Source organism: Lysobacter sp. KACC 24251, assembly GCF_057747755.1.
Genome location: NZ_CM173222.1, coordinates 3,092,583 through 3,147,994, shown reverse-complemented (window position 1 = coordinate 3,147,994; position 55,412 = coordinate 3,092,583). Strand labels below are relative to the sequence as shown.

Annotated in this window: 53 protein-coding genes and 1 pseudogene (2 of these 54 cut by a window edge); 41 read left to right on the top strand and 13 right to left on the bottom strand. The window is 68.9% G+C overall.

All coding sequences use genetic code 11. The features are described 5' to 3' along the window. A protein-coding gene (locus AC3ARF_RS14555; RefSeq protein ID WP_498929096.1) for a guanyl-specific ribonuclease crosses the window boundary here: on the bottom strand, positions 1 to 132 show its beginning. Its footprint begins 372 nt before the window's first position; the window shows 132 of its 504 coding nt (coding positions 1-132); its start codon is at positions 130 to 132; the stop codon falls past the left edge of the window. A 123-nt stretch (positions 133 to 255) separates the two neighbouring features. Here AC3ARF_RS14555 and AC3ARF_RS14550 point away from each other — a divergent pair, with 123 nt between their 5' ends. Beyond that, positions 256 to 1,407: a L,D-transpeptidase gene (locus AC3ARF_RS14550; protein ID WP_498929094.1), complete on the top strand. Its 1,152-nt coding sequence runs from the start codon at positions 256 to 258 to the stop codon at positions 1,405 to 1,407. Between the two features lie 25 nt (positions 1,408 to 1,432). Continuing rightward, a complete protein-coding gene (locus tag AC3ARF_RS14545; protein WP_498929093.1) occupies positions 1,433 to 2,263 on the top strand; it encodes a murein L,D-transpeptidase catalytic domain family protein in 831 nt (276 codons plus the stop codon). On the opposite strand, the gene AC3ARF_RS14540 is transcribed toward AC3ARF_RS14545, so the two are convergent. Then, a complete protein-coding gene (locus AC3ARF_RS14540; RefSeq protein WP_498929091.1) occupies positions 2,241 to 2,564 on the bottom strand; it encodes an I78 family peptidase inhibitor in 324 nt (107 codons plus the stop codon). The two genes, AC3ARF_RS14545 and AC3ARF_RS14540, sit on opposite strands and share 23 nt — an antisense overlap. A 141-nt stretch (positions 2,565 to 2,705) precedes the next feature. Here AC3ARF_RS14540 and AC3ARF_RS14535 point away from each other — a divergent pair, with 141 nt between their 5' ends. The 5 genes from AC3ARF_RS14535 (at position 2,706) to AC3ARF_RS14515 (ending at position 9,769) form a co-directional block, all read left to right on the top strand. Continuing rightward, entirely contained in the window at positions 2,706 to 3,317 is a 612-nt protein-coding gene (locus AC3ARF_RS14535) for a DUF938 domain-containing protein (RefSeq protein WP_498929089.1), read from the top strand. Between the two features lie 90 nt (positions 3,318 to 3,407). Then, a complete protein-coding gene (locus AC3ARF_RS14530) occupies positions 3,408 to 3,911 on the top strand; it encodes an EF-hand domain-containing protein (protein ID WP_498929088.1) in 504 nt (167 codons plus the stop codon). A 220-nt stretch (positions 3,912 to 4,131) separates the two neighbouring features. Next, positions 4,132 to 5,904, top strand: a complete 1,773-nt coding sequence (locus tag AC3ARF_RS14525) for a serine hydrolase (protein ID WP_498929086.1) — start codon at positions 4,132 to 4,134, stop codon at positions 5,902 to 5,904. Positions 5,905 to 6,140: 236 nt separating this feature from the next. Beyond that, the gene (locus AC3ARF_RS14520; protein WP_498931909.1) at positions 6,141 to 7,811 is read left to right on the top strand and encodes an NAD(P)/FAD-dependent oxidoreductase; all 1,671 of its coding nucleotides are present in this window, start codon (positions 6,141 to 6,143) and stop codon (positions 7,809 to 7,811) included. Positions 7,812 to 8,032: 221 nt separating this feature from the next. After that, the gene (locus AC3ARF_RS14515; RefSeq protein ID WP_498929085.1) at positions 8,033 to 9,769 is read left to right on the top strand and encodes a hypothetical protein; all 1,737 of its coding nucleotides are present in this window, start codon (positions 8,033 to 8,035) and stop codon (positions 9,767 to 9,769) included. Positions 9,770 to 10,097: 328 nt separating this feature from the next. On the opposite strand, the gene AC3ARF_RS14510 is transcribed toward AC3ARF_RS14515, so the two are convergent. From AC3ARF_RS14510 to AC3ARF_RS14500, 3 genes are read right to left on the bottom strand one after another with little or no spacing between them, the layout of a single operon-like run. Continuing rightward, entirely contained in the window at positions 10,098 to 10,547 is a 450-nt protein-coding gene (locus AC3ARF_RS14510; protein WP_498929083.1) for a ubiquitination-like system serine protease family protein, read from the bottom strand. Continuing rightward, positions 10,544 to 11,692 carry a ThiF family adenylyltransferase gene (locus AC3ARF_RS14505; RefSeq protein WP_498929081.1) on the bottom strand — a complete coding sequence of 383 codons (1,149 nt, stop codon included), beginning with the start codon at positions 11,690 to 11,692 and terminating at the stop codon, positions 10,544 to 10,546. The genes AC3ARF_RS14510 and AC3ARF_RS14505 overlap by 4 nt, the downstream gene beginning before the upstream one ends. Positions 11,693 to 11,702: 10 nt before the next feature. Next, positions 11,703 to 12,401 carry a multiubiquitin domain-containing protein gene (locus AC3ARF_RS14500; RefSeq protein ID WP_498929079.1) on the bottom strand — a complete coding sequence of 233 codons (699 nt, stop codon included), beginning with the start codon at positions 12,399 to 12,401 and terminating at the stop codon, positions 11,703 to 11,705. A gap of 149 nt (positions 12,402 to 12,550) precedes the next feature. Between AC3ARF_RS14500 and AC3ARF_RS14495 the strand changes: the two genes are divergently transcribed. The 4 genes from AC3ARF_RS14495 (at position 12,551) to AC3ARF_RS14480 (ending at position 14,884) form a co-directional block, all read left to right on the top strand. Continuing rightward, positions 12,551 to 12,745 carry a hypothetical protein gene (locus AC3ARF_RS14495; protein ID WP_498929077.1) on the top strand — a complete coding sequence of 65 codons (195 nt, stop codon included), beginning with the start codon at positions 12,551 to 12,553 and terminating at the stop codon, positions 12,743 to 12,745. Continuing rightward, on the top strand, positions 12,742 to 13,380 hold the full coding sequence (locus AC3ARF_RS14490) for a hypothetical protein (RefSeq protein WP_498929075.1): 639 nt from the start codon (positions 12,742 to 12,744) through the stop codon (positions 13,378 to 13,380). The genes AC3ARF_RS14495 and AC3ARF_RS14490 overlap by 4 nt, the downstream gene beginning before the upstream one ends. Further along, on the top strand, positions 13,377 to 13,856 hold the full coding sequence (locus tag AC3ARF_RS14485; RefSeq protein ID WP_498929073.1) for a helix-turn-helix domain-containing protein: 480 nt from the start codon (positions 13,377 to 13,379) through the stop codon (positions 13,854 to 13,856). Before AC3ARF_RS14490 ends, AC3ARF_RS14485 begins: the two co-directional genes overlap by 4 nt. Before the next feature lie 92 nt (positions 13,857 to 13,948). After that, positions 13,949 to 14,884 carry an ImmA/IrrE family metallo-endopeptidase gene (locus AC3ARF_RS14480; protein ID WP_498929071.1) on the top strand — a complete coding sequence of 312 codons (936 nt, stop codon included), beginning with the start codon at positions 13,949 to 13,951 and terminating at the stop codon, positions 14,882 to 14,884. Positions 14,885 to 15,295: 411 nt separating this feature from the next. On the opposite strand, the gene AC3ARF_RS14475 is transcribed toward AC3ARF_RS14480, so the two are convergent. Next, complete coding sequence (locus tag AC3ARF_RS14475; RefSeq protein ID WP_498929069.1) at positions 15,296 to 18,991, bottom strand: indolepyruvate ferredoxin oxidoreductase family protein; 3,696 nt, start codon at positions 18,989 to 18,991, stop codon at positions 15,296 to 15,298. 202 nt (positions 18,992 to 19,193) lie between these two features. Between AC3ARF_RS14475 and AC3ARF_RS14470 the strand changes: the two genes are divergently transcribed. The 15 genes and pseudogenes from AC3ARF_RS14470 (at position 19,194) to AC3ARF_RS14400 (ending at position 36,230) form a co-directional block, all read left to right on the top strand. Continuing rightward, positions 19,194 to 19,823: a tetratricopeptide repeat protein gene (locus tag AC3ARF_RS14470; protein ID WP_498929067.1), complete on the top strand. Its 630-nt coding sequence runs from the start codon at positions 19,194 to 19,196 to the stop codon at positions 19,821 to 19,823. A 96-nt stretch (positions 19,824 to 19,919) separates the two neighbouring features. After that, a complete protein-coding gene (locus AC3ARF_RS14465) occupies positions 19,920 to 21,116 on the top strand; it encodes an EAL domain-containing response regulator (protein WP_498929064.1) in 1,197 nt (398 codons plus the stop codon). 8 nt (positions 21,117 to 21,124) lie between these two features. After that, positions 21,125 to 24,031, top strand: coding sequence for an ATP-binding protein (locus AC3ARF_RS14460; RefSeq protein ID WP_498929063.1), 2,907 nt, complete (start codon positions 21,125 to 21,127; stop codon positions 24,029 to 24,031). Between the two features lie 81 nt (positions 24,032 to 24,112). Continuing rightward, positions 24,113 to 25,843 (top strand): gamma-glutamyltransferase, encoded by a 1,731-nt coding sequence (gene ggt, locus AC3ARF_RS14455; protein ID WP_498929061.1) that lies wholly within the window; start codon positions 24,113 to 24,115, stop codon positions 25,841 to 25,843. Then, positions 25,843 to 26,751 (top strand): AEC family transporter, encoded by a 909-nt coding sequence (locus AC3ARF_RS14450; protein ID WP_498929059.1) that lies wholly within the window; start codon positions 25,843 to 25,845, stop codon positions 26,749 to 26,751. Before ggt ends, AC3ARF_RS14450 begins: the two co-directional genes overlap by 1 nt. Before the next feature lie 97 nt (positions 26,752 to 26,848). Then, complete coding sequence (locus tag AC3ARF_RS14445) at positions 26,849 to 27,481, top strand: ParA family protein (protein WP_498929056.1); 633 nt, start codon at positions 26,849 to 26,851, stop codon at positions 27,479 to 27,481. A 22-nt stretch (positions 27,482 to 27,503) separates the two neighbouring features. Then, positions 27,504 to 27,980 (top strand): SixA phosphatase family protein, encoded by a 477-nt coding sequence (locus AC3ARF_RS14440; protein ID WP_498929055.1) that lies wholly within the window; start codon positions 27,504 to 27,506, stop codon positions 27,978 to 27,980. Further along, a complete protein-coding gene (locus tag AC3ARF_RS14435; RefSeq protein ID WP_498929053.1) occupies positions 27,977 to 28,540 on the top strand; it encodes a YceI family protein in 564 nt (187 codons plus the stop codon). Before AC3ARF_RS14440 ends, AC3ARF_RS14435 begins: the two co-directional genes overlap by 4 nt. Beyond that, positions 28,537 to 30,531 (top strand): phospholipase D family protein, encoded by a 1,995-nt coding sequence (locus AC3ARF_RS14430; RefSeq protein ID WP_498929051.1) that lies wholly within the window; start codon positions 28,537 to 28,539, stop codon positions 30,529 to 30,531. Before AC3ARF_RS14435 ends, AC3ARF_RS14430 begins: the two co-directional genes overlap by 4 nt. A gap of 220 nt (positions 30,532 to 30,751) precedes the next feature. Continuing rightward, a complete protein-coding gene (locus AC3ARF_RS14425; protein ID WP_498929049.1) occupies positions 30,752 to 31,012 on the top strand; it encodes a hypothetical protein in 261 nt (86 codons plus the stop codon). A 44-nt stretch (positions 31,013 to 31,056) separates the two neighbouring features. Beyond that, positions 31,057 to 31,502 (top strand): annotated as a pseudogene (locus AC3ARF_RS14420) (hotdog fold thioesterase). Positions 31,503 to 31,585: 83 nt separating this feature from the next. Beyond that, positions 31,586 to 32,389: a lysophospholipid acyltransferase family protein gene (locus AC3ARF_RS14415; RefSeq protein ID WP_498929047.1), complete on the top strand. Its 804-nt coding sequence runs from the start codon at positions 31,586 to 31,588 to the stop codon at positions 32,387 to 32,389. A gap of 6 nt (positions 32,390 to 32,395) precedes the next feature. Beyond that, the gene (locus tag AC3ARF_RS14410; protein WP_498931907.1) at positions 32,396 to 33,391 is read left to right on the top strand and encodes a YheT family hydrolase; all 996 of its coding nucleotides are present in this window, start codon (positions 32,396 to 32,398) and stop codon (positions 33,389 to 33,391) included. 57 nt (positions 33,392 to 33,448) lie between these two features. Beyond that, positions 33,449 to 35,521, top strand: a complete 2,073-nt coding sequence (locus AC3ARF_RS14405) for a tetratricopeptide repeat protein (RefSeq protein ID WP_498929045.1) — start codon at positions 33,449 to 33,451, stop codon at positions 35,519 to 35,521. An 82-nt stretch (positions 35,522 to 35,603) separates the two neighbouring features. Continuing rightward, positions 35,604 to 36,230, top strand: coding sequence for a YbhB/YbcL family Raf kinase inhibitor-like protein (locus AC3ARF_RS14400; protein WP_498929043.1), 627 nt, complete (start codon positions 35,604 to 35,606; stop codon positions 36,228 to 36,230). Positions 36,231 to 36,261: 31 nt separating this feature from the next. On the opposite strand, the gene AC3ARF_RS14395 is transcribed toward AC3ARF_RS14400, so the two are convergent. Next, positions 36,262 to 37,116: an undecaprenyl-diphosphate phosphatase gene (locus AC3ARF_RS14395; RefSeq protein ID WP_498929041.1), complete on the bottom strand. Its 855-nt coding sequence runs from the start codon at positions 37,114 to 37,116 to the stop codon at positions 36,262 to 36,264. 89 nt (positions 37,117 to 37,205) lie between these two features. Continuing rightward, a complete protein-coding gene (locus AC3ARF_RS14390) occupies positions 37,206 to 38,108 on the bottom strand; it encodes a LysR family transcriptional regulator (protein ID WP_498929039.1) in 903 nt (300 codons plus the stop codon). Positions 38,109 to 38,267: 159 nt separating this feature from the next. On the opposite strand from AC3ARF_RS14390, the gene AC3ARF_RS14385 reads away from it, so the two are divergent. Further along, entirely contained in the window at positions 38,268 to 39,317 is a 1,050-nt protein-coding gene (locus AC3ARF_RS14385; RefSeq protein WP_498931905.1) for a YeiH family protein, read from the top strand. Between the two features lie 17 nt (positions 39,318 to 39,334). Here AC3ARF_RS14385 and AC3ARF_RS14380 read toward each other — a convergent pair whose 3' ends face one another. Further along, positions 39,335 to 39,520: a hypothetical protein gene (locus tag AC3ARF_RS14380; protein ID WP_498929037.1), complete on the bottom strand. Its 186-nt coding sequence runs from the start codon at positions 39,518 to 39,520 to the stop codon at positions 39,335 to 39,337. Positions 39,521 to 40,005: 485 nt separating this feature from the next. Between AC3ARF_RS14380 and glnA the strand changes: the two genes are divergently transcribed. The 6 genes from glnA to AC3ARF_RS14350 all read left to right on the top strand — a co-directional run bounded on the left by glnA (position 40,006) and on the right by AC3ARF_RS14350 (position 45,230). Then, entirely contained in the window at positions 40,006 to 41,415 is a 1,410-nt protein-coding gene (gene glnA / locus AC3ARF_RS14375; RefSeq protein WP_498929035.1) for a type I glutamate--ammonia ligase, read from the top strand. Between the two features lie 212 nt (positions 41,416 to 41,627). Then, positions 41,628 to 42,407, top strand: coding sequence for a TorF family putative porin (locus AC3ARF_RS14370; protein WP_498929033.1), 780 nt, complete (start codon positions 41,628 to 41,630; stop codon positions 42,405 to 42,407). Positions 42,408 to 42,457: 50 nt separating this feature from the next. Continuing rightward, a complete protein-coding gene (locus AC3ARF_RS14365) occupies positions 42,458 to 42,796 on the top strand; it encodes a P-II family nitrogen regulator (RefSeq protein ID WP_036137985.1) in 339 nt (112 codons plus the stop codon). A gap of 16 nt (positions 42,797 to 42,812) precedes the next feature. Next, positions 42,813 to 44,081 carry an ammonium transporter gene (locus AC3ARF_RS14360; RefSeq protein ID WP_498929031.1) on the top strand — a complete coding sequence of 423 codons (1,269 nt, stop codon included), beginning with the start codon at positions 42,813 to 42,815 and terminating at the stop codon, positions 44,079 to 44,081. Positions 44,082 to 44,256: 175 nt separating this feature from the next. Then, positions 44,257 to 44,778 (top strand): GNAT family N-acetyltransferase, encoded by a 522-nt coding sequence (locus AC3ARF_RS14355; RefSeq protein WP_498929029.1) that lies wholly within the window; start codon positions 44,257 to 44,259, stop codon positions 44,776 to 44,778. A gap of 107 nt (positions 44,779 to 44,885) precedes the next feature. Further along, on the top strand, positions 44,886 to 45,230 hold the full coding sequence (locus AC3ARF_RS14350; RefSeq protein WP_498929027.1) for a hypothetical protein: 345 nt from the start codon (positions 44,886 to 44,888) through the stop codon (positions 45,228 to 45,230). 21 nt (positions 45,231 to 45,251) lie between these two features. Here AC3ARF_RS14350 and AC3ARF_RS14345 read toward each other — a convergent pair whose 3' ends face one another. The 3 genes from AC3ARF_RS14345 to AC3ARF_RS14335 form a co-directional block, all read right to left on the bottom strand. Next, on the bottom strand, positions 45,252 to 45,821 hold the full coding sequence (locus tag AC3ARF_RS14345; RefSeq protein WP_498929025.1) for an NADPH-dependent FMN reductase: 570 nt from the start codon (positions 45,819 to 45,821) through the stop codon (positions 45,252 to 45,254). Then, the gene (locus AC3ARF_RS14340; RefSeq protein WP_498931903.1) at positions 45,818 to 47,131 is read right to left on the bottom strand and encodes an amino acid permease; all 1,314 of its coding nucleotides are present in this window, start codon (positions 47,129 to 47,131) and stop codon (positions 45,818 to 45,820) included. The genes AC3ARF_RS14345 and AC3ARF_RS14340 overlap by 4 nt, the downstream gene beginning before the upstream one ends. Positions 47,132 to 47,359: 228 nt before the next feature. Continuing rightward, positions 47,360 to 47,863, bottom strand: a complete 504-nt coding sequence (locus AC3ARF_RS14335) for a YybH family protein (RefSeq protein ID WP_498929023.1) — start codon at positions 47,861 to 47,863, stop codon at positions 47,360 to 47,362. A gap of 126 nt (positions 47,864 to 47,989) precedes the next feature. Between AC3ARF_RS14335 and AC3ARF_RS14330 the strand changes: the two genes are divergently transcribed. The 8 genes from AC3ARF_RS14330 (at position 47,990) to AC3ARF_RS14295 (ending at position 54,379) form a co-directional block, all read left to right on the top strand. Next, entirely contained in the window at positions 47,990 to 48,280 is a 291-nt protein-coding gene (locus AC3ARF_RS14330) for a MoaD/ThiS family protein (protein WP_498929021.1), read from the top strand. 3 nt (positions 48,281 to 48,283) lie between these two features. Further along, on the top strand, positions 48,284 to 49,387 hold the full coding sequence (locus tag AC3ARF_RS14325; protein WP_498929019.1) for a WD40/YVTN/BNR-like repeat-containing protein: 1,104 nt from the start codon (positions 48,284 to 48,286) through the stop codon (positions 49,385 to 49,387). A 135-nt stretch (positions 49,388 to 49,522) separates the two neighbouring features. Beyond that, the gene (locus tag AC3ARF_RS14320) at positions 49,523 to 49,783 is read left to right on the top strand and encodes a DUF2249 domain-containing protein (RefSeq protein WP_498929018.1); all 261 of its coding nucleotides are present in this window, start codon (positions 49,523 to 49,525) and stop codon (positions 49,781 to 49,783) included. 91 nt (positions 49,784 to 49,874) lie between these two features. Continuing rightward, positions 49,875 to 50,477, top strand: coding sequence for a hypothetical protein (locus AC3ARF_RS14315; RefSeq protein ID WP_498929016.1), 603 nt, complete (start codon positions 49,875 to 49,877; stop codon positions 50,475 to 50,477). Between the two features lie 93 nt (positions 50,478 to 50,570). Further along, positions 50,571 to 51,659: a two-component system sensor histidine kinase NtrB gene (locus tag AC3ARF_RS14310; RefSeq protein WP_498929014.1), complete on the top strand. Its 1,089-nt coding sequence runs from the start codon at positions 50,571 to 50,573 to the stop codon at positions 51,657 to 51,659. Beyond that, on the top strand, positions 51,656 to 53,167 hold the full coding sequence (gene ntrC / locus AC3ARF_RS14305; RefSeq protein ID WP_498929012.1) for a nitrogen regulation protein NR(I): 1,512 nt from the start codon (positions 51,656 to 51,658) through the stop codon (positions 53,165 to 53,167). The genes AC3ARF_RS14310 and ntrC overlap by 4 nt, the downstream gene beginning before the upstream one ends. Further along, complete coding sequence (locus AC3ARF_RS14300) at positions 53,164 to 53,739, top strand: superoxide dismutase family protein (protein WP_498929010.1); 576 nt, start codon at positions 53,164 to 53,166, stop codon at positions 53,737 to 53,739. Before ntrC ends, AC3ARF_RS14300 begins: the two co-directional genes overlap by 4 nt. Before the next feature lie 160 nt (positions 53,740 to 53,899). Further along, the gene (locus AC3ARF_RS14295; protein WP_498929008.1) at positions 53,900 to 54,379 is read left to right on the top strand and encodes a GNAT family N-acetyltransferase; all 480 of its coding nucleotides are present in this window, start codon (positions 53,900 to 53,902) and stop codon (positions 54,377 to 54,379) included. 114 nt (positions 54,380 to 54,493) lie between these two features. Here the strand turns inward: AC3ARF_RS14295 and AC3ARF_RS14290 are convergent, their stop codons facing one another. Further along, a protein-coding gene (locus tag AC3ARF_RS14290) for a hypothetical protein (RefSeq protein WP_498929006.1) crosses the window boundary here: on the bottom strand, positions 54,494 to 55,412 show its 3' portion. The gene runs 8 nt beyond the window's last position; only the last 919 of its 927 coding nucleotides appear in the window; its start codon lies beyond the right edge, outside the window; the stop codon is at positions 54,494 to 54,496.

Below are 55,412 nucleotides of genomic sequence, written 5' to 3'. Positions count from 1 at the left end.
CGTGGACCTCGCCTGCGGTGCCTGCTGTGCCGTGGGTGCGGGCGGAACGACGTCAGGGTTGTCCACGCGCTTGGACCAGGCCCACAACCCCAGCAACACGACGCCGGCCAACAGCCAATGGTGGTGACGCATCGTCCTGCTCCCGGCATCGGTGTGGCTGCAGTCTAAACCCACGGCAACGGTGGCGGAGCGGCTTTGAGCGCGGTCAATCCGGCGGTCGCGCGGTACGGTTACCGTTGTCTGCAAGGAGTGCCCATGTCCCGCCCGAAATTGCCCCTGCTGCGATCCTCACGCGTGCGCGCTGCCACCCGCGTGCTGGTCGCCGCGCTGTCGCTCGGCCTGGCCACGGGCGTGGTCGCGGCGCCGCAGGTCGCGACCACGCCCCCGGCCGCGCCCGCATTGGCGCCCGAATCGGCGCCCCTCGCGCTCAAGCCCGGCGAGTACCTGTGGACGCCGGAACTGGCGCCGCAGGGCCCGGTGGTGATCGTGATCAGCCTGCCCGAACAGCAGGCCTACGTGTATCGCAACGGCGTGCGCATCGGCGTGTCGACGGTGAGCAGCGGCAAGAAGGGCTATGAGACGCCCACCGGCGTGTTCACCATCCTGCAGAAGCGCAAGGAGCACTACTCCAACCTCTACGACGACGCGCCGATGCCGTACATGCAGCGGCTGACCTGGGACGGCGTGGCGCTGCATGCCGGCCGCGTGCCCGGTTATCCGGCCTCGCACGGCTGCGTGCGCCTGCCGCTGGAGTTCTCGAAGAAGCTGTTCGATGTCACCTCGCACGGCATGACCGTGGTGGTGGCCAATGCCGCCTCGCACACGCCGGACGTGGTGTCGCCGGGGCTGTTCGCGCCGGTCGATGCGGCCACGGGGCGCGAGCGAGCGCGCGCCGGCACGTTGACCAAGGGCCAGTTCAGCTGGACCCCCGAGCGCGCCACGGCCGGCCCGATCACCATCGTCTTCAGCACCCACGACCAGGAGGTGGTGGTGATGCGCGCCGGAACCGAAATCGGTCGTGCCGCGGTCACCCTCACCGGCGAGCCGATGAGCGGTACCCACGCCTATGTGCTGCTCGACGGCCAGGGCGAGGGCCCCAACACCCTGGTGCCGGGGCGGCCGCCTTTGCGCTGGCTGCAGGTGGAAGTGCCCGGCGTCACCCCGGACCTGCACCAGGACCTGCAGGCCGCGATCCGCGGCGAGCGGCTGCTGGTGCCGCCCGTGTTCAGCCAGCTGGTGTACGAGGCGCTGTCGCCCGGCGCGACCATGGTCGTCACCGACGAGCCGCTGGTGGCGCGCAGCGCCAATGCCGGCATGACCGTGATCCGTGCGCAGGACGACGCCAGCGACGAGGAAGAACGCCCCGAACAGCCTGAGCCAACCGGTCAGCAAGCTGAACACCCTTGACGCGATCTTCATGTAACCTCGCGGCATGACAAAAACCCCACTGGCCCTGCTCACGGCAGTGCTGGCAGCGGGATGTGTCGCGCCTTCGGCAAGGACGTCAAACGCCGCGGCCATTCCGCCCGTCGCACCGCCTTCGTCCTCCACCGTGGCAGCCGCTGAAAGCGGCGGCGCAAACACTGCCATCCACGAACCCGCCGCGCAGCCCACGCTGCTGCAGCAGCTGGTGCAGGCCGCCCCGAAGGCGGATCCGGAAGTGCTGGCCTTGGCGCTGGAAGCACGCACGTGTGCCGCGCGCAATGGCACCGGCACCGACGCGACGCGCCTGGCGGTGATCGACTACTCCAAGCCTTCGACCGAACGCCGCCTGTGGGTGTTCGACCTCACGGCCGCACGCCTGCTCTACGACGAATTCGTCGCGCACGGCCGCGGCAGCGGCGAGAACCTGGCCACGTCGTTCTCCAACACCGATGGCAGCCACCAGACCAGCCTGGGCCTGTACACCACCGCCGAGACCTACATGGGCGGCAATGGCTATTCGCTGCGCATGGACGGCCACGAGCCGGGCTGGAACGACAATGCGCGCAACCGCCTGATCGTGATGCACGGTGCGCCGTACGTGAACCCGCTGCAGGCCCGTGTGCAGGGCCGCCTCGGCCGCAGCTTCGGCTGCCCGGCGGTGCGCCCGGAAGTGGCCAAGCCGATGATCGATACGCTCAAGCAGGGCCAGCTGGTCTTCGCCTACGCGAAGAACGACAAGTGGCTGAAGGGTTCGCGGTTCCTGGGATGTAACGGGGCCGCCGCCCTGGTACGGGGCGGACGGCCCGGCCCCCTGGTCAGCCGCACCGCAACCCTGTGATCGCCTCGCGTTCGTTGACGTCGATGTTGAGGCGGTCAGCGCGGTATTCCATCGTCACGACCTGACCCGGGCGCAGCACGCGCGAGACCTTCGCGCCGCTGTCGCGCGTGGCGCGGTCGACCACGTCCTGCGTGGGCGCACGCCCGATCGCCCAGCTGGCGGCCTGCGCGTTGCACACACCGGCCGGCGTACCGTCCATCGGCGGTTCGGCGGGCATGGTGCTGCAGGCGACCATCGAGGCCAGCAGGACCGCCAGCGGGATCAGGGGCAGGCGGGTGTCGGCGTTGCGGGGTGATGCCATGGCGGGGACTCCGGCGGGGCTTGGGGGCGACAATGCGGGTGTCGCGGTGAGCGGCATGTAAAGGCCTGACCGTCGCACCGGATGCGACCGGCCGCGCCGTTCACCCGCCCCGACCCCGTTCAAGAGTGAAACGCACCCACCATGGACAAACCCCACGCCCCCGCCTGCGAGCGCAACCGCGACCCGATCCTGGCGGTGCTGCAGCCGCGACTGGCGGCCGCGCGCGGCGTGCTGGAAATCGGCAGCGGCACCGGCCAGCACGCGGTGCATTTCGCCGCGGCGATGCCGTGGCTGCAGTGGCAATGCAGCGATCGCGCGGAGAACCTGTCCGGCATCGCGATGTGGCTCGACGATGCAGCGCTGTCGAACACCCCAGCGCCGCTGGAACTGGACGTCGCCACCGGGCCATGGCCCGCGCGAACCTTCGACGCGGTGTTCAGCGCCAACACGCTGCACATCATGGGCTGGCCCGAGGTGCGGGCGTTCTTCGCCGGCGTGGCGCGCGTGCTGGCCGACGACGGTTTGCTGGTGGTGTACGGCCCGTTCAACTATGGCGGTGAATACACCAGCGACAGCAACCGCGCCTTCGACGCCTGGTTGCTGGCGCGCGATCCGCGCTCGGCGATCCGCGATGCGGAGGCGGTGGATGCACTCGCGGCGGCCGTCGGTCTGGTGCTGGAGGAAGACCTCGCGATGCCCGCCAACAACCGCTGCCGCGTGTGGCGCAAGCAGGCGATGCCATCCGCGGGCTGAACGGCGCGGCGAGCCGGTCAACCGCGGCGCCGGTGTGGCGTTAACCGCTACATGCCCGGCGCGTCGCCGGAGCCACACGAGGATCGCGCCATGACCCGCACCACCCTGCTTGCCCTTGCCCTGACCGCCGTGACGGTGTCCGGCCTCGCCATCGCCCATGGACACGACGGCGCCGGCCCGCACCGCATGCGTGGCGACCGCCTGCAGCAACTCGACACCGACAAGGACGGCCGCATCAGCCGCACCGAAGCCGCCGCGCGCCCCGCGCTGGCCGAACGCTTCGCCGAGATGGACGCCGACAAGAACGGCTTCATCGACAAGGCCGACCGCCAGGCCCGTCACGCCGCGCGCCGCGAGGCCTTCTTCGCCAAGGCCGACGCCAACCGCGACGGCAAGCTGACCCGCGCCGAACTCGATGCCGCGCACGAAGCGCGCCGCGCCGAGATGGAAGCGCGCCGCAAGCAGCATGCCGATGAACGCTTCGCCAAGATGGATACCAACAAGGACGGCGCGATCAGCCGCGAGGAAATGGCCAAGGCGCCGATGATGGGTGGCCACGGCCGTGGTCACCACGGCGGGCAGAAGCACGACTGAGGGACGAGGCGCGATCCCGGGGCGTGACCGCTGCCCGGGTCGACGCATGACGGGACGTTTCTTGCGGTGACGCAGGGCCGCATGGCCACCGTGCCATGCGGCCTCGTGACCTCCGGCAGGCCGCAGACGCCACGAAATATCCGTAGGCTGTGGCGGACGCCATCCGCGATCGCCACCCACGGCGGACCGCGCGAGGCCATCCACTCAAGGAGGATCGTCGATGCGCCCGTTGTTCCCCGCCACCTCGCTGCTCACCGTCGCGCTGGCCGCGGCGGTGGCCGGCACCGCGTTTGCCGCCACCCCCGCGCCTTCGTCGCGGACCGGTGCTGTCGCCAATGCCGCAGTCTCGAACGCTGCCCCGGCCACTGCCCCGGTTGCGACACCCGCGCCCACGCCTGCGGCCGTAGCGCGTTACGCCGCCCAGCTGCTCGCCAAGACCTACGACCCGTACGGCCCCGGCGCCGCGGTGCTCGTGACCCGTGGCGACCAGGTGCTGTACCGCGGTTCCATCGGCCGCGCCGATGCCAATGCGTCCGCCCCCCTCACCGCCGACGCGATGTTCCGTATCGCCTCGGTCAGCAAGCAGTTCGCCGCCGCCGGCGTGCTGCGCCTGGTGGAGCAGGGCAAGGTCGCACTGGACGACCCGCTGACCAAGTACGTGCCCGGCTACCCCAACGGCGACGCCGTCAGCGTGCGCCAGCTGCTCAACCACACCTCCGGCATCCGCAGCTACACCGACATGCCCGGGATGATGGACGGCCCGATCCGCAAGGACGTGACCACCGCGCAGCTGATCGACGTGTTCAAGAACGAGAAGCCCGACTTCGCCCCGGGCGAGTCGTGGCGCTACAACAACTCCGGCTACGTGCTGGTGGGCGCGGTGATCGAAGCGGCCAGCGGCATGCCGTGGCACCAGTTCCTGCAGCAGGAGTTCTTCGCCCCGCTCGGCATGGACCGCACCGGCTATGGCCATGACCCCGCCATCGTCGCGCGCCAGGTGCGCGGCCACGCGTGGGAAGGCGACAAGGTGGTGGACGCGCCGGCGATCAGCATGACCCAGCCGCACGCGGCCGGCGCGCTGGTGTCGTCGGTGGACGACCTGCACAAGTGGAACCGTGCGCTGCACGAAGGCCGCTTGTTCAAGGACGCCACCTACACCGCGATGATCACGCCCGAAGGCAAGGCGGTGGACAGCAAGTACGGCTACGGCATCGCGACCGGTAGCGTGCGCGGCCGACCGATGCTGTCGCACGGCGGCGGCATCTTCGGTTTCTCCACCACGCTCAACTACGTGCCCGGCGACGACATCGGCGTGGTGGTGCTGCAGAACGGCCAGGGTTCGCGCGGCGACAACGATGGCCCCGAGCAGCTGGCGCGGCGACTGGCCGCGTTCGCCCTCGGCGACCCGTACCCGGCCCCGACGCCCATCGCCGTGGACGCCACCACGCTGAAGCAGTACGAAGGCGTGTACCGGCTGGACGAGAAGACCACCCGCACCCTGCGCGTGGTCGACGGCCGCCTCACCGGCCAGCGCACCGGCGGCCAGCGCACCGGCCTGATCCCGATCGCCCAGGACAGCTTCCTCTACGACGACGGCTTCAACCGCTTCGACATCGTGCGCGACGCCAGCGGCAAGATCACCGCGATGCGCTTCTATCCGCAGGGCGAAGGCGAGGGCGAGGTGGTCGCGCTGAGCAACGAACCCCTGCCCGCCGACCGCGCCGCCATCGAGCTGCCGGCCCCGGCCCTGCAGCGGCTGGTGGGCCGCTACTCGTTCAACGGCATGCCGATGGTGATCACCGTGGCCGACGGCGCCCTGCACGCGCAACTGGGCAGCCAGCCGGTGCTGCCGCTGAAGGCCGAGTCCGCCGACCGCTTCTACCCCACCGTGGTGGACGCCACGCTGGAATTCACCCCCGCCAGCGGCACTCCCGACACCGTGACCCTGCACCAGAACGGCCAGCAGCTCGCCTTCAAGCGCACCGCCAACTAACCGGCCCAACTCCGCGCCCCTCGGCGCGGGGCGCGGACCGCTCTCACACCCTGTCCGGGCGCGGGGTGTCTAGGCGGGTGCGCTGTGGGCGGGCACGGGGCGCAGGGGCACCGCACGTCGCGGCCCGATACCCGGCTTTGGTGCGGTGCCCCTGCGCCCCATGCCCCGATCGGCTGAGGGTGGCCCATGGCCGCCCAGACCCTAAAATGGCTGACCGCACCCCCGGCTACGCCCCAATGCTCCGCATCACTGACCTCAAACTGCCCTTGGACCACCCGCCCGAGGCGCTGGAGGCGGCGGTGCGCGCCCGGCTGGGCCTGCGGGGCGACGAGCCGCTGACCGTGCACGTGTTCCGCCGCGGCCACGACGCCCGCAAGCGCGGCGACATCCAGCTGATCTACACCCTGGACATCGACACGCCGCGCGCGGCGGAACTGCTGGCGCGCGAGCAGCCCGGCGCAGGCGGCGAAGCGCCCGCTGTCGCGGCCGCCAAGGGCGCCCCCAAGCTGAGCCCGACCCCCGACACCACCTACAAGCTGGTCACCCACGCCCCCGAAGGCCTGACCGAGCGCCCCATCGTGGTCGGCTTCGGCCCGTGCGGGCTGTTCGCGGCGCTGCTGCTGGCGCAGATGGGCTTCCGCCCCATCGTGCTGGAGCGCGGCAAGGCCGTGCGCGAGCGCACCCAGGACACCTGGGGCCTGTGGCGCAAGCGCGAGCTGACGCCCGAATCCAACGTGCAGTTTGGCGAAGGCGGCGCCGGCACCTTCTCCGACGGCAAGCTGTACAGCCAGATCACCGACAAGGAACACCGCGGCCGCAAGGTGCTGCGCGAGTTCGTGCTGGCCGGCGCGCCTGAGGAGATCGAGTACGTCAGCAAGCCGCACATCGGCACCTTCCGCCTGGTGACGATGATCCAGAACATGCGCGAGCAGATCCTGCGCCTGGGCGGCGAGATCCGCTTCTCCGCGCGCGTGGACGACGTGCTGATCGAAACCGATGCCGATGGCGTGCGCCACGTGCGCGGCGTGAAGCTGTCCGACGGCAGCGAACTGCGCAGCGACCACGTGGTGATGGCGCTGGGCCACAGCGCGCGCGACACCTTCGCCATGCTGCATGCGCGCGGTGTGCACATGGAGGCCAAGCCGTTCTCCATCGGCTTCCGCATCGAACACCCGCAGTCGCTGATCGACCGCGCGCGCTTCGGCCCGCAGGCCGGGCACCCGCTCCTGGGCGCGGCCGACTACAAGCTGGTGCACCACGCCAAGAACGGGCGTGCGGTGTACAGCTTCTGCATGTGCCCCGGCGGCACCGTGGTGGCCGCGACCAGCGAGCCCGAACGCGTGGTCACCAACGGCATGAGCCAGTACTCGCGCAACGAGCGCAACGCCAATGCCGGCATCGTGGTGGGCATCGAGCCGGCGGACTACGCCGAGTACGACAACAGCGGCTCGCCGCTGGCGGGCGTCGCGCTGCAGCGGCACTTTGAATCGCTGGCGTATGAGCTGGGCGGGCGCACGTATGACGCGCCGGGGCAGCTGGTGGGGGACTTCATTGCCAATCGTGCCTCGACTGCGTTCGGCGAAGTGCAGCCGTCGTACAAGCCGGGTGTGCACCTGACCAACCTCGACAGCGCGCTGCCGCGCTATGCCATTGATGCGATCCGCGAGGCGTTGCCGGCGTTTGGGAAGCAGATCAAGGGGTTTGATCGCGCTGATGCGGTGCTGACGGGCGTGGAGACGCGGACTTCGTCGCCGGTGCGGATTACCCGCGGCGATGACCTTCAGAGCCTCAATACACGCGGCCTTTATCCGGCGGGTGAGGGCGCTGGTTACGCCGGTGGCATTCTCTCGGCAGGCGTGGATGGCATCCGCATCGGCGAGGCGGTGGCGCGGGACATCGTGGGCTGACACGGTCAAACTGACACAGCGGTCCCAGCGGCTCACGACCCTAAGCGGACATCGGGATTCGGAAACAAGAATAGGTAGACAGCATCAAGCCGGTACGCGCAATTCGCAGACTCATGGAATCTGAGCAGCGTCACGCCACCGGCTACTGCGCTGATATATAGCGATAGCTTGTCCGTACGACAACTCGGGCCGCGAACTAAAGCATTCAAGGTGCAAGGACGATGATCGAATCAATCGCCATCGAGAACGTAAAGGGCATCAAGAACCATACTTTCTCGCTCAACATTATTCCCAACAAGCCATCGCTCCTCGTTGCCCCTAACGGGTTTGGCAAGAGCTCCTTCGCGGCAGCCTTTGCCGCACTCAGAACCAAGCGGATAGAACTCCCGAAGGAGCATCACCACCTCGGGGATGAATCACTCGCCCCAAGACTGACCCTGACGGTCAGGCAAGACGGCCAGATCTCGACCCTAACGGCAGACGGCAACAACAATACGATTGCAAGTGCCTTTGATGTACATGTGGTCACCAGCCGCCTGCGGGCGAAGGCCACAAAGCGCAACATGGGCAACTTCACGACAGCAACGGCATCCCTAGAGATCGGCGAGTTGGTGCTGGTCCCGACCATCCCCCCCAAGGCGCGACATGTTTATGACGTAACGGCGCTGCGCGGTCGCTTCGGGGCGTCCGGAAAGGCCCTTCGGAACCTCGACAAGACACTCGGGAGCCCGGCGCTGGCGGACGGCCTGATCGATCTCTGTGGCCTGATGGACAAGATGGATGGCGTCCGCATCCAAAATGACGTCGGTGAGATAACCGCGTTGCTCCAGGGACAAGCCGGAACCGGTGACGAGATACGAGCATGGGCTGATGGCGCCCTCGCACCCCGCCTTGAATCTATCGGTGCCGTCAAGGCACTGGCCAATTTGCTGGAGTCAGCTACCGGGCAGAGTCGTATCGACGCATTGCTCTCGGGTCTGCAGGTTGCGCTGACCTACATTGGGAACAAAAAGGCATTCAAGGATGCGTGCAAATATCTCTCCTACGTAAACGAGAAAGAGAGCTTTGAGGACATCATCAAGGCGTTCGGCGCGACCTGGAAGAAGGTCCGGCCTGTTGAGCGAAAGGGAAGTCTCGTTGTCTCATTTCCACCGGCCATGCATATCTCGAATGGTCAGCGTGACTCGCTTTGCTTTGCAGCCGAGCTACGAAAGATTGAGCGGTCCATTTCTTCAAGTGACGTCATCCTCGTCATTGACGAGGTGTTCGATTATCTAGACGACGCGAATCTAGTGGCCGTCCAGTACTACATCACCAGGCTCATAAAGAAGGTTCGTGAAAAGCAAAGGACCGTGTACCCCCTGATTCTTACGCATCTCAATCCGTACTACTTCAGGAACTTCACGTTTGCCAGTCAGAAGGTCTATTTCTTGAAGGCGTCTAAGCCGTTAATCAATAAGGACTTTCGCGCTCTCATCGCAAAGAGAAAAGATCCCGCTATCGAAAGAGATGTCGACCGTCACTATCTCCACTATGACCCATTACCAGTTGAAATTAAGGCTCAGTTTCAGGCCCTCGGCTTGAGGGAGGCATGGGGAGATTCGATGGCCTTCCAGAGACACACAGAAGCGGAGTGGGCCAAGTACATCAACGAATCGGACAACTATGACCCATTTGCAGTCTGCTGCTTTGTCCGCGTCAGGATTGAGAAGATTGTCTACGAGGCCATCGACGATGAGGATCGTAAGTCTGAATTCGTTGACACGTATATGACAAAGAACAAGCTCGACTTTGCCGTTGCACATGGCGTCGACGTCGACGATACCCTCTATCTTCTCGGCATCATCTACAACGAGGGAATGCACGTTCATGACAACGTGGACGACAGTAGCCCCATCGTTTCCAAGCTCGAGAATCGGACCATTCGACACATGCTCATCGAGAGCGTCAGGGGATAGCTAGTCCCACAGACTATGTCGGGCATTCATCTCAGTGGCGAGCTGACATACGAGCTCAAGTTCTCATATATCCTGGATGTTCTCCAACAATCCGCCGCTGACAATTGTTCAGTGCCGCACGGTGGATCAGTCCGTGTCAGACCGCACACAGTCTTAGCGTCCTGAGCGCGTACCTGTTCGCAGGCGGCGAGCGCGTTGCACGAGCGGCGGTCGGCGGCCGAAGAGGAGCGGATCACGTGCAAGGTCGAGAATGCCCTGAGCTAGCGCCGACGGCCGGACGCACGGGCCCGGGGGGGGGCGGTCCGTCGCCCTCCTACTTGGTGCCGGCTTAGCCGCTGAGCGAGCGCATAATCCAGTCCAGCAGACGCGCGAGCCAGCGCTGCCGAACGGCAGGCTCTGGTGCCCCATCGCCCCGTCGCCCTTGGTGCTCGTTCTGCGCATTGAAGTAGGCCTGGCGTAGTCGGGCGTTGGTTTCGCGACCCTCGCGGATTGCCGCCTCGCTCATCCCTGCAGCCCACTCCACGCATCCGTAGGTGATCCAGTAATGCGACCGGCAGGGGAAGCTCCAGTTGCCGATAGACGGCCGAAGCGAGGCACCGCCCGGGGCTCGCGTCAGCCGCCATTGGACGGGCGATAGGGGCGTGATCACCTCCCCGCCGCATCCGCAGGCGCACGCATGAGCTGCGCAGCTGAAACGGACGGAGACGTAGAGCACCCCCGGCGCCAGCGGCCGGGGGAAGCTCTCTACTTCACTCAATTGATAACGGTCGGTCTTCACGCGCCCACCCGCGTCGATGCCATGGTTCCCGTAGCCGTCGTGTAAGTGGTGAGCGGGGCGTCGCCGGGCCCGACGTAGAACCCGCAACGCTTCTTCCAAGCTTCGATTGCAAGGAAGGCGTTGAGCGCATTGAGATCCCCAACTTGCACATTGGTGGCGTACAGGTTGCCGTCCTCGTGCGCCGCCAAGGGCATCGTCTTGAGCGCGACTACCCCGGTCTGCTGGTCGAGAACGGACAGCCGGACGATGGCGAACAGCCGGGACTCGGGCGTGAGCTGCACGCCCATCCCGGTGTCGAACATCACGGTGCCCGTCGCGCCGAGCGTGTCGGCGATCAGGCGCCGCGCATCGCCGCGGTCGACACAGACGAAAACGGCGTCGTAGCCGACGAGCTCGGCGACGTTGTGCGCCCCAATCATGACGGCATGTGGGCGTATGCCCCGATGCAACTGGCTGTAGACCGCGGCGAGGTAGTCCACCTTCGCCGGTTCGTCCTGCAGTGCCTGGAAGGGCACTGCGCCCGGATACCGGAAGGCGTTGTGCTGCTGAAGTCGATCGCCGTCGAAGAGATGGATTTCAGCCACCGGCGTTTTTGCGATCAAATCCAGCACATACGCGCCGGTCCCGCCCAACCCCACGATGGCGACCCGCTGCCCGGCCAGTCGTCCGGCTGCCACGGCAATGCCCGCACGGGTCGAGGCCGTGTCGGTGTACACGAACGGACCGTCACCTTCGTCGGCTAGGACGGGCTTGAACACCTGCGCCTTCAAGGACGGATCCACGGCCTGCGCGTGGCCGGCCAGCATGTTCGTATAGGCCATGACCTTCTCGTAGTAGTCGCCGTACTGGCCTGACCGGGGCTTCGCCGAGAAGTAATGATCGACTTTAATGCGCGGCGTGAGCTGCTGCACGGTGCTCTGGTTGATGATCTTCTCGAGCCGCGCGCCCGTCGCGTCGCACGGCGCGTCCCCGATGAAATGGGCGGTGTGTTCGGACGGCGACACCGCGACGTCCGCAGTGAGGTCGAGGCGAAAGACCAACGTCCCACGCCGGGTTTCGCGGCGAGCATTGACGTAAGGGATGTCATGGACGAGGAGGTAGCCGTCGGCCACCTCCAACGTCATGCCCTCGATGCGGAGGCGCATCAGATGCGGACTACGACTTATCAGTGAGGAGCACATAGAACTCCATCCCTCCCTTCACTTCGACGGACTGTCCCATCACCAGGTTGCCCGCCGGGTTCGCACGCGGGCCGTGGCTGTAGGTCACGGTGTATTCGGCCCTCTCATCGGCCGGGTTTGCGTCGGGGTGCGCGAGGCGGACCACCGACCAGAAGTCCAGCACGCGCTGATGCACCTGGTGGGGCCGCGTGTTCACGAATATTTCGATCGCGACGCGGCGCGTGGCGAAGCGTTCCACCTCGGCACCACCAAGGTCGAAGGTCTCGTAGTCGTGGATGAGGCGGTCTTCACCCCCGACGACGATGTGGAACACGTCGTGGTCGACGGGTGCGACGCCGGCCAGCTGCTTCAGCTGCAGGCCGGTTACCGCCTGCAGCCCCCAGTCCCGGGCCTGCTCGTCCACGTGCAAGCGGAAGGACCGGTCGCTGCGGAAGGTGATGAAGCGCTCGCGACCAGGGGCGCGCAGGTCGACAGTCTCCTCGGGGCGGATTTCCTCGAGGGCGCCATCCGGCAGGAGCTGGAAGATCAGGTGGTCCGCGGTCGGCTGGCGGCCGGCTGCACCCAGCAGCTGGGCTCCGGTAGGGACGGGATCGTCGATGGTGGCAGGTTCGAAGTCGAACCCGTCGTGCGCGAATTGCAGCGCGAAGCGGCTGCGGGTATCTGAATTGGTCATGGTGCAAAGGCCCTTTGGCGGGCACGGCGCCCGTCGTGTGGATATAATAGCTAAAAACTAGCTATGTACAATACTTGACGTAGCTAAAATAGCCTGTTAATATCCACGTTAGCGGCGGAGAAAGACCTATGGCACAGACTAAGAAAACGATGACGTTGAATCTCACCGATGCTGAGATGGAGGCGTTGGAGTCGTTGTGTGATCGAAAGGACATGAGCAAAACAGCCGTGCTCAAGCAGGCGCTTCGCCTTTACCAGGCCGTCGAGATGCGTATGGCCGGCGGGGAAAAGCTCTTCTTCGAAGACGAAGGCAAGCGGACCAAGGCTGAGGTCGTGATGCTATGACCGCCTATCCCGGTCTCCGCTATCTGGTAGACATGGGGACGGGCGGGCTGGTGCAGGCGGAGATCTACGACGCCATCAGTCCTGCTGACATCGACGATTGGCGAACGACCTGGAAGCCCGAGATGGATCGGCTCGTGCAGACGCTCAAGGCGCAAAACGTGCCTCGCCACTTGTGGCCCCAGAGCCATCATTGGGATTGGGCCAGCAAGGTGCCGCCGCCCACGGCGATCTTCGAAAAGGGCTACACCCTGCGATGCGCGGGGCGGCTGCAAGGACTGATGCGCGTGAATTCGGTGTCCCAGCGATGTCGCCTGCCCGAACAGCAGGGGTCGGACTGCATCTACGTCGACTTCATCGAGACCGCACCGTGGAACCAGGCGTCGTATTCCGCGTCGCCAAAGTACGGTCTGGTGGGGTCGGTGCTGATGGCCGCCGCCATTCACCAGAGCGTAGAGGAAGGGCTCAAGGGACGTCTGGGCCTGCACTCGCTGCCTCAAGCCGATGCGTGGTATGCCCAACGCCTCGGTCTGAAGGACCTAGGTCTGGATGCCGAGCGTTATCAGGGCCAGCTCAAATATTTCGAGGCGACGCCCGAAATCGCGGCAAGCATTTTAAATGGAGTCAAATTCCCATGAACGAGACCTTGAGGGACTGGAGCCTGCGAATGGCACGGCTGGAGCTCGGTCAGGAGATTCGTGCCGGAAGTTTTGGATTCAAAGACGTTCCAGTGTCAGTTCAATCCGGCGCCGTGCCCGAGGTAGGCACGGAATCAAAAGTCGTGTTTGCGAGATTCGTCGAGCTTATGCGTCGCAAGCGTGGACTAACGGTCGAGCAACTGGCAGACGCGTGTGGCATCGAAGTAGCGGACGTCATCAACATCGAAGACGAGGACCTAACAGGCATTGGACCTCGAACGGTTTATCAGCTCGCAAACTGGTTCGAGGTATCCGTTTCAAAGCTGATGCAGCTGGCGGGACTGAAGCAGGTGGAAGATGCAACACTGGCCGAGCAAAGTCTTCGGTTCGCCGCCCGATCGAACTCGATGGCCTCGTTGACAAAGGAAGAGCGCGAAGCGCTGGATGAATTCGTGGCCGGTTTGGGCAAGCAGTAGCTGGCTTCTGAATTTGAATGTTGCATCATAGGTAGGTCGACTGGGGCGCGGCGCGCACGCTACATTGAGATCCCGGCGTTCAAGGAGTTGGAATGGCAAAGAATGTCGTGGTTTCGCCAAGGACCGCTGCGGATATCGACCAGCGCGTAGACCGCGTAATCCGCGGCCTCGGCAATCCCGAGCCTCCACTGAGCTTGGACGACGTCCGGGAGCTGCTCCGACTGGACCGAAGGTTCTACACCGCTGATGACACCAGTGCGGTTGGCGAAGTGGTTAGCAAGATCCGCGTGGCATCCAAACAAGTCCTCATTCGGCCCGGCTTGCTCTGGGATGCCATTAAGAAGCTTGAACTTAAGGCGCTCTACATTCCGGACAGAAAGCGGATCCTGCTGGATGCAACATTGCCGAAGCTCAAGCATCGCTGGAACGAAGCACACGAGATCGGTCACAGCCTCTTGCCTTGGCATGAGAGCGTGATGCACGGAGACAATACGCATACGCTTTCGCGGGCGTGCCACGACGTGGTGGAGAGCGAGGCCAATTACACTGCGGGCCGACTTCTTTTTCTGCAGAATCGATTTGTCGAGGAGGCGAGAGCGACGGCACCGAGCCTCAGTGTCGTTCGAGACCTCGGTAAGGCCTTTGGAAATACAGCGGCTACGACGCTATACCGCTATGTGGAGTCGTGCGGCGACGAGGCAGTTATGCTGGCAATGATCACCTGCCATCCCCATGTTTCGATGCGACCGGATGGCTTCGATCCGCTCGATCCTTGCAAATATGTTATCCAGTCGCGGGCATTCGCTGCGCGCTTTGGCAACGTCAGCGAAATTGAATTGTTCGCATGCATCGAAGCCTACTGCGCGCCGTTTCGCGGTGGCCCACTCGGCAGCGGCGAAGTTGTGCTGCGCGATCGTGATGGCGCGCAGCACGTGTTCTCATTTGAGACGTTCTTCAACCGATACGAAGCCCACACCTTGGCTGTCCTTCGGGGACCGAAACACGCGCAGATCTTTGTCGGCGCCTGAGCGCGCTGTTGACGGGCTCTGATGCTGGTGCGTGGCTCGTCGCCGGTGAAGTGTTGACTCTGATGAACAACGGTGCCCGACATGCTCGAGATCGGGAAAGATCGCTTGCGACGAGTGATAGAGCAACGCCAGGATACTGGTTCCAAGTCGTGTCTACATCCGGGCTCCCATAGTCCGCCTGAAACCGCCGCCGTAAGTGGTCTAAATCGACGGACCAAATAGCGAAGCCCCGCCAAAGGCGGGGCTTCTGCTTTTCAACTCCGCCACCCGTCACCAGGTGGGAGGTAGTGCGATGGGGGTGTCGTGTAGAGCGGGCCAAGGATGGCCCGCGGCCCGACTCGCGGCAGGATTGCCGCGACGGAGGGTCGGAACGACACCCCCATCGCGCTGACTCCCACTGTGCGACCAACCTCAAGCGACTTTGACAATCCGCAACGGGTTATCCCACTCCTTCAACAGCTCAGCCTCCCGCGCCTTCGCCTCATGCAGGTGCGCTTCCTTGACGTGCCCATACCCGCGGATGTGCTCCGGAATCGACGCGATCTCCGCCGCCAGATCCACATTGCCGCGATCCAGCTTCGGCAGCAGCCCCTCCACCGTGCGGATGTAATCGGCAATCAACTGCCGCTCCATCTTCCGCTCCTCGGTGTAGCCGAACACGTCCAGCTTGGTGCCGCGGAACTTGCGCAGCTTGGCCAGCCACTTGAACGCGGTCAGCACCCACGGCCCGTATTCGGCCTTGACCAGCTGGCCCTGCGCGTTCTTCTTGGCCAGCAGCGGCGGCGCCAGGTGGAACTTGAGCTTGTAGTCACCGTCGAACTGCTGCTGCACGCGGCGCAGGAACTCGCCGCTGGTGTACAGGCGCGCCACTTCGTACTCGTCCTTGTACGCCATCAGCTTGAACGCGTAGCGCGCCACGGCCTCGGTCAGGTCGGTGCTGCCCGGCGCCTTGGACTGCTCGGCATCGCGCACGCGGGTGACGAAGCTGGCGTAGCCCTTGGCGTACTCGGCGTCCTGGTACTCGGTCAGGAACGCCACGCGGCGGCTGATCAGCTCGTCCAGCGAACGCGACAGGCGCTCGTCGTCCAGCGGCAGGAACGCGACGTTGTCGCCGCCGGTGTTGTTGGGCAGGTGGCGCAGTTCGTCCTCGTTGCGCACCGCGGTCAGCGGCGCGGCGTTGCCGCCCCACTCGTGGCCTTCCCACTCGCCGGCCTTGAGCATCGGCAGCGCGTGCGGGGTGGCTTCGGCGGTGGTCTGGGCGTTGCGGATCAGGCCGGCGGCCTCGGCCACCGCCTTCGGATCGATCACCGCCAGGCGGCCCCACGCGAACGCGGTCTTGTTCATCTCCACCGCGGCGCCGTTGAGCTCGATGGCGCGCATCAGCGAGTCCATCGTCAGCGGCACCAGGCCCTTCTGCCAGGCGTAGCCGAGGATGAACAGGTTGGTGGCAATCGCATCGCCCATCAGCGCGGTGGCCAGCTGGGTGGCGTCCACGGCGTGCAGGCCTTCGCCGCCCAGCGCGCCGTTGATCGCGGCGATGATGTCGGTGGCCGGGAACTGCATGTCCGGGCGGGTGGTGAAGGTGCCCGGCATCGCTTCGTAGGTGTTCAGCACGACGTTGGCGCGGCCGCTGCGGATCTTCGACAGCACCCAGTAGTCGTTGACCACGACCATGTCGCAGCCCAGTACCAGGTCGGCCTCGCCGGCGGCGATGCGCACGGCGTGGATGTCATCGGGCGACTTGGCGATGCGGATGTGGGTGGTGACCGCGCCGCCCTTCTGCGCCAGGCCGGTCTGGTCCAGCACGGTGGCGCCGCGGCCCTCGAGGTGGCCGGCCATGCCCAGCAGCGCGCCGATGGTGACCACGCCGGTGCCGCCGACGCCGGTCAGCAGGATGTTCCACGGCTGCGACAGGTCGCTGGCCACCTGCGGCAGCGGCAGGTTGGCGAGGCGGTCCTTGGCACCCGACCCCTTCTTCTTGCGCAGGCCACCGCCTTCGACGGTGACGAAGCTGGGGCAGAAGCCGGTGGTGCAGCTGTAGTCCTTGTTGCAGTTGGACTGGTCGATCTCGCGCTTGCGGCCGAACTCGGTTTCCTTCGGCAGCACCGACACGCAGAACGACTTCTTGCCGCAGTCGCCGCAGCCTTCGCACACCAGCGAGTTGACCACCACGCGCTTCTGCGGGTCGACCATCTTGCCGCGCTTGCGGCGGCGGCGCTTCTCGGTGGCGCAGGTCTGGTCGAAGATCAGCACCGAGGTGCCCTTCACTTCGCGCAGGCGCTTCTGGATGGTGTCCAGTTCGCTGCGGTCGTGGAACTCCATGTCGGAGGGGAACAGCTCGCGCTTGTTCCACTTCTTGATGTCGTCCGACAGCAGGATGATGGTCTGCACGCCTTCGCTGCGCACCTGGTGCGCGATCTGCGGCACGGTCAGGGTGCCGTCCACCGGCTGGCCGCCGGTCATCGCCACCGCGTCGTTGTAGAGGATCTTGTAGGTGATGTTGACGCCGGCCGCGATCGACTGGCGGATCGCCAGCGAACCACTGTGGAAGTAGGTGCCGTCGCCCAGGTTCTGGAACACGTGCGGGGTGTCGGTGAAGGCCGCCTGGCCCGCCCACGTCACGCCTTCGCCGCCCATGTGGGTGAAGGTGTCGGTGTTGCGGTCCATCCACGTGACCATGTAGTGGCAGCCGATGCCGCCCAGCGCGCGCGAACCCTCCGGCACCACGGTCGAGGTGTTGTGCGGGCACCCGGAGCAGTAGTGCGGCACGCGCGGGAACTGCGCGCGGGGCAGGGCCAGCTCGGATTCCTTCTCGTCCATCCAGCGCAGCACGTTCTGGATGTGCTCGCTGTTGTGGAAGCGCTGGATGCGGCGGCCGATCACGCCGGCAATCGTCGCCGGGGTCAGTTCGCCGGTGCTCGGCAGGATCCATTCGCCGGCTTCGTCGTACTTGCCGACGATGCTCGGGCGCTGGCCCGGCCAGTTGTACATGTACTCCTTCATCTGCCGCTCGATGAAGGCGCGCTTCTCTTCGACGACGATGATGTCCTCAAGGCCTTCGGCGAACGCGCGGATGCCCACCGGCTCCAGCGGCCAGGTCATGCCTACCTTGTACACGCGGATGCCGAGGTCGGCGCAGGCCTGCTCGTCCAGGCCCAGGTATTCCAGCGCCTGCAGCACGTCGAGGTACGACTTGCCGGTGGTGACGATGCCCAGGCGCGCGCGCGGCGAGTCGATCACCACCTTGTCGAGCTTGTTGGCACGGGCGAAGGCCTGCGCGGCCTTCACCGCGTACTTGTGCAGGCGCATCTCCTGGTTCATCGGCGGGTCCGGCCAGCGGATGTTGAGCCCGCCTTCCGGCATCTCGAAGTCGTCCGGGGTGATGATCTGCAGCGCCATCGGGTCGACCTCCACCGAGGCCGACGATTCCACGGTTTCGGCGATGGTCTTGAAGCCCACCCAGCGGCCGGTGAAGCGGCTCATCTGCCAGCCGATCAGGCCCATCTCGAGGATGTCCTGCACGCCGGCCGGGTTGAGGATCGGCATCATCGCGCTGACGAACTCGTCCTCGCTGCCGTGCGGCAGGGTCGAGGAGCGGCAGGCGTGGTCGTCGGCGGCCAGCGCCAGCACGCCGCCAAAGCGGCTGGTGCCGGCGGCGTTGGCGTGCTTGAACACGTCACCGCAGCGGTCCACGCCGGGACCCTTGCCGTACCACATGCCATACACGCCATCGACCTTGGCGCCGGGGAACAGGTTGGTCTGCTGCGTGCCCCAGACCATGGTGGCGCCCAGGTCCTCGTTCAGGCCCGGGGTGAACTTCACGCCGGCCTGTTCGAGGTACTTCTTGGCGCGCCACAGCTCCAGGTCGAAGCCGCCCAGCGGGCTGCCGCGGTAGCCGGAGATGAAGCCGCCGGTGTTGAGGCCATTGGCCTCGTCACGCAGGCGCTGCATCAGCGGCAGGCGCACCAGGGCCTGCACGCCGCTCAGGTAGATGCGGCCCTTCTCGCGGCTGTACTTGTGCTCGAGGGTGTAGTCGGTGTCGACCACACTGTTGGTCAGGGCGGTGTTCGCCGAGGACGGCGAGCTGAGTTCGGCGGTGCTGGTCATGCGTGGCTCCGGGCGCGGCGGGGGGGCCGGCGGGGTGGCTGCGGGGGCGGCGGATGCGGGGACGGCGGGCGTGCGGGGGCAACGGACCGGTCGTGCAAAACCGGGCAATTGTACCAGCGACTAAAGTCTCAACCGGGCACAATGCGCCGACCCGGCTCCGTACCGGGTACGATGGTGACTGCAATACAGGGGGAAAATTGCCATGCGAATCCGTGGTTTGCTGCTTGCGGTGGGCCTGATGGTGGCCTCCGGCGCGCAGGCGCAGGCGCTGCCCGCGCCGGCCGAGTTCTATTTCGAAGCCGATGCGTTGGCAGTGAAGCCGATCGTGGCGGTGCGCGAAACGGGTGAGATCGCCACCCAGAAGCTGGTGCGCGCCATCCAGCGCAATCCCCGTGCCGTGGCCGAGCGCGCGCAGCTGGCGCATATCGCCATGGAGGCGGGTCGCGTCGAATTGGGCCGCCAGCTGTATGCCGATGCCCTGGCGCTGGTCACGCAGAGTGATGGCCTGTACCGGCCCCTGTTGTGGAACTACGGCTGGGACCTGTACCGCTCCGGCGACGACGAGGCGGCCCTGGCGCAGTGGCAGAAGCTGGTGGCGGCCCGCAATTCCACCGCCAGCTGGATCCCGACGACCCTGGCCATGGTGCTGTGGACGCTGGACCGCAAGGACGAGGCCGTGCAGTGGTATGCCGCCGCCGTGCGCACCGAGCCCGTGCAGTGGTTGACCACCGGGCGTTACGCCGAACTGTTGCCGGAGTGGAAGGAAAACGAACGCGCGACCCTGGCCGAAGTGCACGCCGCCTGGGTAGCCAATCCGCCCACCTGGCCGTGACCCCGACCGGGCGCGGTTGATCCGCCGCCCGGGTGTCTCGCGTTGTGACGGTGGGCACGCTACAGTCGAGCGAGCTCACCCAGCTCCGAGGAACGGATGTCCCTGTCGGCCTTGAGCGTCATGGTGGTCGAAGACCACGGCTTCCAGCGCCGGATGGCGCTGCGCCTGCTCGCCGAACTGGGTGTCACCGAAGTCCACCAGGCGGCTGATGGCGCCGGCGCGCTGGGCCAGCTGGACGACCTGGGCCACATCCCCGACGTGGTGCTGGTCGACCTGGACATGCCGGGCATGGACGGCATCGAGTTCATCGGCCACGTGGCGCAGCGCCGGCTGGCGCGCGCGGTGGTCGTGGTCAGCGCGCTCGACGCGGCGCTGCTCAACACCGTGCAGACCATGGCCCGCGCCTACGGCCTGCGCGTGCTCGGCAGCGTGGAGAAGCCGCTGACCCTGGAAAAGCTGGCCGTCGCGCTGGAGGACTACGTCCACGGCCCGCATGACGATGCCCTCGTCGAGCCGATGGAGATCAGCGCCAGCACCATCCGCGAAGCGCTGGCCGCCGGTGAGATCACCCCGTGGTACCAGCCGCAGGTGGAGTTCAGCAACGGCCGGGTGGTCGGGGTCGAGGCGCTGGCGCGCTGGGTCCGCGCGGATGGCCACGTGGTGCCCCCGACGCATTTCATTGCATTGCTGGAACGCGAGGGCCTGCTCGAAGCAATGACCGACCACATGCTGACCCAGGCCTGCCGCGACAAGCGCCGCTGGGACCAGCAGGGCCTGCGGCTGACGCTGTCGGTGAACGTGTCGCCTACGTCGCTGACGCTCAACAGTGCGGCCGACCGCTACCAGCGCCTGGTCGAGGCCGAGGGCGTGGACCCGGCCGACGTGATCCTCGAGATCACCGAAAGTTCGGTCATGGCCGATGCCGCGCGCGGGCTGGGGGTGATGGCGCGACTGCGGCTCAAGGGCTTTGGCCTGTCGATCGACGACTTCGGCACCGGCTGGTCGTCGCTGGCGCAGCTGTCGCAGGTGCCGTTCACCGAACTCAAGATCGACCAGGGCTTCGTGTCCGGCGCGCACAAGCAACCGCGCAAGCGGGCGGTGGTCGAGGCCAGCCTGGACTTGGCGCGCAAGCTCGACCTCAAGGTCGTGGCCGAAGGCGTGGAGAGCATCGAGGACTGGCAGATGCTGGCCGACCTCGGTTGCGGTATTGCCCAGGGCACGCTGATTTCGCTGCCGGTGCCGGCGGCGCGTTTGCCCGAGGTGGTGGCGCACTGGCGGCGGCCCGGCCCCTGACGCGCGCCGTGGCCGGGTTCCTCGCCAGGCTCAGCTTCCGCCACCAGCTCTGGGCGCTGTTCGGCCTGTTCCTGCTCACCGGAGTGAGCGTGCTGGTCATCGACGAGGTCGCGCAGTACCGCGCGCGGCAGTCGCTGCTGCTGCTCAAGGACGATTCGCTGCGGCGCATGGCCGTGCTCAAGAGCGTGTCCGATGCCTACGGCCTGGACATCGTCGATACCACCTTCCGCGTGCGCAACCACCTGATGCCGTGGCGCGAAGGCGTGGCGACGGTGGACGCCGCGCGCGTGCGCATCGACGGCGAATGGGCACTGCTGGCGGCACTGCCGCAGGATGAGCGCGAGCGCGCGCTGCTGGATGAAGTGGCGGCCGCGCGAGTGCGTGCCGACCAGGCCGCGCTGAAGCTGCGCGGCATCCTGCTGCGGCAGGACATCCGCGCGCTGGGCCGTTTCGCCGACAGCGAGCTTTACCCGGCGGTGGACCCGGTGACGCGCCGGATCAAGGCGCTCTCGGACCTGGCCCAGGTGCGGGCCGATGCGCTGGTGGCCGCCGATGTGCGCCGCAACCGCACGGTGAGCGCGCTGCGCATCGGGCTGTCGGTGCTGGCGCTGCTGGCGGCTGCGCTGATCGGGCGGCGCGTGCTGCGCAACGCCTACCGCGGCGTGGAAAGCCTGACTTGGCTGGCGCGGCGCATGCACACGCACGACTTCGACGCGCAGCCGCAGTACCAGCCAACCGGCGAGCTGGCGACGGTGATGGACGCCTTCGTTGACATGCGCCGCAACGTGGTGGCATTTGAACAGCGGCTCACCGACAACCTGCGCGAGGTCGAGCGCACCCGGGCCGAGTTGGCCCGGCGCGAGCGTTTCCTCAGTTCGCTGCTGGCAGCGGCGCAGGCGGCCATCCTCGCGGTGGATCGCGACGGACGCTGGAACGTGTTCAACCCCTTCGCCGAACGCATGCTCGGTTGGCGTGCCAATGAGATCCTCGGCAAGGTGGTGCGCTACGGCAGCCAACCGCGCCCCGACGACGGACCGCTGCTGGTGCCACCGCACGAGATCGAGCGCACCGCGCTGCGCCTGGGCGAGATGCTGGGCCGCCCGGTGCCCACCGACTGGCGCGCGCTGGAGGCGCTGGCTTCGCTGCGGCTGCCGCCCGGCGAGGCGGTGTTGCGCCACCGCGACGGCCACCTGGTACCGGTGCTGATCGCGCTGTCGCCGGTGGAGGACGAGCACGGCCGCGCGGCCGGCGTGATCGCGGTGGCCACCGACCTCACCCAGTTCAAGCAGCTGGAACAGGAACTGCGCGACAGCGAGGCGCGCGCGCAGCAGGCCAACGAGGCCAAGTCATCGTTCCTGGCCGCGATGAGCCACGAGATCCGCACGCCGATGATCGGCGTGACGGGGATGATCGAGGTCCTCGCGCACTCGCAGCTGGACGTCGACCAGCGCCGCGCGCTGAACGTCATCCAGGAGTCTTCGCAGGCCCTGCTGCGGATCATCGGCGACATCCTGGACTTCTCGAAGATCGAAGCCGGCCGCCTGGCGCTGATGCCCGAACCCACGAGCCTGCCGGCGCTGGTGCGCAGCACGGTGGCCAACTACCTGGGATCGGCGTCGAGCAAGGGACTGGCGCTGGAATGCCACATCGACCCGCGGCTGGCGCCGGCGTACCGCGCCGATGCGTTGCGGCTGCGGCAGATCCTGGCCAACTTCCTTTCCAACGCGATCAAGTTCACTGAAACGGGGCGGGTGGACGTGGCGCTGGAATGGCTGGGCGCGGACGTCCCGGAGAAGGGCGACGGGCTCGGCGCCGACCAGCTGTGCCTGCGCGTGACCGACACCGGCATCGGCGTGGGCGCCGAACAGCAGCAGCACCTGTTCGAGCCGTTCAGCCAGGCCGAAGGCGACACCACGCGCCGTTTCGGCGGTACTGGCCTGGGCCTGGCGATCTGCCGCCGGCTGGCGGAGCTGATGGGCGGTGCGGTCAGCATGCAGAGCGCCCCCGGCACCGGCACCACCATGCGCCTGCAGGTGACCTTGCCGCGCGCCCGCGTGGAAGACCTGCCGCCCGCGCCCACGACCACGGCGACGGACGAGGGATTCACCCCGCGCCCGCTGCCGAGCGTGGAACAGGCACGGCGCGACGGCTCGCTGGTGCTGCTGGTCGACGACCACCCCATCAACCGCATGGTGATCGCGCGCCAGCTGGCGTTGGCCGGATATGCCAGCGAGCCCGCCGAAGACGGCCGCCACGGCCTGGCGCGCTGGCGCGAGGGTGGCTACGGGCTGGTGCTGTCGGACGTGCACATGCCGGGCCTGGACGGCTACGACTTCGCCCGCGAGATCCGCGCCGAGGAGGCGCGCAGCGGACGGCCGCGCGTCCCGATCGTGGCGCTGACCGCCTCCGCGCTGAAGGGCGAAGCGGAACGCTGCCTCGCCGCGGGCATGGACGATTACCTGGCCAAGCCGGTGAGCGTGGCCACGCTGGCGGCGTGCCTCCAGCGCTGGCTGCCTGGCACCGCGCACGGGCAGGCCCCGCCGCCCGCGGCGGGCGTGACCCCGCAGCTCGATCATTCGCCCGCACTCGACGCCGCCGTGCTCGCCGACCTCACCGGTGGCGACGCTGCGGAAATCCGCAGCGTGCTCCACGACTACCTGTCCAGCGTCGACCATGACCTGGGCGCTTTGCGCGCCGCGCGCGATGCTGGCGACCTGGAGGCCGTCACCCGTGAGGCGCACAAGCTGAAGGGCGCGGCACGGCTGGTGGGTGCGCAGGACCTGGCCACGGCTGCTGGCGTGCTCGAGGATGCCGCGCGCAATGGCGCGTGGGCCGAGGCACGGGTGCTGGCGGCCCACGTCGAGACCGCGGTGCAGCACCTGCGCCTGTTCGTCCGCGAGCGCTACCCCGACTAGGCACCACCCGCCCATCGTCGCAACGCCGCGTCGCCCAGCGCGCGCTAGCATGGCCCCACCTGTCACCGCCCGGATTCCGGCATGCGCCCGCTCATTGTTGCGCTCCTGCTCGCCCTGCCCTTGGCCGCCCCGGCCGCCGACCGCATCACCGGCAAGCCCTTCGCCACCCGCAGCGAGGTCTACGCCCCGCACGCGATGGCCGCGACCTCGCACCCACTGGCCACCCAGATCGCGATGGACGTGATGAAGGCCGGCGGCAGCGCAGTGGATGCGGCGATCGCCGCCAACGCCGCGCTTGGCCTGATGGAGCCGACCGGCAACGGCGTCGGCGGCGACCTGTTCGCCATCGTCTGGGATCCGAAGTCGCGCAAGCTGCACGGCTACAACGGCTCAGGCCGCTCGCCCCAGGCGCTGACCCTGGCCGAATTCCAGCGCCGTGGCCTCAGCGAGGTGCCGGCGCACGGCCCGCTGCCGGTGACCGTGCCGGGCACGGTGGACGCGTGGTTCGCCCTGCACCAGCGCTTCGGCCGGCGCGCGATGGCCGACAACCTCGCGCCTGCCATCCGCTATGCGCGCGAAGGCCATCCGGTGCACGAGGTGATCGCCTACTACTGGGGCCGCTCCGTGCCGACGCTGTCCAGGTGGCCCGGCTTCAGCGAGCAGTTCACCGTGCCGTGTGGCGCCAAGGATACCGGTTGCACCAATGGCCGCCGCGGACCGCGCACCGGCGAGACGTGGAAGAACCCGCACTTGGCCGCCACGCTGGACGCCATCGCGCGCGGCGGCCGCGATGCGTTCTACAAGGGCGACATCGCGCGCCGGATCGACAGTTATTTCAAGGCCAATGGCGGCTTCCTCGCGTATGACGACCTCGCCGCGCATCGCGGGGAGTGGGTCGACCCGGTCAGCACCAACTACCGTGGCTTCGATGTGTGGGAACTGCCGCCCAACGGCCAAGGCATCGCCGCGCTGCAGATCCTCAACCTGCTCGAACCCTACGACCTCAAGGCCTACGGCTTCGGCAGCCCGGAGCACGTGCACCTGTTCACCGAGGCCAAGAAGCTCGCCTTCGCCGACCGCGCGGCCTCGTACGCCGATCCCGACCACTACAAGACCCCGGTGGCCAGGCTGTTGTCGAAGGACTACGCCCGCGAGCGCGGCAAGCTGATCTCGATGGACCGCGCGATGAAGGCGGCCGAGCCCGGCGTGATCCCGCAGCTCAACGAAGGCGACACCATCTACATGACCGTCGCCGATGCCGACGGCATGATGGTCTCGCTGATCCAGTCCAACTACCGCGGCATGGGCAGCGGCATGGCCCCACCAGGACTCGGCTTCATCTTCCAGGACCGCGGCGAGCAGTTCGTGCTGAAGGAAGGCCATCCCAACTCCTTCGCGCCGGGCAAGCTGCCGTTCCACACCATCATTCCCGCATTCGTCACCAAGGGCGGCAAGCCGTGGCTGAGCTACGGGGTGATGGGCGGCGCGATGCAGCCGCAGGGCCACGTGCAGATCCTGCTCAACCTGATCGACTTCGGCATGAACCTGCAGGAGGCCGGCGATGCCCCGCGCATCCAGCACGACGGCTCGACCGAGCCCGCGGGACAGGCCACGGCGATGGCCGACGGCGGCGAACTGGACCTGGAATCCGGCTTCCCGTACGAGACCGTGCGCGCGCTGATGCGCAAGGGCCATAGCGTGCGCTTCGCCGACGGCCCGTATGGCGGCTACCAGGCCATCATGGTCAATCCGCATGGGGGCTACATCGGTGCCAGTGAGTCGCGCAAGGATGGCCAGGCCGCGGGTTACTGATGGCGTTTGATGCGTTCGCCCTGGTGCTGGCGATGCTGGCACTGGGCTACCTGTTCCAGCGCCTGCGGGTGTTGCCGGAGGATTCGGCGCAGACCCTGAACCTGGTGGTGCTGTACGTGTGCCTGCCGGCGGCGGTGTTGCGCTATGCGCCCCGACTGCATTTTGAACCGGCACTGTTGGGCGTCGTCGCGGTGCCGTGGCTGCTGCTGGGCGCGACCGTGCTGCTGGTGGGCGCGCTGGCGCGCTGGTTGAAGTTCCGCGACGAGGAGCGCGCGGTCCTGCTGCTGACCGTCGCGCTGGGCAACACCAGCTTCCTAGGCTATCCGCTGACCCGCGCGCTCATCGGCGAGCACGCGCTGCCGTACGCGGTGATCTACGACCAGTTCGGCGCGTTCCTGATCATGTCGACCTTTGGGCTGTGGGTGCTGGCACGCTACGGCGGCGACCACACCCCGTCGGCTGGCGACATCGCGCGCCGCATCGTGCGCTTTCCGCCGCTGTGGGCGCTGGTGGTGGGATTCACGGTGATGCCCACTGAGCCGCCGGCATGGGTGGCGGGTGGCCTGCAGCGCCTGTCCGATGCCCTGCTGCCGCTGGCCATGCTCACCATCGGCCTGTCCGTGCGCCTGTCGTTGCCGCGCGACGAGCTCAAACCGCTGGCCACTGGCCTGCTGCTGAAGCTGGCGGTGATGCCCGCACTGGCGTGGACCTTGGTTACGTTGCTGGGCCTGCACGGCGACATGGCCCGCACCACCGTGCTGGAAGCGGCGATGCCCTCGATGGTCACCGCCGGCGCGCTGGCCATCGCCCACAATCTCGCGCCGCGGCTGGCCGCGGCGATGGTCGGCTATGGCCTGCTGCTGTCGTTGCTGACGCTGCCGGCGTGGGTACACGTGCCGGTGGGGTAGGGCTCGCCACGCCCCGGCGCTGACGCCGGTGGCCGCCCGCGCCACTCCCGGTGTACGCTGCGGTTCCCGTCCGGTGTAAGCGCCAAAGGTGGGCTTGATGAGAACCGTGCTGGTCGCCAGCTCCAAGGGGGGCGTGGGCAAGACCACGATCGCCACCCATCTTGCCGCGCAGGCGGCTCTCGACGGCCTGCGCACCGCGCTGGTCGATGCCGACCCGCAGCGCTCGTCCACCCGCTGGGCGGAGAAGCGCGCCGGGCTGGACACCGCCGTGCTGCCGCTGGATGGCACCCGCCGCAAGGCGTGGCGCAAGCAGATGCCCGACGACACCCAGCAGGTGGTGGTCGACGCCCCCGCTGGCGCCATGGCCGAAGACCTCGACGCCTTCCTCGAACATGTGGATGCGCTGATCGTGCCGATCCAGCCGTCCACCCTCGACATCGAGGCCACCGTGCCGTTCCTCGACTCGCTCGCGCAGCACCCGCGCGTGCGCAAGGGCACGCTGCGCGTCGGGCTGGTCGGCAACAAGCTCAAGCCGTGGACCAACGCCTCGCAGCAGGCGGTGGAACTGTTGCGCGCCTGGCCCTATCCGGTGGTGGCGCAGTTGCGCGACAGCCAGGCCTACGTGGTGATGACCGGACTGGGCAAGAGCCTGTTCGACTACCACTCCGCGCAGGTGCGCGAACACCAGTCCGACTGGCAGCCGCTGTTGAAGTGGTTGCGCAAGCCCTGATCCCCGCCGGAAACCCGACCGAATGCGCGAATTGATCCTGCTCCGCCACGCCCACGCCGAAGCGGCCTCCGCCGGCCAGGCCGACCTGGACCGCCCGCTGTCCGCCGAAGGCCTGGCCGAGGCCGAGGCGGCCGGTCGCTGGCTGGCGGAAAACCGCCTCATCCCCGATTGCGTGCTGTGTTCGCCGTCGCGGCGCACCCGCGAGACGCTGGAGGCGGTGCTGGGCGCCATCGGCTACGTCGACCAGCGCATCGAGCCGGCGATCTACGAGGCCACGCCCGGCACGCTGATCGGCCTGGCCGACGCCAACGTCGAGGTCGGGCGGCTGATGCTGGTGGGCCACAACCCCGGGCTGGAACGGCTGGCCGCGCTGCTCCACAGCGGCCAATCGGGCGACTACCGGGGCATGCCGCCCGCGGGGATCGCGGTGCTCCACGTCCCCGCCGAGACTTCGCTGGAGCCGGGCATCGCCCAGCTGTCCGCCTTCTGGTGGCCGTGACCCGACGCTGGCGCCGGTGGCTGGCCACCGTGGCCTGTTGCGCCGCGGCGGCCACGGCCGGCGCGCAGGAGATCGACAACGAACGCTCGCGGATGGAATTCGAGCTGCGCACCCGCTGGGGCCAGCGCGTGGATGGCACGTTCACGCGCCACCAGGGCGTGGTCACCGTCATGGCCGATGGCCGCCAGCAGGTGCAGCTGACGCTCACGGCGGCCGCCATCGAGGTGGCCGGTTCCCCCTACTACACGGTGGTGGCGCGCGGCCCACAGTTCTTCGACGCCGCCCGCTATCCGCACATCGACTTCCTGTCCGAGCCGCACCTGCCGGCGCTGGTCCATGACGGCGGCCGCCTGCGCGGCAAGCTGACGCTGCATGGCGTGACCCGCACCGAGTCCTTCATACTGCAACCTGCGGAGTGCGCGCGGCCTGGACGGGATTGCGACGTGGTCGCCTCCGGCGTGATCAATCGCGCTGATTACGGCCTGAGCGGCTACCGGCTGGTGTTGTCCGACCGGGTGCGCTTCACCATGCGGGTCAGGTTGAAGAACGAGGACGAATGACGGGTTTGCGATCCATCGTGGTCGCCACGCTGGCGCTGTGGCTGGCAGCGTGCGCGACCTTGTCGCCGGTACAGCGCGAGCAGGCCGCGGGCGTGGCCGCACAGGCGCGCATCAGCACCGTGGACTGCGACGCGGCGGACGCGTGCGCGCAGCCGTCGCCGCTGCGCCGCCTGGCCGGCGAGGCGTTCGCCACCTCCACCCCGGAGGCGCCGCGCCATTACGCCCTGATCCTGGACCATGGCCCGGACGCACTGCTGGCGCGGATCAACCTGATCCGCAGCGCCACCACCGCCATCGACCTGCAGACCTACATCTTCGACGAGGATGACGCCGGCCGCCTGGTGATCGACGAGCTGCTCGCCGCCGCGCGCCGCGGGGTGCGGGTGCGCCTGCTGCTGGACCAGCTGGCCGCGCTGGAGAAGGTCGAGACCCTCGCGGCCCTGGCCGGCGCGCATGCCCACTTCGAAGTGCGGGTGTACAACCCGGTGCTCGGCCGCGCGCGCATCAGCTATCCGCAGTACGCGCTGGCCGCGGCCTGCTGCTGGCGCCGGCTCAACCAGCGCATGCACACCAAGCTGCTGCTGATCGACGGCGCGGTGGGCATCACCGGCGGGCGCAATTACCAGGACGACTATTACGACTGGGACGCCACCTACAACTTCCGCGACCGCGACGTGCTCGTCGCCGGGCCGGTGGCGCGCGAGATGGATGCCGACTTCGTGCGCTTCTGGGAGGACGCCCGCAGCGTGCCGGCCGAGCGCCTGACCGACGTCGGCCGCGAACTGCTGGCGCGCGGCGTGCCGGCGCTGCCGCCGGCGCAGTTCCATCGGCCCGATCGCGCCGATCGCATGCGCGCCGCCGCCGCTGACAGCGCCCTGGTTGAGCAGCGGCTGGTCGCGCCGGCACTGCCGGTGGGCGCCGTCGGCTACATTTCCGACTCCCCGGCCAAGCACGAGGGCGATGCGTCGGGCAACGCCCATGCCTCGCACTCGCTGCGCCGGCTGATCGAGTCGGCGCAGCACGAGGTGATGCTGCAGACGCCGTACCTGGTGCTGTCCAAGCCGGCGCAGGAGATGTTCCGCACCCTGCGTGCGCGCACCGACCCGCCGCGCGTGATCGTGTCGACCAACAGCCTGGCGGCGACCGATGCGTTCATCGCGTACGCGCTGTCGTACAAGTACAAGCGCCGCTACCTGCGCGAGTTCGGCTTCAACATCTACGAGTTCAAGCCGTTCCCCGCGGATGCGCCGATTGACGTGGCCACGACGGGAGCGACGCTGCCGCCCCTGGATGGCGTGCCCGAGGATCCGGCCGTGGCGGGCGTCGAAGCAGGGGAGGCCGCCGGGGCCACCGCCACCGGGGCGGAGCCCGCGGCACGACAGTACGTGCGGCCGCGGCGCGATTTCGGCAGCGTGCGCCGGCCGCGCGCCGGCTATCGCGACCCGCTGTCGCGCGAGCATGCGGCTCTGCGCTTCGGCTCGCGCGGTGCCAACGAGCCGGTGCCGCTGAAGCGGGCTGGCGTGCGCATCGGCCTGCACGCCAAGTCGCTGGTGATCGACGGCCGCATCGGCGTGGTGGGCACGCACAACTTCGACCCGCGCGGCGACGACTACAACACCGAGAGCGCGGTGGTGATCGAGGATGCCGCGTTCGCGCAGGCGCTGGCGGCCAGCATCCGCCGCGACATTGCCCCGGCCAATGCGTGGGTGATCGCGCGGCGCGACCGGCCGCCGGTGCTGTCGGGGCTCAACTATTCGCTGGGCAAGGCGTTCGAGACGCTGCCGGTGTTCGATTTCTGGCCGGTGCGCTACGCCACCAGCTACGAGTTCGTGCCCGGGCCCGCGTGCCCGCAGCCGTTGCCCCCGGACGATCCGGGTTTCCGCGCCTGCTACCGCCCGGTCGGCGACTTCCCCGAGGTCGACCTGGGGCTGAAGAGCGTGACCACGCGGATCTTCACCGCGTTCGGGGCCGGGCTGGCGCCGATCCTGTAGGCCCTGGACGGTCGGGGCCCGTGCGGGACGCCGCCGGCCCCCTGTCATCAGTCATGGCAACCAAGCGCCCCTTGGGGCGATCCAAGTCCTTGATTCCGCAGTGTGCGACCCCGCCTTCGACTAGGTCTTCGGTGGGGTGACTTCTGGCCCATGGCGGAATTGGTTTGGTGTTGTACTTTACCAACACACCAGAGCACACCCCAGCCCAAAGGACACCGCCATGAACGCCATCATCTCCGCCGCCGCCCGCGCCGAAAACCGCCGCAACGCCGAACGCCGCCTGGTAGAACGCCGCATGTCGGCCGACCGCCGCGCCACCGACAGCATCGAGGCCGCCCCCCTTGCCTCTGCCACCGTCACCCCGATCCGCCACCTGCACCGCGACCGCGACTTCGGTGTCGGCTACGGCAACAGCAGCGGTTACGCCTCCCACGGCCGTTACGTCTCGACCTGGAACCAGCCGCACTTCCGCGTCGCCTGACGGCGCGCTCGCCTGAGGGGATTGGGGTCCGCTATCGTGGGGGCATGGACCGCCCCCACGACCACCCGCCCTCGCCGTTCCGCCGCCAGCCCGACCTCGACACGCTCAACGCGCTGTCCCGCGGCACCTCCATCGACACCCTGGGCATCGTCTTCACCGACGCTGGCCCCGACCACATCACCGCCACCATGCCGGTGGATGCCCGCACCCGCCAGCCCTACGGGCTGCTGCACGGGGGGCGTCCGTGCTGCTGGCGGAAACGCTGGGCAGCAGTGCCGGCAACCTGTGCGTGCCCGACGACCGCATCTGCGTCGGCATCGAGATCAACGCCAACCACCTCCGCGCCGCGCGCGACGGCGTCGTTACCGGCACTGCACGGCCGCTGCACGTGGGGCGAAGCACCCAGGTGTGGGACATCCGCATCGAAGACGAACAGGGCCGCCCGGTCTGCGTCTCGCGACTGACGCTGGCCGTGGTGCCGCGCGGTTGAGCGCGATCCGGCGCCGCACGCGCCACGGTGGGATGTGACCGTGCTGCTGGTCGCGCCCGCGGCGCTTCGGTATCGTTTCCCCGATGAATGCGCCGACCTCCCCCGCCGGTGCGCCCGCGCCTTCCGCGCCGCTGGCGCGCGCCCTGCGCTATGCCTACCGCGTGCCGCTGCTGCTGTGGCACCTGCTCATCGACCTGCCACTGATCCTGCTGACGATGCTGCCGGGCATCAGTGCGCTCGAACTGCGTGGCGAACGCCTCGACCACCTCACGGTGCGCTGGTGGTCGGCCGGCCTGCTGCGCGTGTTCGGCTTCCGTTTGCGTCGTGTCGGCGAGCCGCTGCCAGGGGGGGTGATGTTCGTGGCCAACCACGTCAGCTGGATCGACATCGTCACCATGCACAGCCAGCGGATGATGGGCTTCGTCGCCAAGCGAGAGATCGAGCGCTGGCCGCTGGTGGGCTGGCTGGCATCGCGCGCGGAGACCATCTTCCACCACCGCGGCAACGCCGAGTCGCTCGGTGGCGTGCTGCACGAGATGCTGGCGCGGCTGCGCGACGGCCATGCGGTGGGCGTCTTTCCCGAAGGCGGGACCCGCGGCGGCGCCGAGATCGGTCCCTTCCACGCGCGCATTTTCCTGGCCGCGGTGGAAGCCGGTGCCCCGGTGCAACCGGTGGCCCTCATCTATGGGGAAGGCGGCAGCGCGCAGCGCACCGTCGCTTTCGCGCCGCGCGAGAGCTTCCTCGGCAACTTCCTGCGGCTGCTGGGCGAGCCACCGCGTTCGGCGGAAGTGCATTTCCTGGAGCCGATCGCCGCGGGCGAAGCCGAAGGCCGCCGCCGCATCGCCGAGACGGCGCGGCAGCGCATCGTCGAGGCGATGACGGGCTGAGCCATGCTGTCAGCCGCCGACTTCCATCCGGCCTGGTGGGCGCGCAGCTGCCACCTGCAGTCGTTGCTCGGCTCCAACCGATGGCGCCAGGCGCTGGGTGAACGCCGCCTGCGGGCCACCGGCGCCCAGACCCGCGAACACATCATCGATGCCGGCGACGGCGTGCGCCTGCTCGGCCTGCACAGCGCGGTGCCGGGGCGGCCTGCGCGCGGCCTGGCGCTGCTGCTGCACGGCTGGGAAGGCAGTGCCGAGTCCAGCTACATGCGCCTGACCGCCGCGCGCATGCTGGCGGCCGGCTTCGACGTGTTCCGGCTGAATTTCCGCGACCACGGCGGCACCCACCACCTCAACGAAGGCATCTTCCACTCCAACCGCATCGACGAGGTGGTGCGCGCGGCGGCGGAGGTGGCGCGGCGCTTCCCCGCACGGTCGATGGTCGCGGCCGGGTACTCACTGGGCGGCAACTTCACCCTGCGCCTGGCGCTGCGCGCACCTGCCGCCGGTATTCCGCTGCAGCGCGTGGCGGTGGTATGCCCAGTGCTGGACCCGGCGCGGACCATGGACGTGATGGAGCAGGGTCTCCCGCTGTACCGCTGGTACTTCCAGCGCAAATGGACGGCCTCGCTGGCGCGCAAGCGTGCGCTGTTCCCCCACCTGCACGATTTCGACGACCGGGTGCTGCGCCAGAGCATGCGCGCGTTGACCGGTTGGCTGGTGGAGCGGCAGACCGAGTTCGGCAGCCTGGACCGCTATTTCGATGGCTACTGCATTGCCGGCGACCGCCTGGCTGGCTTGCAGGTGCCGACCCGGATCCTGATGGCCGCCGACGACCCGGTGATCCCGGTGGCCGACTTCCACCGGCTGCAGTTGCCGGCGCACGCGCGGCTGGAGATCTCGCCGTGGGGCGGCCACTGCGGCTTCGTCGAGGACGGGCGGCTGGAAGGCTTTGCCGAGCGCTGGATCGCCTCGCAGCTGGCGGCCGGGGACACGGACGCCGGTTGACCGGCGCGCCGCCCGGCTGCGGCTACAATGCGGGTTTGCCCCGGATCCAGGCTGTCCATGTACGAAACCATTCTCCAGGCCCTGCGCAGCGGTGATGCCGCCGCCGCCGTGGCTGCTGCCCAGGACGCGGTGACCGCCAACCCGCAGGACGTCGCCGCACTGCGCCTGCTGGCCGCGGCGCTGCGCGCCACCGGTGACCGTGACGCCGCCGTGGCCGCCATCGAGCGCGCCATCGAACTGGCCCCGGATGACGCCGACCTGCACCTGGTGCACGCCGGACTGCTGCTCGATGAGCGCCAGATCGACGAGGCCCAGGCGGCGCTGGCGCGCACCATCGGCCTGGACCCGAACCAGTTCCCGGCGTACATCCTGCAGGGCCAGCTGGCCATCGCCCGCGGCGACATCGACGAGGCCGAGCGCGTCGCCCGCGTGGCCGCGCGCATCGCGCCCGAGCATCCCCACGTGGCCGCGATCCTGGGCACGGTCGCGCTGCGCCGCGGCGACGTCGATGGCGCGCTGTCGACCCTGGCCAGCGCGTCCGCGCGTGCGCCGGAGGACCAGCAGGTCCGCCACGCGCTCGGCTTTGCCTACATGGCCAAGGGTCACTTCGCCTTCGCCGAGCAGGCGTTCCGGTCGCTGCTGGAGACCCGGCCCGATTCGCGCGCCACGCGCATGCTGGTCGCCAACCTGGCCAGCCGGCAGGGCCGTCACGCCGATGCCGCCGAGTTGCTGGCGCCGCTGCTGGAAGGCGAGCCGTCGCCGGCACTGCTGCGCACCGTCGGCATGCTGGAGTACGACGGTGGCCGCGCCGATCGCGCCCGCGAGCTGCTACGCCGGGCCTTCGACGCCGCGCCGACCGACCGTGCCAACATCGCCCCGCTCGTGGAAGTGTGGCGTCGCGAGGAGCAGGCCGACGAGGCGCGCAGCGTGCTGGACGCCGCCCTGGCCGCGCACCCGGGCGAAACCGCGCTGTGGCATGCCCGCCTGGTGTTCGAGCCGTTTGCCGGCGAGGAAGCGCGCGCGCTGGTCGCGCGTTGGCAGCAGGCCATGCCTGACACCCTGCCGCCGCTGATGGCGCAGTGGGCCATCGAGGACGCCACTGGCGCCGTGGAGCAGGCCGATGCCATCGCCCGCCGCATCACCGAGCTGGATCCGGGCCACACCGGTGCCGAACTGCGGGTGGTCGATGCCCTGCTGCGCACCGATCCGGATGCGGCGATCGCGCGCATCGACAGCCTCATCGTCCGCGCCCCGGACCCGCAGGTGAAGCGCACGCTGCGCCAGTTGCTGGGCCGCGCGTATGACGCCGCGGGCCAGGTCGACGCCGCGGTGGCGACGTGGGCGGAACTCCATGCCGAAGTAGCCGAGCAGCGGCTGCCTTACCCACCGGTGAGCACCGCGCGCAGCGACTGGCCGGAAATGGCACCGCTGCCGGAAGATGCCAAGGGCGTGCTGCTGGTGTGGGGGGCCCCGGGCAGTTGGGTCGAGCGGATTGCCGGCACCTTCCAGTTCAGCGGGGCCCCGTTGCGCGCGGATCGGCTCGGGGCCACTCCGCCAAATGATTTCCTGCAGCGTTACCCGACCATCGACCAGCTGTCGGCGAGCGATTCGGAGACCGACGCCGAGGCGCTGGTGGCGGAGTGGCGCGCGCTGCTGCCATCGCGCGGCATCGAGGACGGCACGGTTTTCGACTGGCTGTTGTGGTGGGACAACGCCCTTCTCACCGCATTGCGCCCACACCTCCCGGAAGCGGTGCTGATGGTCGCGCTGCGCGACCCGCGCGACATGCTGCTGGACTGGCTGGCCTACGGCTCGCCGGTGCCGTACCGGCTGGACTCGCCGGAAGCCGGTGCGCGCTGGCTGGCACAGGTCCTGGCGCAGGTCGCCTATCTGCACGAACAGGACCTGTTCCCGCACCGCCTGGTCAAGCTCGACGAGGCGGGCACCGACCCCAAGGCGCTGGCCCAGTCGCTGGCCAATGCGCTGGAAACCCAAGTGACGATCCCGCCGCAGGGCGTGGTCCAGCCCGAGCACTTTGGTGCCGGCCACTGGCGCGCCTACAACGGCCCGCTGGGCGAGGCCTTCGCGCTGCTGACCCCGGTGGCCAAGCGCCTGGGTTACGCCGAGTGAACCCCAGGCGGCGTGCCGCGGCCTCGGCCCGCAGCACGCCGCCCGGATACTGACCGCGAATCCACCGTTTCCGGAGGCGAGCATGCACATCCGCAGCAACAGCTTCGAACACCGCCAGCGGCTGCCGGCTGAATTTGCCGCCGGCCAGCCGACCGCCGAGGGATTCGGCTTCGCGCCCAACCGCAATCCGCACCTGGCCTGGGATGAGGTACCGGCCGGCACGCGCTCGTTCGCGCTGCTGTGCATCGACCCGGACGTCCCCACCGTGAAGGAGATGGTGGGCCGCAGCGACGTGCAGATCCCGACCGAACAACCGCGCTGCGACTTCGTGCACTGGGCGATGGCCGACATCCCCGCCGACGTGCGCGAGATTGCCGCCGGCGCCTGCAGCGACGGCGTGGTGCCGCACGGCAAGGCCACCCCCGCCGGCCCCGCGGGCAGCCGTCAGGGACTGAACGACTATACCGGCTGGTTCGCCGGCGACGCGGCGATGGCTGGCGACTGGCGCGGTTATGACGGCCCGTTCCCGCCGCCCAACGACCTGCGCCTGCACCGCTACTTCTTCCGCGTGTTCGCCCTGGACGTGCCCACGCTGCCGCTACCGGAGCGCTTCACCGCCGCCGACGTGCAGGCGGCCATGCATGGCCACGTGCTCGCCGAAGCCACGATCTACGGCACGTATTCGCTCAATCCCGCGGTCAAGGACTGAGCAGCGGGCGTGGCGCACCCGCGCCGTGCGCTCAGCCCCCTTCCGGGATGAACGCCAGCAGCGCCACGCCCAGCAGCACGCGATACACCGCGAACGCGGTGAACCGGTGTGACTGGATGTAGCGCAGGAGCCACTTCACCGCGACGAATGCGGTCACCGCCGACGCGACGAACGCCACGCCCAGCGCGGTCCAGTTCTCCTGGCCGATACCGCCATCGCGCAGCATCGACAACAACTCGTAGCCGGTGGCGGCGAACATGGTCGGAATGCCGACCACGAAGGCGAATTCCGTCGCCGCGGCGCGGCTGGTGGTGCCGGCCAGCAGGGCGACGAAGATGGTCGCCGCCGAGCGTGACGTGCCGGGGAACACGCCGGCCACCACCTGCGCCAGGCCGACCAGGATCGCGGTCGTCCACGCAATCGCCACGCGCTCGCCCTCACGTTCGGCACGCTTGGCGGCCAGGTGCTCGGCCAGCACCATCCACACCGCGCCGATGATCAGCGCCCATGCGATCGGCCGCACGGTGTCGGGCAGTTCCCAGCCCAGCTTCTTCACCAGCAGGCCACCCACGGCGGTGACCGCGAACGCGGCCAGCAGCTTGAACGCATAGTCGCGCGATTGCGCCGGCGTGGCGGTGACGCCCAGCGGGTCGTACGGCGCGGGCGCATCGTGGCCGAGGAAGGCGACGAGCATGCCCCACAGCCGCTTCCAGTAGATCAGCACCACCGCGAGGATCGCGCCGGCCTGGATGGCGATGTTGAACAGGTCGCTGCGCTGGCCCAGCCAATGCTGGGCGATCAGCAGGTGGCCGGTGCTGGAAATCGGCAGGAATTCGGTGATGCCTTCGATGATGCCGAGCAGCAGCGCGGCGAGCAGGTCGGTCATGCGGGTGAGTGCGAAAACGGATGCGCAAGCATAGCGTCATGGCCGTCCCTGCGATGCAACGGCGCCCGCGCTGGAATGCGCGCGCGCGCTCAGTCCAGCAGCGCCAGAAACGCCTCCAGCGCGGGCGGTCGCGGGCGTTGCGCCAGTTCCAGCTGGAACAGCGGTCGCACCAGCGCGCGTTTGCCCGGCGCGTGCAGCGCACGCAGGCGGCCCGCGGCCAGCGGGTCAGCGACCACGACGGCCGGCAGGATGGCCAGGCCCGCACCCTCGGCCACCGCGCGGGCAATGGCCTCGTTGCTGCCGATCTCCAGCGTGCGCCGCGGGGTGATGCCTTCGGCCTGCAGCCAGGCCTGGGCCACCTGGCGGGTGCCCGACCCCGGCTCGCGCAGCAGCCAGGTCCGCGCGGACAGGGTGCTGGCCGCGGGGCGCTTGCGCCCGGCGAGCGGGTCGTCGTCCGCGGTGATCAGTTGCAGCGGCTCGTCGCGCCAGCGCAGTGCGCGCAGGCGTGCGTCGTCGACCGCGCCTTCCACGAAACCCACATCCAGCCCGCCGGCGGCCACGGCTTCGGCCACGCCGGCGGTGTTGTCGACCTGCAGCGACAGCGCGATGTCGGGATGGGCGGCGGCGAAGCGCGCCAGCGCGGGCGGCAGCCAGTAGCCGGCGACCGTGGTGCTGGCGCCGATCCGCAACCGGCCGCGGTGCAGGCCGACGCGGTCGCGCACGTCCTCCAGCGCGGCCTTCTCCATGGCGAACAAGGCGCGCGCATGGCGGTACAGCGCCTCGCCGGCGTCGGTCACGCGCACGCCGCGGCGGCCCCCGTCGGTGCTGCTGCGGTCAAGCAGCGCCAGGTCCAGCTGCCGCTCAAGTTCGCGCACGCCCTTCGACACCGCCGACTGGGTGACGAACAGCGCGTCCGCCGCGCGCGAGAAGCCGCGGTGTTCGACCACCGCGGCGAACAGCCGCAGCAGGTGCAGGTTCAGGTGCGTGGCCATGCATGAGTCAAATTCATATTCGTTGGAAGTATATGCATTGGATTCATAAGGGGCATTGGCCTAGCCTGCCCGCCACTTCCGCCGTCCCGGGCCGCCATGTCCTCCGTTGTGCCGCCGCTGAACCCGCCTGCCGAAACCACCGCGCCCGCGGCGCCAGCCATCGCCGTCTCGGCATCCGCAGCGGAGCTGGTGTTGCCACCGTGGCGTCGCCCCGGCTTCGTCCGCGGCCTGCTGCTGGCGGCAACGGTGGCGGTGCTGGCGATGGCGCTGTCGCGCGTGCCCGTGCTGCAGGGGGCGGGCCTGAGCGCACTGACCCTGGCCATCGTGCTCGGCATCGCGCTGGGCAACACGCTGTTTCCGCGCGTGGCGCCTTACACCGCAAGTGGCGTCGACTTCGCGCGCAGCACCTTGTTGCGACTCGGCATCGTGCTGTACGGCCTGCGCGTCACCTTCCAGGACATCGCCTCGGTCGGTTGGCCGGGCATCGCCATGGCGGTGGTGGTGGTCGCGGTGGTGTTCACGCTGGGCACGTGGCTGGGCACGCGCGTGTTCCGCCTGGACCGCGAGACCTCGATGCTGATCGGCGCCGGCAGCGCCATCTGCGGCGCCGCCGCGGTGCTGGCCACCGAACCGGTGGTGCGCGCGCAGGCGCACAAGGTGTCGGTGGCGGTGGCGACGGTGGTGGTGTTCGGTACCGTGGCGATGTTCGCCTATCCGTGGCTGTACCCGGTGCTGGGGCTGGATGCGCACCATTACGGCCTGTACGTCGGCGGCACCGTGCACGAAGTGGCGCAGGTGGTGGTCGCCGGCCGCGCCATCAGCGAGCAGGCCGCGGCGGTGGCGGTGATCGAGAAGATGCTGCGGGTGATGCTGCTGGCGCCGTTCCTGATGTTGCTGTCGCTGCGGCTGCAGGCCGGCGAAGCGGCAGGTGGCAGCCGCTGGCGGTTCGCGCCGCCGTGGTTCGCGGTGGCGTTCATCGCGGTGGCGGCGTTGAACTCGCTGCAGGTGTTGCCGCCGGTGCTGGTCGCCGCATTGGTCGAACTGGATACCGCCCTGCTGGCCATGGCGATGGCGGCGCTGGGCCTGCGCACGCACTTGGGCGCCGTGCGCCAGGCCGGACCCCGGCCGCTACTGCTGGCCGCGGTGCTGTTCGCGGTGCTGCTACTGGGCGGGCGGGCGCTGGTGCAGGTGGTGGTTTGGGCTGGTTGAGTGCCGTTCGCCAGCCCTCAGCGGCACGGCCCCCGGTAGTCGCCATGGCCGAGATGGGCACCCATGGCCTCCCGCGGCAGTTCCAGGGTTTTCTTGCCCTTGTGGCAGACCAGCCCAGGGCCCGCCGGGCCGACGAGTTCCACCGGCAAAAGCACGCAGCCGGACAGCGGCACGACGAGCAGGAAGGCGATCAGGCGTTTCATTCGGTGGTCTCGGATCAAGGATGCGACAGGGTAGTGGGGCCCTTCACGCAGGGGTCGTGACGCCCGTCGTGGCTCGGCGCGGTCGGGTGCGATGGCGGTCGCGGATTCACCACTGCGGCGACATTGCACAAGCGGTGCCCGACGCCCGGTCGGAACCAAGAGCGCTTTCCGGCGACTGGGCCCGCGCGTCCGCCCGGCGGCGCGGCTGAGGTGCCGCGCCTTGCCCGATACGCGGTCGCATCCGGGTCATCGTCCGATCCTAGACTTCTGCCTGACGGTCGCCCGGCAGTAATCGGAGCAGTGCACCAGTACGGTGCGAGTCCGCGCTTTTTGCACCCCGGTGGTGAGGGAGCTGCGTGCGGGTCTTGGGCGGGCACATAAAATCAATAAGTTACGAATCCGGAAAAGTTGGCACGCTACTTGCTTGATCTCCAGTAAGCCGCGCCATGCGGCACTGACATCCGATCCCCAGCCGAGGCCACCCCATGTCGTTCGAACACGTCGAAAAGCTCATCAAGGACCACAAGGTTGAATTCATCGACCTGCGTTTCACCGACATGCGCGGTGTGTGGCACCACGTGACCTTCCCGAAGTCGGTGGTGGAGCCGAGCCTGTTCGAGGACGGCAAGATGTTCGACGGCAGCTCGATCGGCGGCTGGCGCGGCATCCACCAGTCGGACATGGTGCTGCTGCCCGACGCCGGCACCGCCTTCCTGGACCCGTTCACCGCCGACCCGACGCTGGTGCTGACCTGCGACGTGCTGGACCCGACCACCATGCAGGCCTACGAGCGTGACCCGCGCGGCATCGCCAAGCGCGCCGAGTCGTTCCTCAAGTCCAGCGGCATCGCCGAGCAGGCGTTCTTCGGCCCGGAGCCGGAGTTCTTCATCTTCGACAGCGTGCGCTACGCCAACGACATGGGCCACACCTTCTTCCACGTGGACTCGGAAGAGGCGGCATGGAACTCGGGCCGTGAGTACGAAGGCGGCAACACCGGCTACCGTCCGGGCGTGAAGGGCGGCTACTTCCCGGTGGCCCCGCTGGACACGCTGCACGACATCCGCGCCGAGATGTGCAAGACGCTCGAAGCCGTCGGCATCGAGGTCGAGGTGCACCACCACGAAGTGGCCAACGCCGGCCAGTGCGAGATCGGCACCAAGTTCAGCTCGCTGACCCGCAAGGCCGACGAGCTGCAGATGCTCAAGTACATTGTCAAGAATGTCGCCTTCCGCAACGGCAAGACCGCGACCTTCATGCCCAAGCCGCTGGTCGGCGACAACGGCAGCGGCATGCACGTGCACCAGTCGCTGGCCAAGGGTGGCGTCAACCTGTTCAACGGCGACGGCTACGGCGGCCTGTCGCAGATGGCGCTGTGGTACATCGGCGGCGTGTTCAAGCACGCGCGTGCGATCAACGCCTTCGCCAACTCGGCCACCAACTCGTACAAGCGCCTGGTGCCGGGTTACGAGGCGCCGGTGATGCTGGCGTACTCGGCCTCCAACCGCTCGGCATCGTGCCGCATCCCGTACGTGGCCAACCCGAAGGCGCGCCGCATCGAGTTCCGTTTCCCGGATCCGGTGAACTCGGGCTACCTGACCTTCGCCGCGCTGATGATGGCCGGCCTGGACGGCATCCGTAACCAGATCGACCCGGGTGCGCCGAGCGACAAGGACCTGTACGACCTGCCGCCGGAAGAAGAGAAGAACATCCCGACCGTGTGCCACTCGCTGGACCAGGCGCTGGACGCGCTGGACAAGGACCGCGAGTTCCTCACCGCCGGTGGCGTGTTCACCAACGACTTCATCGACGCCTACATCGGCCTGAAGATGAAGGAAGTGACCCAGTTCCGCGCCGCGGTGCACCCGCTGGAATACCAGCTGTACTACACCGTCTGACGCCACACCCGCCGCGCCTCCATGCGGGGCGCGGCGCGGCAGGACGCCGCACGCCGTAGCGACAACCCGCAACACGACACACAGCTGCAATCCCGGCGCGACCTGCCCAAGCAGGCGCGCACGGACGCGGCGCGGGGCGACTCGTGCCGAAAAAAGAGCAACACGCCACACCGAGTGCATAACCAGGGAGGGCCTTTCGAGGAGCCTGGTTGATGAAGTCTCGCCACACGAAGTCCCGTTCCACCACGCGTGTTTCCATCCTGTTCCTCGCAGCGTTGGCTGCCGTTACGGTGGCACCCGCCCACGCCGGCGTATCCGGTTCGGCAGCGCTGACCAGCGACTACGTCTTCCGCGGCGTGTCGCAGACCAACGGTGATCCTGCCGTGCAGGCGGGCGTCGAGTTTGCGTCCGACAGCGGGTTCTATGCCGGCACCTGGGGCAGCAACGTCAGCTGGTTGTCCGACTATTCGGCGGCAGGCATCCCCGTCTCCAACAGCCTGGAGCTGGACGCCTATGCCGGTTACCGCGGCAAATTCAGCGAGCGGGTGAGCTTTGACGTGGGTGCGCTGTACTACTGGTATCCCGGCGATTATCCGGCGGGCTTCAACAGCCCCGACACCGGTGAGGTTTACGCCGGCCTGACCGTGGCCGCCACGGACACGCTCTCGCTCGGGGCCAGGTACTCCCATGCGGTCACCGACCTGTTCGGCTACGTCGATTCCGACGGCAGCGGCTACCTCGATGTCAGTGCGAGCCTCGCCCTGGGTGCGGGCTGGTCGCTGTCCGCGCACGGCGGCAAGCAGTGGATCGAGAACAGCGAGGCCTTCGAATACGCCGACTGGAAACTGGGCGTGAGCAAGGCCTTCGACAACGGCTTCTCGGTGGGCCTGGCCTACACCGATACCGACGCCGACGAATCCCTCTACACCAACGCCTACGGCAATCGGATCGCCGGTAGTGCCGTGGCGTTCAACGTGAGCAGGGCGTTCTGAGCGATGGGCCACGCAAGCCACAACATCTACCGCTGCCAAGGGGGCACACGATGAAACTCATCACCGCGATCATCCGGCCGTTCAAGCTCGACGAGGTCCGCGAAGCGCTGGCCGAGGTGGGCGTATCCGGCATCACCGTGACCGAAGTAAAGGGTTTTGGCCGGCAGAAGGGCCACACCGAGCTGTACCGCGGCGCCGAATACGTCGTCGACTTCCTGCCCAAGCTCAAGCTGGAGTGCGCGGTCGCCGACGCGATGCTCGACGCGGCGCTGGAAGCGGTGCAGAACGCCGCGAAGAGCGGCAAGGTCGGTGACGGCAAGATCTTCGTCACCTCCATTGAACGCACGATCCGCATCCGCACGGGTGAGATCGACGAAGACGCGCTGTGAACCGGGGGAACACACGATGATGAGCAATGAACTGATCGCCGCAGCCGCGCCGGTGGTGGAGAAGGGTGACGTGGCGTGGATGCTGACCTCCACGTTGTTGGTGCTGATGATGGTGGTGCCCGGGCTGGCGCTGTTCTACGGTGGCCTGGTGCGCAGCAAGAACGTGTTGTCGGTGCTGATGCAGGTGCTGACGGTGTTCTCGCTGATCGTGCTGCTGTGGGTGGCCTACGGTTACTCGCTGGCGTTCGCCGGCGGCAACGCGTTCATCGGCACGCTGGACCGGGTGTTCCTGCTGGGCATCACCAAGGACTCGCTGGCGGCCACGTTCACCGCGGGCGTGTCGATTCCCGAGTACGTGTTCGTGGCGTTCCAGGCCACCTTTGCCGGCATCACCGGCGCACTGATCGTCGGCGCCTTCGCCGAGCGCATCAAGTTCCGCGCGGTGCTGCTGTTCTCGGTGCTGTGGTTCACCTTCGCGTACCTGCCGATCGCGCACATGGTCTGGTACGCGCCGGACGGCTTCCTGTTCGCCAGGGGCGCGATCGATTTCGCCGGCGGCACGGTCGTGCACATCAACGCGGGCGTCGCCGGCCTGGTGGGCGCGTACCTGGTCGGCAAGCGCACCGGCTACGGGCGTGACGCGATCAAGCCGCACAACGTGACCTTCACGATGATCGGCGCGTCGCTGCTGTGGGTGGGCTGGTTCGGGTTCAACGCCGGCTCCAACCTGGAAGCGACCTCGGGAGCGGCATTGGCGTTCATCAATACGTTGGTGGCGACCGCCGCCGCCGCCATGGCGTGGACGCTGGTGGAGGCGGTGCACAAGGGCAAGCCGTCGATGCTCGGCGGCGCCTCGGGCGTGGTCGCCGGCCTGGTGGGCATCACTCCGGCGTGCGGCACGGTCGGTCCGCTGGGTGCGATCGCCATCGGCGCGGTCGCAGGACTGGCCGGCGTGTGGGGCGTGACCGGGCTGAAGCGCCTGCTGCGCGCCGACGACTCGCTGGACGTGTTTGGTGTGCACGGTGTGGGTGGCATCGTCGGCGCGCTGCTGACCGGCGTGTTCACTGCACCGTCGCTCGGTGGCACTGGCGCCGCCGATTACTCCATCGCGCACCAGGTCGGCGTGCAGGCCCTGGGCGTGGGTATCACCGTGGCGTGGTCGGGCATGGTCTCGTTGCTGGCCTTCGCACTGGTCGGGGCCCTGGTTGGGCTGCGCGTGCCGGAGGAAGCCGAACGCGAAGGCCTGGACATCACCTCGCACGGCGAAGCCGCGTACGAGAACTGAGCAGCGCGGGTTGTATCGATCAACGAAGACGGGCTCACCCTCCCCCCGTTTTCGCCTTTGGGCCCGGGATTCCCGGGCCCGGTTTTTATCCAACGTCGTGCGCGCAACCTACCGCGTCCGACATACCCCCCGGCCACCGTGCGGTGCGCCCCAGTTCGCGCAACGGAGAGGCGACATGATCAGCTACCGTGAAGTACGGCGTGACGACACCGCGCTGATCGCCGACCTGTGCCTGCTGCTGCAGGACAGCGTATCGCGGGGCGCCTCGGTGGGCTTCCTGCATCCGCTGCGCCTGCACATGGCGGCCGAGTACTGGCATGGCGTGCTGGGCGCCCTGGGAACTGCCCAGCGCATGTGGGTGGCCCAGCACGGCACGCGGGCGGTGGGCACCGTGCAGCTGGCACTGTGCGAGCGCGAGAACGGACGCCATCGGGCCGAGGTGCAGAAGTTGATGGTGCTCGGCGGTTACCGGCGCCAGGGCATTGCCTCGCGGCTGCTGGACCACGTGGACGCGTGCGCCGAGAGCGAGGCGCGTACGCTGCTGATCCTGGATACGGCGGCTGGTTCGCCCGCCGAGCAGCTTTATCAGGCGCGAGGCTGGGCCCCCGCCGGCATGATTCCGGACTTCGCCCGGGAGTCGGCCGGCGGCTTGGTCCCGACCGTGCTGTATTACCGAACGCGGGCTGCCGAAGCCTGAGCCAGTCCAATGCCTGGGTTGTGATCGGCCTGTCCGGTGCACGCCGGTTTGGCCGTTAGGCTTGTGTGACGCCGCGCCACCGTGCGGCCCAGCCTGGTCCACACCGCTTGGGAACCCTCTTTCACCTCGACGAACGCCGCCCGCGTACGGCCGGCCCGGATGCCACGCCGGTGTCGGTGACCGCGTTTGGCTTCTGCATCGGTCCAACCTTCGTGCCGTGGCAGGCGGTGTCGATGATCCACGCCAGCCGCGTGCACGGCGTGCCCAGCGACGATGTCCTGCTGGAGTTCGCGGCCCACGGCCAATGCCTGCCGGTGCGTGCCGCCCAGCCGGGCTTCGCCGCGCTGGAGGCGGCGATGGTGGGCGCGTTCCCCGACGTCGCCGGGTGGCGTGAGGCCCTCATGACGTCGCCGCGGCCACGCGGTCGCACGCTGCTCTACCAGCGCCCGTAAGGGCTCGGTCCTGCCGGGCGGTCACGCCCGCCGGGGACGCGCGGCCGCCACGTGGGCCGCGAAGCCGCCGACGAACGCCGCCAGCTGGCGCTGCACCAGATCGTTGACCAGCATGCCTTCGGCATCGAACGCTTCGTGCGCGCGCGAGACCATCAGCCGCCCGCCGGCCCAATGCTGCGCGCCCAGCGTGCGCAGCACCGGCAACCACGCGTTCTGCGACAGGATGGTGCCAAAGCCGCCCGGTGAGGCGCCCAGCAACGCGACGGGTCGCCCGCCAAACAGCGAAGGAATCCCGCTGGCGGGGCGCGACAGCCAGTCGATGGCGTTCTTGAACACGCCGGGGATGCCGTTGTTGTACTCCGGCGTTACCAACAGCAGCCCGTCGCAGGCCAGCACGCGCGCCTTCAGCGCCTGCACCGCCTCGGGGATGCCGTCCCGTGCCTCGACATCGCCGTCATACAGCGGGATCCCGTGCAGGGTGGCGATCTCCAGTTCCACGCCTTCGCCGGCCACCCGCTGCGCCGCGCGCAGCAGCGCGGTGTTGTAGGACTGGCTGCGCAGGCTGCCGGAGATGCCGAGAAGTCGGGTCATGGGCCGGATCTCGCAGGTTGGGGGGAAAGCCGCGCCCATCGGCACAGCGCGGCGATTGCCAGGGTCAATGCAACCGTAGACAACAACTGCATACGTGAAGCGGGCGACAACAGGGTCAGCGCGAAGATCACGCCGAGGATGCCGATCCCCGCCAGGGTTATGTACGGAAACCCACGCATGCGGAACGGCAGGCCGCGGCCCTGGCGATCGGCGCGACGGCGCAGCACCCACTGCGAGGCGAGGGTGATCGTCCACACCATCAGGCAGGTGGAGCCCACCAGGTTCAGCAGCGCCGGCAGCACCCTGTCCGGCCAGCGCAGCTCCAGCGCGGTGGCGAAGAAACCGAACGCCACGCTGGCCAGCACCGCCAGCACCGGTACGCGGTGGGCGTTCAAGCGGGCCAGCGCACGCGGTGCCTCGTTGCGTTGTGCCAGCGAGTAGATCATCCGCGAGGCGCCGTAGAGGTTGGCGTTGAGCGCCGACAGCAGCGCCACCACCGCCACCAGGGTGATCGCCGCGGCCGCGCCGGGAATGCGCGCGGCCTCCAACACCGCGGCAAACGGCGACTTCAGCGCCTCGCTGGTCCACGGCACCACCGCGATGATCACCGCCAGCGATCCCAGGTAGAACACCAGGATGCGCCACGCCACGGTGCGGATGGCCTGCGCCAGGCTGCGGCCGGGGTGCTCGGACTCCGCGGCGGCGATGGCCACGATCTCGGTGCCGCCGAAGGCGAAGACCACCACCAGCAGCGCCGCGCCGATACCGGCCAGGCCCTTGGGGGCGAAACCACCATGCGCGGTGAAGTTGCTCCAGCCGGGCGGCGTCACCTCCGGCAGCCAGCCCATCAGCAGTGCGACGCCGATGGCGATGAAGGCCAGGATCGCCACCACCTTGACGATGGCGAACCAGAATTCAAACTCGCCGAAGTTGCGCACGCCCAGCAGGTTGATCGCGGTGAACACCACCATGAATCCCAGCGACAGCCACGGCACCGGCAGCGCCGGCCACAGCGTCGCCAGCAGCCCCGCGGCGCCGACCGACTCGGCGGCGACCACGATCACCACCTGCAGCCACCACAGCCAGCCGACGGTGGCGCCGGCCACCGGCCCGAAGGCATCGGCGGCGTACACCGAGAACGCGCCGCTGGCCGGATGCGCCGCGGCCATCTCCCCCAGCGCGTGCATCACGATGATCACCAGCGCGCCGGCGATCAGGTACGACACCAGCACCGCCGGCCCGGCGGCCTGGATGCCCACGCCCGAGCCAAGGAACAGGCCGGCGCCAATCGCCGTGCCCAGCCCCATCATGATCAGCTGCCGCGGTTTGAGGGCGTGCTGCAGCGGCGCGGCGTCGTCGGCAGCGGACGGCGGTGGCGTGGACGTACGCGGCGCGGAGAGGTCGGGGATGGACATCAGGTGGCACGCGCTCCATGGCGGATCGGTCAGGGTGCCTCACCATACCGCGGCACGGACGTCCCCCGCGCACCTGAGGTGGTGCTCATGCAGGGCACGGCACCCGCCGCGCGATTGGCCGTCTCAGGGCGACTTCGGCGCGCACACCGGGCTGCCCTTGTCGAACACCACCTTCCACACGCCCGGCGCCTCGCGCCGCCAGATCGAGTTGAAGCGGGCGATGACCTTGCCCGACGGGTCGCGCACCGGTCCGGTGCTCAGCGCCAGCATGCCCGAATCCAGCACCTGCACCTGGTCGGGTTCCCACGAGAACGGCGCGGCCGGGCCTTCGAACAATCCCGCCCATGACGCGGCCACCGCCGCGCGCCCGCGCGTGGCCTGCTCGCCCGAGAATAACACCGTCTCCTCCGCCAGGAAGCCGGCGAACGCGGCGGGGTCGCGGTCGGCCATGGTCTTGGCGAAGGCGCGCTCGGCGGCCATCACTTCGGCCTGGGCCACGGCCAGGGTGTCGGTGGGAGCGGGGGTCGCCGTGGCATTACCGGGCGCCGCGGCCATAGGCCCGGCGCCCGCCGGCGAGGTCACGGTGGACGCGAGCAGCAGGACGGTGATCGTGGCGGTGCGCAGCATGGACGAAGGCCGGGGACGGGAACCGTGCCACTACACGCCACTCCGTGCGCCGGGGCACGTCCCAAAGGTGAGGGTGACTTAACGCCCGGCGGCCTATGCTCGCCCCGGATCCCTGCCGGAGCCCCCATGGCCAAGGTCGTGCTCGCGTCCGCCCTGGCGCGTTGGCTGCCACCCGATGCGGCCCCGGCCGGGGGCGAGATCGCCCTGCAGGTGCCGGGGACCACGCTGCCCGAGGTGTTGGACGGCGTGTTCGCCCGCTTCCCGCAATTGCGCGGCTACGTGTTCGATGAGCGCGGCGCGATGCGCCACCACGTGGCAGTGTTCGTGGACGGGCACGTGGTGCGCAAGCTTCAGCTCGACCAGCCCCTCGGCGCCGAGGCCGAGGTCCACGTCATGCAGGCCCTGTCCGGAGGCTGAGCCGTGTCCGACCGCATCCTCGTGTCCACCCGCAAGGGGCTGTTCACCCTGGCGCGCGCGAATGGCGCGTGGGCCGTCGACCGCGTCGCTTTCCTCGGCGACAACGTCAACCTGACCCTGGCCGACCCGCGCGACGGTGCGTGGTACGCCGCGCTCGACCTGGGCCATTTCGGCGCGAAGCTGCACCGTTCCCACGACCGCGGCTTGAGCTGGAGCGAGTGCGCGGTGCCCGCGTACGGCGACGACGATGAGGTCATCAGCGGCGACGGCAAGCCGCCGCGCCCGGCCACGCTGCGGCTGCTGTGGGCGCTGGCGCCCGGGGGCAGCGAGGAGCCCGGTCGGCTGTGGGCCGGCACCTTGCCCGGCGGCCTGTTCCGCAGCGACGACCGTGGCGCGAGTTGGCAGCTGGTGCGCACGCTGTGGGACCGCCCCGAGCGCCATGAATGGAACGGCGGTGGCTACGACGATCCGGGCCTGCATTCGATCTGCGTCGATCCGCGCGACGCGCGCCGCTTGCGGGTGGCAGTGTCCACGGGCGGCGTGTGGGGCAGTGACGACGGCGGTGGCGAGTGGTGGTTGGGCGGCGAGGGCCTGCGCGCCGAATACATGCCGCCGGCGCGCGCTTTCGAACCCAACGTGCAGGACGTGCATCGCCTGGTGCAGTGCGCGTCCGCGCCGGACCGGCTGTGGGCGCAGCACCACAACGGCGTGTTCCGCAGCGACGACGCGGGCCGACGCTGGCAGGAGTTGACGGTGCCCCCTTCGGCATTCGGTTTCGCCGTGGCGGTGCACCCGCGCGATGCAGACACCGCCTGGTTCGTGCCCGCAACCAAGGACGAGCGCCGCATTCCCGTCGATGCGCAGGTGGTGGTGGCGCGCACCCGCGATGGTGGGCGCAGCTTCGACGTGCTGCGCGATGGACTGCCGCAGCAGCACGCCTACGATCTGGTTTACCGCCACGCGCTCGCGGTTGACGGCACGGGGGAGCGCCTGGCGTTCGGCTCCACTACCGGAGGGGTGTGGACCAGCGACGACCAGGGCGACCACTGGACACTGTTGCCGGCGCGGCTGCCCCCGGTGCTGGCGGTGGAGTTCGTGCCTGGCTGAGCCGCGCCGGGCGGTGGCGGTCTCCCGCGGCTGACGCGGGCGCCGTACGCCTATCGCCTGCGCCTGATCTGGGTCAGCGCATCCGTGGCACCGCGGTCGTAGCGTGGCGCTTCCCCTCCTCGACGATGGCTCGCCATGTCCAACTGCAGCAGCGCCACCCCCAACCCCGAGACCGCCCACCTGTTCGACGCTCGCGGCGTCGCCCGCCGCTTCCGCCACTCGGCCATCTTCGGCGCGCTGGGCGCGCTGTACCCGGGCGAGACCATGCGCTTCGTGAACGACCACGACCCGATCCCGCTGCTGGGCCAGCTCCAGGAGAAGTTCGGCGACGGCCTGAGCATTGCCTATCGCCAGCGCGAGCCGGGGGCGGTGGTGATCGATTTCACTGTCGTGTGAGTCGCGAGGACGCCTCATTGGCCAATGACGTTGTGCAGGGGCGCTGATTAGACTTGCGCCACCCCCGCGCCCGCCCTTATGGAGATTCCGCATGCGCTTGAGTCCTGCTGTCCTGATCACCTGCCTGATGCTCGCCACCGGTTTGGCGTCGCCGTCCGCGGCCGCCACCGAGAAGTACCTGCCGTCGGTCATGCCCAATCCGGCGCCGAGCGAGCCGCTGGCCAACTTCGACCGCGTCGAGGTGACCCCGGTGACCATTGCAGCACCGTTCGACAAGCACAACGCCAACATCGCCGCGCGCGACAAGATCCAGACCCACCTGGGCAACCGGTTGTCGGCCTGGGTGCTGGCGATGAACACGCGGGCCCCCAAGGGCGCCACGCCGCGGGTGATGGTGGTCGAACCGGTGATCGAGAAGATCAAGTTCATCGGCACTGGCGCGCGCATCTGGGCGGGTGCGTTTGCGGGCAGCTCGCAGGTGTTGATGCGCGTGCGCCTGCGCGACAAGGAGACCGGTGCGGTGGTGGCCGAGCCGCAGTTCTACCAGCGCGCCAACGCCTGGGGCGGTGCGTACTCGGCGGGTGGCACGGACCACGACATGCTCAGCCGCGTCACTGACCTCGTCGCCGGCTACTTGGGCACCAACCTCGAGACGTCGGTCGGCGGCCCGACGGGTGGCGAAGGGCTGGAGTAACGCGCTCGCGGCAACACGGCTGATCTGGAAGCCCGGCCTTGGCCGGGCTTCTTGCTTGGTGTGGCCGCAGTCGGCTTGCACTATATTGGTGCAATGACCGCCCCCCTCCCCGAGCTTGACAGCCTGACCACGCCGCTGGCGTGGCTGGACCCGGCCGGGGTCATCGCCGGCTGCAACCAGGCCTTCGCGCGCTGGCTGGGCGTCAGCGCGCGGCGGCTGGTCGGCTGGCCGCTGGTGGGCCTGGACGGCGGCGATGAGCGCCTGGCCACCGCGCTGGCCCGCGTGGCCGGCGAAGAGGGCGCCCCGCTGCGGGTACGCCGCCTCGGCCTTGGGTTTGCGGACGGCGAACCGCGCTTCGCCGACCTGTGGCTGAGCCGCCGCGACGATGGCGGCACCCTGGTCGAGGTCCATCCGGTGGACGAATTCCCCGGCGAGGACCCGGCGCAGCTGCTGCCCACCGCGTTGTCCGCCGCGCTCAAGGGCCTCGCCCACGAACTGCGCAATCCGCTGGCCGGGGTCAAGGGCGCCGCGCAGTTGCTTGCGCGCCGCGCCGCCACGCGCGAGGCCGACGACGAGCGCGAACTGCTGGCGCTGATCGACGGCGAGGTCGCGCGCCTCACCGGCCTGCTGGACCGCCTGCTCAATCCCGCACCGCCGCGCGCGCACGCGCCGCTCAACATCCACGCGGTGCTGGAGCGCGTGTTGCGCCTGGCCGAAGCGGACGCCGGCTGGGCGGTGCAACTTGTGCGCGACTACGACCCGAGCCTGCCCGAATTCGACGGCGACGCCGACCGCCTGCAGCAGGCGCTGTGGAACCTGGTGCGCAACGCGATCGAGGCCGGCGCCACCCACGTCACCCTGCGCACCCGCGCCGAGCACGGCCTGCGCATCGGCGACGAGGTGCACCCCATCGCCCTGCGCCTGGAGATCAGCGACGACGGCCGCGGCGTGCCGGAGGAACTTGCCGAGCGCCTGTTCCTGCCGCTGGTCACCGGTCGCGCCGAAGGCACCGGCCTCGGGCTCGCGCTGGCGCAGCAGGTGGCGCGCGAGCATCGCGGCACGCTGGTGTACCGCTCCCGGCCGGGCCACACCGTGTTCACCCTGCACCTGCCCATGGACATGAGCGCCGCTTCCGACGACATCCCCGCGGACGCAACTGTTGACGGAGGTCCCGGCGCATGACCGCGCGTGTCTGGGTGGTCGACGATGACCGCGGCGTGCGCCTGGTGCTCGCCACGGCGCTGCGCGATGCCGGCTACAGCGTCGACGCCTTCGAATGCGCACGCGATGCGCTGGCGGCGCTCGACAGCCGCAGCGCCCCCGACCTGCTGTTCACCGACGTGCGCATGCCCGGCGACGATGGCCTCGCGCTGCTGGAGCAGTTGAAGGCGCGCCTGCCGCAGCTGCCGGTGATCGTGATGAGCGCGTACACCGACATCGCCAGCACCGCCGGTGCGTTCCGCGGCGGCGCCCATGAGTTCCTGTCCAAACCCTTCGACCTGGACGAGGCCGTTGCACTCGCCGGGCAGGCCATCGTCCGTCGCGATGAAAGCGACGCCGCCGCGTCCGAAGCGCTGACCGAGCAGGAGGTCGCACCCGATGCCGCCACCACCCTGGTCGGCACCACGCCGGCGATGCGCTCGCTGTTCCGCGCCATCGGCCGCCTCGCGCAGGCGCCCCTGTCGGTGCTGGTCACCGGCGAGACGGGCACCGGCAAGGAGCTGGTCGCGCGCGCGCTGCACCGCGAATCGCCGCGCGCCGACGGCCCGTTCGTCGCGCTCAACACCGCCGCCATTCCCGCGGAACTGCTCGAATCAGAGCTGTTCGGCCACGAGGCCGGCGCCTTCACCGGGGCCAGCAAGCGCCACATCGGCCGCTTCGAACAGGCGCATCGCGGCACGTTGTTCCTGGATGAAATCGGCGACATGCCCTTGCCGCTGCAGACACGGCTGCTGCGCGTGCTGGCCGAAGGCGAGTTCTTCCGCGTTGGCGGCCGGGAGCTGATCCGCGTGGACGTGCGGGTGATCGCGGCCACCCACCAGGAGCTTGAGGCGCTGGTCACCGCCGGCCGCTTTCGTGCCGACCTGCTGCATCGCCTGGATGTGGTGCGCCTGCGCCTGCCGCCGCTGCGCGAGCGCCGCGACGACATCCCGCTGCTGGCCGAGCGTTTCCTGGCCATGGCCGCGGCGAAGTTCGACGCAACCGCCAAGCGCTTTGCCAAGCCCGCGCTGGTGGCGCTGATGGCCCACGCCTGGCCGGGCAACGTGCGCGAACTGGAAAACGTGTGCTGGCGCCTCGCGGCGCTGGCGCCCGGCGACACCATCACCCGCGCCGATGTCGAGGCCGCCTTCGGTGGCGCGGGGTTTGTCGAAGGCGCGGACGCAACCGATGCCGCCGCCACCCGGGCCCCCACTGCAACCGCGCACCCCGCGATCGATGCGCAGGATGTCCTGACGTGGCGCAATCCGTTGGGCGACTGGGCCCGCGCCGAACTGGCCGCGGGCGCCAGCGACATCCACGCCCGTGCCACCGACCTTCTCGACCGCACCCTGCTCGCCGCCGCGCTGGAGCACACCGGCGGTCATCGCGGCGAGGCTGCCGCACGGCTTGGACTGGGGCGTAACACCCTCACCCGCAAGCTGGGCCCCGGCCGACGCCGTCCCACATCCCCCCAAGGAGACTCCGAATGAAGCACGCCCTCGCCGCCGTTCTTGCTACCGCCCTGCTGGCCGCCTGTGCGACCACCGCGCCCACCGGTACGGGCAAGGGCCCGCAGCCCGCGCCGGCGATGGCCAGCCGTTCGACCGTGGCTGGCGCCAGCGTCGTGCTCGCCCCGGCGTCGGCCAGCCTGGTCAGCGGCAAGCTCACGGTGATGCCGATGGGCAGTGGCGTGCACCTGCGCGGCGAGATCGGCGGCCTGGCGCCCGGCAGCACCCACGCCATCCACATCCACGAGAAGGGCGATTGCAGCGCGGCTGACGCCACCAGCGCCGGCGGTCACTTCAATCCGGCGGCCAAGCCGCACGGTCGCGTCGGCCACGGCGACCACCACGGCGGCGACATGGACAACATCACCGCCAACGGCGAGGGTGTGGCCACGGTCAACGTGCACGCCGCGGGGGTGGTGCTGGGCGGTGGCGCGGCCAATGATGTGATCGGTCGCGCGGTGATCGTGCATGCGGCGCAGGATGACTACGCCACGCAGCCTACGGGCAACGCGGGGGCGCGGGTGGCTTGTGGGGTGATCAAGGTTTCGCCGTGAAGTTTTGGGGTGAGGGCGGCGCGGAGGTGAGGGCGACGCAAGTCGCGGCCCGTTATCCGCCTGGTTGCGTCGCCCTCGCCTCCGCGCCGGATGCGTGGCCGGCAATCACGGTGGAACCTCTGGCTGCGATTGATGACTCACACAATGGGATTGATCGGACATGACATTGCGTATTCGCGAAGCGCACGCCGCCGACGTGGAACTGCTCGCGCAGTGGGCGCAGGCGATGGCGTGGGAGACCGAGCACAAGCGCCTCGATCCGCGCACCCTCCACGCCGGCGTGGCAGCGGGCCTCGCCGATCCGGCGAAGGCGCGCTACTTCATCGCCATGCACGAAGCGAACCTCGCGGGCCACGAGACCATCGCCGAACCGGTCGGCACGCTGATGCTCACCCGTGAATGGAGCGACTGGCGCAACGGCGACTGGTGGTGGATCCAGAGCGTGTACGTGCCCGAGGCACACCGTCGCCAAGGCGTGTTCGCCGCCTTATACCGCCACGTCGAACAGCTCGCCCGCGACACCGAAGGCGTGGTCGGCCTGCGCCTGTACGTGGAGCGCGACAACGCCACCGCCCACCGCACCTACGAAGCGCTCGGCATGAAAGACGCCGGCTACAACCTGCTCGAAGCCGAGTTCTGACGCGCCTGAAGCGCAAACCACCTCAACGTTTCCAGCGGGAGTGTCATGCCCCCGCAACCAAGCGGATAACGGGCCGCGACTTGCGGGGGCATGGCACTCCCGCCCCAGAACACCTCAGAGCAGCGCTTCGCGCGCCCCATCCGTCTCGTCGCAGTGCACGAAATTCACCGTGACACCGTGCGCGGCGAGTACCGCGGCGATCTGCCGCTGGCGCGCCTCGAAATGCCGATGCTGGCGATATTGCCGCTCGCGCCCTTCCTCGGTTTCGTTCGGCATGTCCGCGGCGTAGCGCGCATGCCACGCGGCCGGGGTGAACATCGCGATCCGCGCCTCGCCCTGCGCGTAGTGCACCAGCGGCTCGGGCGATGCGTCCAGCCAGGCTTCGCCATCGGGCGCCAGCAGCGCGGTCTCCAGCAACGGCCACAAGGGCGCCAGTCCGGCGTGCTCGTACTGCATCGCCATCATCGCGGCCAGGTCGTGCACGGTCAGGTATCGCGCGTGCTCCACCGCCAGGCCGAACGCGTCCTGCGCGGCCAGCGCGGTGTCGGCGCCGGCCATGCCGCGCTCCAGCAGTTCGCGTTCGAAGGTGTCGCCGACGCGCGCGACCACCTCGGCGCTGCCGGACAACACGAACGGCACCAGCCGCAGCGGGCCGCCGAGGAAGTCCGCCGAGGGCGACAGCGCGCCCGGCAGCTGCTGCTCATGCGCGCCGAAGGCGATGATGCGGCCGGCGTCCAGCGGCGCGGCCGGGTCGCGCGGCGCGCGCGCGGCCAGCTCGTCCAGTTCGCGATGCAGCGGCCAGCCCGGGCGCAGCAGCTCGATCGGGTCGAAGTGTGCGCCCACGGTCACCAGGTCCAGCGACGCCGCCTCGGGGGCGAACCGCGCCAGGTCGCGCGCCACCAGGGCGGCCAGGTCGCCGACTTCGACCTGGGCCAGGCGGTCGCGCGCCACCGGGGCATCGCCGCGCAGTTCCAGCGCGAGCGCGCCCAGCACGTGCAGGGCCGGGGCAGGGGAGGGGACGGGCTGCGGGGCA

Bases quoted from the DNA above. Each gene is read 5' to 3' on its own strand.
- ggt (WP_498929061.1), top strand. From the start codon at position 24,113: ATGCGCCCGCTCATTGTTGCGCTCCTGCTCGCCCTGCCCTTGGCCGCC.
- AC3ARF_RS14505 (WP_498929081.1), bottom strand. From the start codon at position 11,692: ATGCGCCTCCGCATCGAGGGCATGACGTTGGAGGTGGCCGACGGCTAC.
- AC3ARF_RS14540 (WP_498929091.1), bottom strand. From the start codon at position 2,564: ATGGCATCACCCCGCAACGCCGACACCCGCCTGCCCCTGATCCCGCTG.
- AC3ARF_RS14500 (WP_498929079.1), bottom strand. From the start codon at position 12,401: ATGACCAATTCAGATACCCGCAGCCGCTTCGCGCTGCAATTCGCGCAC.
- AC3ARF_RS14465 (WP_498929064.1), top strand. From the start codon at position 19,920: ATGTCCCTGTCGGCCTTGAGCGTCATGGTGGTCGAAGACCACGGCTTC.
- AC3ARF_RS14525 (WP_498929086.1), top strand. From the start codon at position 4,132: ATGCGCCCGTTGTTCCCCGCCACCTCGCTGCTCACCGTCGCGCTGGCC.
- AC3ARF_RS14430 (WP_498929051.1), top strand. From the start codon at position 28,537: ATGACGGGTTTGCGATCCATCGTGGTCGCCACGCTGGCGCTGTGGCTG.
- AC3ARF_RS14485 (WP_498929073.1), top strand. From the start codon at position 13,377: ATGAACGAGACCTTGAGGGACTGGAGCCTGCGAATGGCACGGCTGGAG.
- AC3ARF_RS14440 (WP_498929055.1), top strand. From the start codon at position 27,504: ATGCGCGAATTGATCCTGCTCCGCCACGCCCACGCCGAAGCGGCCTCC.
- AC3ARF_RS14315 (WP_498929016.1), top strand. From the start codon at position 49,875: ATGCGCTTGAGTCCTGCTGTCCTGATCACCTGCCTGATGCTCGCCACC.
- AC3ARF_RS14480 (WP_498929071.1), top strand. From the start codon at position 13,949: ATGGCAAAGAATGTCGTGGTTTCGCCAAGGACCGCTGCGGATATCGAC.
- AC3ARF_RS14355 (WP_498929029.1), top strand. From the start codon at position 44,257: ATGATCAGCTACCGTGAAGTACGGCGTGACGACACCGCGCTGATCGCC.
- AC3ARF_RS14335 (WP_498929023.1), bottom strand. From the start codon at position 47,863: ATGCTGCGCACCGCCACGATCACCGTCCTGCTGCTCGCGTCCACCGTG.
- AC3ARF_RS14390 (WP_498929039.1), bottom strand. From the start codon at position 38,108: ATGGCCACGCACCTGAACCTGCACCTGCTGCGGCTGTTCGCCGCGGTG.
- AC3ARF_RS14360 (WP_498929031.1), top strand. From the start codon at position 42,813: ATGATGAGCAATGAACTGATCGCCGCAGCCGCGCCGGTGGTGGAGAAG.
- AC3ARF_RS14545 (WP_498929093.1), top strand. From the start codon at position 1,433: ATGACAAAAACCCCACTGGCCCTGCTCACGGCAGTGCTGGCAGCGGGA.
- AC3ARF_RS14340 (WP_498931903.1), bottom strand. From the start codon at position 47,131: ATGATGGGGCTGGGCACGGCGATTGGCGCCGGCCTGTTCCTTGGCTCG.
- AC3ARF_RS14400 (WP_498929043.1), top strand. From the start codon at position 35,604: ATGCACATCCGCAGCAACAGCTTCGAACACCGCCAGCGGCTGCCGGCT.
- AC3ARF_RS14530 (WP_498929088.1), top strand. From the start codon at position 3,408: ATGACCCGCACCACCCTGCTTGCCCTTGCCCTGACCGCCGTGACGGTG.
- AC3ARF_RS14520 (WP_498931909.1), top strand. From the start codon at position 6,141: ATGCTCCGCATCACTGACCTCAAACTGCCCTTGGACCACCCGCCCGAG.
- AC3ARF_RS14415 (WP_498929047.1), top strand. From the start codon at position 31,586: ATGAATGCGCCGACCTCCCCCGCCGGTGCGCCCGCGCCTTCCGCGCCG.
- AC3ARF_RS14380 (WP_498929037.1), bottom strand. From the start codon at position 39,520: ATGAAACGCCTGATCGCCTTCCTGCTCGTCGTGCCGCTGTCCGGCTGC.
- AC3ARF_RS14535 (WP_498929089.1), top strand. From the start codon at position 2,706: ATGGACAAACCCCACGCCCCCGCCTGCGAGCGCAACCGCGACCCGATC.
- glnA (WP_498929035.1), top strand. From the start codon at position 40,006: ATGTCGTTCGAACACGTCGAAAAGCTCATCAAGGACCACAAGGTTGAA.
- AC3ARF_RS14470 (WP_498929067.1), top strand. From the start codon at position 19,194: ATGCGAATCCGTGGTTTGCTGCTTGCGGTGGGCCTGATGGTGGCCTCC.
- AC3ARF_RS14295 (WP_498929008.1), top strand. From the start codon at position 53,900: ATGACATTGCGTATTCGCGAAGCGCACGCCGCCGACGTGGAACTGCTC.
- ntrC (WP_498929012.1), top strand. From the start codon at position 51,656: ATGACCGCGCGTGTCTGGGTGGTCGACGATGACCGCGGCGTGCGCCTG.
- AC3ARF_RS14310 (WP_498929014.1), top strand. From the start codon at position 50,571: ATGACCGCCCCCCTCCCCGAGCTTGACAGCCTGACCACGCCGCTGGCG.
- AC3ARF_RS14490 (WP_498929075.1), top strand. From the start codon at position 12,742: ATGACCGCCTATCCCGGTCTCCGCTATCTGGTAGACATGGGGACGGGC.
- AC3ARF_RS14300 (WP_498929010.1), top strand. From the start codon at position 53,164: ATGAAGCACGCCCTCGCCGCCGTTCTTGCTACCGCCCTGCTGGCCGCC.
- AC3ARF_RS14345 (WP_498929025.1), bottom strand. From the start codon at position 45,821: ATGACCCGACTTCTCGGCATCTCCGGCAGCCTGCGCAGCCAGTCCTAC.
- AC3ARF_RS14370 (WP_498929033.1), top strand. From the start codon at position 41,628: ATGAAGTCTCGCCACACGAAGTCCCGTTCCACCACGCGTGTTTCCATC.
- AC3ARF_RS14445 (WP_498929056.1), top strand. From the start codon at position 26,849: ATGAGAACCGTGCTGGTCGCCAGCTCCAAGGGGGGCGTGGGCAAGACC.
- AC3ARF_RS14550 (WP_498929094.1), top strand. From the start codon at position 256: ATGTCCCGCCCGAAATTGCCCCTGCTGCGATCCTCACGCGTGCGCGCT.
- AC3ARF_RS14425 (WP_498929049.1), top strand. From the start codon at position 30,752: ATGAACGCCATCATCTCCGCCGCCGCCCGCGCCGAAAACCGCCGCAAC.
- AC3ARF_RS14365 (WP_036137985.1), top strand. From the start codon at position 42,458: ATGAAACTCATCACCGCGATCATCCGGCCGTTCAAGCTCGACGAGGTC.
- AC3ARF_RS14515 (WP_498929085.1), top strand. From the start codon at position 8,033: ATGATCGAATCAATCGCCATCGAGAACGTAAAGGGCATCAAGAACCAT.
- AC3ARF_RS14495 (WP_498929077.1), top strand. From the start codon at position 12,551: ATGACGTTGAATCTCACCGATGCTGAGATGGAGGCGTTGGAGTCGTTG.
- AC3ARF_RS14395 (WP_498929041.1), bottom strand. From the start codon at position 37,116: ATGACCGACCTGCTCGCCGCGCTGCTGCTCGGCATCATCGAAGGCATC.
- AC3ARF_RS14320 (WP_498929018.1), top strand. From the start codon at position 49,523: ATGTCCAACTGCAGCAGCGCCACCCCCAACCCCGAGACCGCCCACCTG.
- AC3ARF_RS14450 (WP_498929059.1), top strand. From the start codon at position 25,843: ATGGCGTTTGATGCGTTCGCCCTGGTGCTGGCGATGCTGGCACTGGGC.
- AC3ARF_RS14405 (WP_498929045.1), top strand. From the start codon at position 33,449: ATGTACGAAACCATTCTCCAGGCCCTGCGCAGCGGTGATGCCGCCGCC.
- AC3ARF_RS14330 (WP_498929021.1), top strand. From the start codon at position 47,990: ATGGCCAAGGTCGTGCTCGCGTCCGCCCTGGCGCGTTGGCTGCCACCC.
- AC3ARF_RS14475 (WP_498929069.1), bottom strand. From the start codon at position 18,991: ATGACCAGCACCGCCGAACTCAGCTCGCCGTCCTCGGCGAACACCGCC.